Raw genomic sequence first — 55172 nt, 5'->3', positions numbered from 1 at the left:
GAATCGGACGGCACCTGCACAGGTGCGGTCGGCACGTGGGACGGGACAGCCGGCACGGCAGGCACAGCGGGGACGGCCGGTGCGGACGGCACTGCGGGAACAGCCGGTACGGCAGGCACTGCAGCGTTTCCGTCGGCGTCTGCCTTGGCGGAAGCGGATCCGTCAGCCTTCAAGCCGGCAGCCTTGCCTTCGGTCACTACAGTTGCGCAGTGTGCGTTGACGTTGGCCTCGCCGCCAGCGGCAACAACCAGTGAGGAGTAGCCGGGCACCTTGGCGTCGCCCTTCAGGCCGCCGTTGAGGAGAGCGGTGCAGAGGCCGAACGCCTCAGGCGAGGTGGCCTTGGCGGAAGCGGCTGCTGCGGCGGCCTTGGACTTTGCGTCGGCCACGGCGTCAGTGGCCTTGGACTTTGCGTCGGCGACGGCGTCAGTGGCCTTGGACGTTGCCATCTGGGACGCGTCAGCCGTCTTGGACAGTGCGGACTCGGCCGCTTTGGTCGCGACCGGAGCCGGGGCGCCGACCAGTTCGTGGGCGCTCTGCTGCAGGCCGCTCGGAAGTGCTCCGTTGAAGGCTGCTACGCCGGTTCCGCCAACCGCGACAGCTCCGGCGGCGAGGACGCCTGCGGCGATTTTGCTGGTGGCAAGGACAGTGAACAAGGACATGAAACCCTCCGACAAACGTTTTGGGACTGCTCCGGCAGCGGCTCTGTCGCTACCGGATGATCAGTGCGGACGTTGTCCACACTCCCCTTACATCGTTGGGGGTCCCGGCGAGGTTACGCCCGATCCAAAAAACTTTCAGGCGAACTGGCAGTAGATGACCTTTCCCAAGCGTTTTGGGGTCATTTGATGCCAGTTCGCGCCGGTCAGGCCAGCGCCCTGGCCTGCTCAATCAGCTTGAGTACCTCCACCGGCCCGGCCGGAGACACGGGGAGCGGCAAGGCGGAGGCGGCCCCGCCGTCGGCGATCTTCTCCCCAAGGATGCGGTAGAACTCCTGGTAGGCGCCGCGCTCAGTGGGTACCGGGGTCCGCACGCCATCGATTTCCAGGGTGCCGTAGTGCTGCGGATCATCGACGCCGTAGCCGGCATCTGTGGGTAGCCCGCCTGCCAGGATGAACGGCTCCTGGGGATCGATTCCGTACTTCACGAAGCCCCCTTTGCTGCCGAGGATGCGGAATCGTGGTGCGTGAAGCTGGCTGTTGACGTTCATGGCGACGTGGCTGATCACACCGGAAGCGTGCTTCAGGACCAGGAAGACGTCGTCATCGGCTTTTTCCTGCGGCCGTCGCGCGAGGATTTCAGCGTGGGTGACCTCGGCGGGACCGAACATCTGGAGCGCCAAGTCCAGCAGGTGGGTTCCCAGGTCGAAGAGCAGCCCACCGCCGTCGTCGGCCGTGGCGCTTGCCTTCCACGCCTTGCTGATTTCCGGCGCCCAACGCTCCATCGACGCCTCGCAGCGCATGACCTCGCCCAGCGTCCCGGCGTCGAGCAGCTTCTTCACCGTGAGGGCGTCGCCGTCCCAGCGGCGGTTTTGGTAGACGGTGAGCACGCGGCCCAGCCTCGCCGCCAGTTCGATCAGCTCCTGCCCCTGCGCGCTGCTCACGGCGAAGGGCTTGTCCACGACGACGTCGAGCCCAGCTTCGAGCGCGGCCTTCGCGAGTGGGTGATGGGTCGCGGGAGGCGTGCCGAGCACCACGAGGTCCAGCTCACCGGCCAGGGCCAAAACGTCTTCCGGACTGTCCACGATCCTCGTGCCGGGATACCGTTCCTGCGCTTTGGCCTTACGGCCGGCATCCGAAGTAGCGATGACGTCGAGGGAATACGCGGGATTAGCTGCGATGAACGGCGCGTGAAAGACGCTGCCGGAGAGGCCAAAGCCGACGACGGCGGTACGGATCGGTGAGAGGGTCATGCCGCTACGCTACCGGGCCAAGGCAGCCCGGCGAAGGTTTTGTCAGCACTCTCGCAACAGCCGCGTAACGAGCTCGCGCCACGACGCCGCGAGGCGCTCCGACGGGACTCCGTGAGCGCGAAGGGAATGGAGTATGCGCTCGGGATCCAGGGTGGCGCCGAGGGAAAGAGCCAAAAGCCAAGGATCGCGGTCCAGGCCCGCTTCCCGCAGCAGCATCTCGATGTGCCGGTGCCACAACACGACCGGAGGGGCGTCGTGCCGGTTCTGGGGGGAATGCTCCGCCGCGGCACGGGCCAGCTCGCCGTATTCTTCGACATATTTGATGCGCGCTTCGCCGAACGCAATGAGGCGTTCACATGCGGGCGCGCCGGGACCCAGCGGCGGCGGACCGAAGATGAACTCGCGCTGGAACTCGGCTTCGGCGTCGCTCAGGAGGGTCATCATGAGTCCTGCCCTGCTGCCGAAACGTCGGAAGACCGTTCCTTTCCCGACGTCGGCCCTGCACGCGAGCATGTCCATGGTGACGGCGTCCACGCCATGTTCGGCAACGAGATCCCGCGCAGCTTGAAGGAGCCGTTCGCGGTTGCGCGCGGCGTCGCTGCGCTCCGGCTGCGTCCCGAAAGACGATCCGGGCCGAATGGGGATGAGGCTCACAAAAACATTCTAGCCTCGGGAATATTAAGCGGACCGCAGTCCGTTTAGAATCTACGAAGGCAGCAAAAGCCTCCAAAACCGAGCGCCTGCGGCACCGTCCGCGGCCAGACCCAAGGAGTTCCCATGTCCAAGAACACCGTTCTCGCCCTTGTTGGCAGCCTCCGCGCCGATTCCCACAACCGCAAGCTCGCCGAAGCCATCCAGCTGAACGCCCCGGAAAACGTCGAAGTGCAGATCCACGGCTCCCTCGGCAACATCCCGTTCTACAACGAAGACATCGACGTCGAAGGCAAGGTTCCGGCCGAAGCCGCGGCTTTGCGTGCCGCAGCAGCCAAAGCTGACACGCTCCTGTTTGTCACGCCCGAACACAACGGCACCCTGACCGCTTCCCTCAAGAACGCCATCGACTGGCTGTCCCGCCCCTACGGCGCCGGCGCCCTCGCGGGCAAGCCGACCGCCGTCGTCGGCACCGCTTTTGGCCAGTTCGGTGGCGTGTGGGCACAGGACGAGGCCCGCAAGGCCGCCGGCATCGCCGGCGCCAAGGTCCTCGACAACGTCAAGCTCGCCGTTCCGGGCTCCATGATCCGCTTCGCCGAACTGCACCCCAAGGACGACACCGAAGTCGTTGAGCAGATCAAGGCCATCTTTGAGCCCCTGACCGCTGTCCAGGAAGAAGAAGCAGCAGCCTAGTTCCCGTCGGTTCGCTCCGCGTGCCGCGAGAATGCCCCTGTCCCGCCGTTGAAGCGTGGGCGGGGGCATTCTTTGTCGGCGTCGGCACCGCACCGCTACCATTCCGTGACTGAGCTGAGGCCGAACCGTCATGGACGGAACGGCCCACACCCGTGCGGCCAGCCGTAACGTTGAGATACAGGCACCAAGGGTGGTCAGGGCAGGAGCGGGGGCTGTCATGCGGATCGGACGCGGCGTGGAATGCACGACGGCGGCGATCGCCGCGCTATGTCTATCCCTCGCGCTCTGCGTGGCTGGCTGCGCCTCACCCGGCGGCGGCGATCCGGGCGGGTCACGCTCGGCACCACCAGCTTCACCCGACTCCGTGCAGCCGACGCAGGAGCCGGTAGCCGGGCCGATTCCCGTGCCCCTCCCGGCACCTCCCCCGTACATCAACCCCCCGCCCGCGGCATCGCCCCCAACCTCGGCGAGCCCGAAGGCACCCGTAGCCGCCCCGGCTCCCTTGCCCCTCCCGACCGCCGGCGAATCGACCGGAACCACCGTGTATTTCGTGGCAATCGGCGACGGCGGCAGCCGCGGTGTGCGGTTCGGCTGTGACGACAGCCTCGTGGCTGTCCACATCAGCACCCCTCCGGGCAGCGATCCGCTGGCGGCGGCAATGGCGCAGCTGCTGGCGCCCGATGGAACCGCGTCCCGGGAAGGTTTGTACAACGCGCTCTCTGGTTCTGCGCTGCGGTACGTTTCGGGCTACCTGGACGGCACCACCGCCGTCGTGAATCTGAGCGGGTCCCTTCGCCCTGGAGGCGTGTGCGACCACCCGCGGATCGAAACCCAGCTGGCGCAGACCGCTGTGGCGGCAACCGGAGCATCCCAGGCCGCGATCTACATCGACGGGAACATCCTGGCGGACGTCTTGAGCTTGCGCTGAGGCCGCCGGCTACTCGAATAGCGCGTCCATATCTGCGTAGCTCCGGGTTCCGGCGAGGCCGGACCAGTTTCCATCGCCAAGAACTTCCATTGCCAGCCTGGAGACCTTCGCGTAGGCCGCCCGGGCAGTGCTGCCGCCAATACTGATTCGCCGCACGCCGACGTCGTGCAATTCTCCGGGCGACGGCGAACCCAAGCCGGCCAGAGCATTGAGCGGTGCGCTTATCCGCCGGGAAAGTTCGTGCAGAATATGGAGATCCGTCACCCCCGGCACGAATATTCCGTCGGCCCCGGCCCGCTGATAGGCATCCGCACGGCGCAGGGTTTCCTCGAATGCGGCGTCCGGAAACTTTCCTGACCAATAAGTGTCAGTACGCGCATTGATGAACAGTCCGACGCCCGCGTCCTCGGCCGTCTGCCTGATCAGGGCGATTCGCCTGGACTGTTCGGCGATCTCGCTCAGCGGCTGGTCCGCTGAGTCCTCGATGTTGATCCCGACGGCGCCGGCGTCCAGCACCGCTCGAACCGTGGCCTGGAGTTCTTCGTCCGTACGCCCGTACCCGGTCTCGATATCCGCAGTCACCGGCAAGCGCGTGGCCCGCGCAATCCGCGACAGTGCTTCCATCGCGAGTTGCCGTGGAAGGTGGTCCCCGTCCCGGTACCCCAGGCTCCAGGAGACTGCCGAGCTGGAGGTCGCCACCGCCGTCGCTCCCGCTTCCTCGACCATCCGGGCAGATGCCGCATCCCACGCATTCACCAGCACCAACGGTGCATGCGGCGCGGCATGGAGCTCGTGGAAACGGAGGGCCTTGGATTCGAGTTCGGGATGCATCGTCATGGCTCTATTCCAGCCTCCCTGCGTCAGCACGTAAAGCGCTTCGCACCGCGAATCCCTAAATTGGGATGAAACATCCGTTGCTCAATTGGCAACTCCGGGGAGTATCCTTTCAATGTGACCCACGAAACATTGGATGCCGGGCCCGAGTTGCCCGCGGAAGCAATCGACGCAATAGAGCGAGCAGCAACTGCCGCCCACCGCCACGAGGAACTTTTCTCGGAGCGCGCCGCCAACATCAAGCAATCCGCCGTGCGTGACGTCTTCGACATTTCAATGCGGCCCGGACTCGTCTCCCTCGCCGGCGGAAATCCCTATCTGCAGTCCCTGCCCCTCGAGAAGCTCGGCCAAACCGCGGCCCGGATCATCGCGGAAGAAGGCATGACGGCCCTGCAGTATGGCGGCGGCCAAGGCACCGAGGAACTGCGCACCCAGATTTGCGAGATCATGGCCGCGGAGGGCATCCTGGACGCCCGGCCGGAGAACGTGGTAATCACCGCGGGTTCCCAGTCGGCCCAGGACGTCGCCACGAAGGTCTTCTGCAACCCTGGCGACGTCGTCCTCGTGGAAAACCCCACATATGTGGGCGCACTGAACACCTTCGAGGCGTACCAAGTCCAGGTTGAGACAGTGGACATGGACGACGACGGCTTGGTCCCGGAACTCCTCGAAGCCAAGATCGCGGCGCTTCAGGCCGAGGGCAAGACCATCAAGTTCCTCTACACGATCCCCAACTTCAACAACCCCTCCGGCATCACACTTGCTCCGAGGAGGCGTCAGCGGATCGTCGATATATGCCGCAATGCGAATATCCTGGTTCTCGAGGACAACCCCTACGGCCTTTTGCGCTTCGACGGCCACCCGTTGGAACCCATGCGGGCTGCAAACGAGCACGATGTCATCTACATGGGCTCGTTCTCCAAGATCTTCGCCCCAGGACTGCGGATCGGATGGGCACTGGTACCCGAGCACTTGCAGCGGCGCTTCTACCTGGCCTCTGAAGCCGTGACGCTCTGCCCTCCCACCCTGAACCAGATGATCATCTCGGCATATCTTCGGGACTACGACTGGCGTGGGCAGATTGACACTTACCGGGCCCTGTACGAGGAACGCTGCAACGCCCTGCTGGTGGCGTTGGAAGAGCACATGCCTTCCGGGCTCAGCTGGACCAGGCCCGAGGGAGGTTTCTTCGTCTGGGTCACCCTGCCCGACGGCATCGACACCTATCCGCTGCTCAAGAAGGCGATCGATGCAGGGGTCGTGTTCATCCCCGGCGCGGCGTTCACGCACTCTGACGAACCATCCAACAAACTGAGGTTGGCTTTCAGCGCAGTGCCACCGGAGTCCATCGCCGAAGGCGTCCGCCGATTGGCGCCGGTTTTGCAAGAAGCCATTGATGTCATCAGCAAAGGAGCAGGGATATGAGCGGAATAGTCCTCGTCGGAGTCGACGGCAGCGCAACAGCAAGGCGGGCCGCCGATTCGGCAAAGAATTTGGCGACGGCACTGGGCGCGGAATTGCGCGTCATCACCGCTTTTGAAGGCGCCCACGTGGAGGTCGTCGAAAGCGGGGGCGACAAGTGGATTCTCTCCGACGCCGACGCCGCGGAGAAGGTGGCCGGCAAGGTGGCCGCGGAACTCGCCTCCGATCAGTTGACCACAAGCTATGGAGCTGTCTTCGGCAAAGCCGGTGAGGCCTTGGTCAAGGAAGCCGAGCGTGTGGGTGCCCAAGTGATCGTGGTCGGCAACCGCCGTATGCAGGGACTGGCCAGGGTTCTCGGCAGCGTTGCCAACACGGTGGCACACAATGCGCCGTGCGACGTCTACATCGCCAAGACGGACGAACCTTAAAAGACTCCCCGGCACCGGGGGCTTTGACGGGGATCACGCGTTGTGGTGGGCGGTCTCACCCCGATTTTGGCCGTGCGGCTAGGATGCCGCCGGTAAAATTGAGGTGGCCCCCAAGGGCGCGAGCCGCCCATCACAACAACCCGTAGGGGATCCCTTTTGCTTACTCTGCAGCCGCGCCAACGCGTCGGACACGATATCCTGCTTGCCCGCCACGGCAACCACATCAGCTCCATGCGCTTCGACCGGGCAAATGACCGCATCGTGGCGCTACTTGACGACGGCTCGGTCGACAGCGCTCCGAACATGATCTCTCCGTTGCTCCAGATGCCGGAGACGTTCCGCAGCATCCTTCGTTCCGACTGGAAACTGTTGCTCGTGGTTGCTTCCGCGATGCTCGCCGTCGGAGCCCTGGCCATGGTGCTGTCATTTGGCATGATCGGCAGCATGAGCGACCAGCAACTGCGCGACCTTGCGCTCAGTTACACGTCCTACTAATTCAGCCAACCGTGCAGGACCCCCCAAAGTCCTGCAACCCCGCCCTGCTTAGTCAAGCAGCAGAGCGGGCTCTTCGAGGATGGACGCGACGTCGGCCATGAAGCGGGCAGAGAGGTCCCCGTCCACCACCCTGTGATCGAACGAACCGCCGAGCGTGGTGATCCAGCGGGGGATGACCTCGCCGTCCAGCACCCAGGGCTTTTGCTTGATAGTGCCGAACGCGACGATCGCCACCTCGCCCGGGTTGATGATGGGCGTTCCGGTATCGATTCCGAGGGCGCCAATGTTCGTGATGGTCAACGAGCCGCCCTGCATCTGCGCGGGCTGGGTCTTGCCCGCGCGTGCCGTGCTGGCCAGCTCGTTGAGCGCGAGGGCCAGTTCCTTGAGGGAAAGGTCCTGGGCATCCTTGATATTCGGCACCATGAGCCCGCGCGGGGTTGCTGCGGCAATACCGAGGTTCATGTAGTGCTTGACGTGGATCTCCGCGTTGCCGTTGCCGTCTGCGTTCTCTACCCAGGTCGCGTTAACGCTCGGATTGCGGGCGGCCGCCCAGATAACGGCCTTCGAGAGGATCAGCAGCGGCGATACCTTGATGCCCTCAAAGTCCCTGGAGGCCTTGAGCCGCTTGACGAACTCCATCGTGCGGCTGGCGTCGACATCCACGAAAATGCTCACATGCGGGGCCGTGAATGCTGATTCCACCATGGCCTTCGCGGTGGCCTTGCGGACGCCCTTGACGGGGATCCGTTCCACCCGCTGATCCTGCGGTTTCTTGGTCGCACCCCAGAACTTGTCCGCCTGGTCCACCTCGGCGTCACGCTGGGACTGGTAGCTGACCAAGTCCTCGCGGGTCACTTCGCCGCGGGCTCCCGTGGGAACGACGTCGGCCAGGTCAATCCCAAGTTCACGGGCGATCTTGCGCACCGGAGGCTTGGCCAACACCCGGTTGACGAGGCCGCTGACCGTTGCGCCAAGGCCGGTGAGAGCCGGCGCCTGGCCTGCAGGTCCTTGGTTTGCGGCTCCCTGGCTTATGGGCGCGGGCTGCTGTTCGGCGACGGGGGGCAGGGTCGGAGCAGCAGGCTCGACGACGGGCTCGACGACGGCGGGTGCCGTGCGCGGCGCGGCCACGGATGCAGCGGGGGTGCCTTCCGTGCGCTTGCGCGGGCGGCGCTTGACGGCGTCGGCCTTTGGACCTGAGCCGACCAGCGGACCGCCGGCCGGACCGCCGTCGGACGTTCCGGCGTCGTCGGGCAATTTGCCGTACATCAGGGTCTCTTCGAGCTGTTCAGCGGCAGGCTCAGCGGAGGGCGGCGGCACGGCCGTGGCCGTGGGCGAAGCCGGCGCTGGGGTGGCCGTTTGTTCTTCCGACGCGCTGTCCGAAATGCCGATAATCGCGGTTCCTACTTCAACCGTGATGCCTTCGGCGACGAGCAATTCCGCCACGGTACCGGCATAGGGAGACGGCAATTCCACGAGGGACTTCGCGGTCTCGATCTCGCAGATGACGTCGTTGATAGCCACGGTATCGCCGGGCTTGACCTTCCAGGAGACGATTTCCGCCTCGGTCAGGCCTTCGCCGACATCCGGCAGGTTGAATTTCTTAACAGTCACTTAGGTCCTCGATCTCGGCTGGCCCGTCCGCTGGGCGGCGGGTGCAATCAGGGGCGGCTAGTAGGCCAGGGAACGGTCCAGGGCTTCGAGGATCTTGTCGATGTCCGGCAAGTAGTCCTCTTCGACCTTCGCCACGGGATACGGCATGTGGAAACCGCCCACGCGGATCACCGGAGCCTCAAGGTGCAGGAAGGCACGCTCGCTGATCCGCGCAGCGATCTCGCCGCCTATCCCCCCGAATGTCGGGGCCTCGTGCGCGACAATCAAGCGCCCGGTCTTCTTGACGGAGGCGGTGACGGTGTCGAAGTCGATGGGGGAAATCGAGCGAAGGTCGATCACCTCTATGCTGCGCCCGTCCTCTTCCGCCGCCGCCGCGGCGGCCAGGGCGACCGGTACCAGCGGCCCGTAGGCCACGATGGTCGCGTCGGAGCCTTCGCGCAGGACGTGCGCCTGGAACGGGTCCGACGCCGGTCCTGGGTTTTCGGTGTCCACCTCGCCCTTGAGCCAATAGCGGCGCTTGGGCTCGAAGAAGATGACCGGGTCCGTGCAGTCAACAGCCTGCTGGATCATCCAGTAGGCATCGTGGGCATTGGACGGGGTGATGATGCGCAGGCCGGCCGTGTGGGCGAACAGCGCTTCCGGCGATTCGGAGTGATGTTCGATCGAGCCGATGCCGCCGCCATAGGGAATGCGGATGACCACGGGAACCGTCAGCTTGCCGCCACTGCGCGAGTGCATCTTGGCCAGTTGCGTGGTGATCTGGTTGAAGCCGGGGAACACAAAACCATCGAACTGGATTTCGCAGATCGGACGGTAGCCGCGCAAGGCCAGGCCTATGGCGGTGCCGACGATGCCGGACTCCGCCAGCGGGGTATCGACTACCCGGTCTGCACCGAACTCCCTGATCAGTCCATCGGTCACGCGATAGACGCCGCCCAGCGGCCCGATGTCTTCTCCCATGAGCAAGGACTTCGGACTGTTGGTGAGCGAGGCACGCAGGCCTTCGTTGATGGCCTTGGCAATGGTCATGGTGGTCATCAGTTGCCTGTCCCCTCTTCCTCGTCGCCTTCGAATCCAGCGGAGTATTCCTCAAACCAAGCAAGTTCCTCGGCCACCAGCGGGTGCGGTTCGGCATAGACCCCCGCGAATGACTCGCGGAAGTCCGGGCCCTGCAGGCTTTGCGTGGTGCTGCGGACATGGGCAGCGAGTTTGTCGCCTTCAACCTTGACTTGCTCAAAGAAAGCTTCATCGGCCAGGCCTTCGCTACGAAGGTACTTCTCGAGGCGATCCAAGGGATCCTTGCCGCGCCATGCCTTTTCTTCGGCGGACTCGCGGTACTTGGTGGGATCGTCCGCCGTGGTGTGGGCACCGACGCGATACGTATATGCCTCAATGAGCACCGGGCCGCGGCCTTCGCGTGCGTGTTCAAGCGCCCACTCGGTGACCGCATGGACTGCGATGACGTCGTTGCCGTCCACCCGGATGCCCGGGAAGCCGTATCCCTTGGCCCGGTTGAACAGGGGAACCTTGGTTTGGACCTCGGTGGGGACCGAGATGGCCCAGTGGTTGTTCTGGCAGAAGAACACCACGGGAGCGTTGTAGGACGCCGCGAAGACCATGGATTCGTGGACGTCGCCTTCGGAGCTGGCACCGTCGCCGAAGTAGGCCACAACAGCAGCCTTCGGGTCGTTGGAACCGTTGGCGTCCGCAAGCTTCTGGTCCCGCTGGATTCCCATGGCGTAACCAACTGAATGCAGTGTCTGGGCCGCAAGCACGAGGGTATAGAGGTGGAAGTTGTTCTCGGTGGGATCCCAGCCACCGTTGGAAATTCCGCGGAAGAGCTTCAGGAGTTCCGCCAGATCCACATCACGGGTCAAGGCAACGCCGTGCTCCCGGTATGTGGGGAAGATGTAATCCTGCCGTTGAGTGGCGCGTCCGGAACCGATCTGGGCGGCCTCCTGGCCGGTGAGGGGAACCCAAAGAGCCAACTCGCCTTGGCGCTGAAGGGCCGTGGCCTCCTGGTCGAAGCGGCGGACCTTGGCCATGTCGGAGTAAAAGCCCCGGAGCTGCTCAGGATCAAGGCGCTTGGCGTAGTCCGAGAAGACGGGATCTGTCCCTAGCTTGCCGTCCGGCCCCAGCAGCTGGATCATCTCGGCAGCGGGATCGCTTGAAGCGCCTCCCGCCGGAGACTGCTGACCCAGTCCTGTTCCGTTGATCCCGGGGGTGGGCAGTTGAGTTGCGCCCATTCCGTCTCCTTGCCTGCCGCAGTCCGATGCTGAGCAATATTCGCTGATATATGCCGATTCCGGAATGCATTCCGGAATCGGCATATCTTGGCTTTCGTCCCTTACTTTATCCGCAGTAGGGGACACAGGGGCATTTGTTAACCGCTAGGAAGGCTGCGGCGCTTTTGTATAGGACGCACAGAGTTCCAGGAATCGGGTGTTGGCCTCGACCTCTCCGATGCTGACCCGGACGCCTTCGTTGCCGAAGGCCCGCACGGACAGGGCCCGCTCGCCTGCTAGTCCGGCAAATTCGGCACTATTCTCCCCGAAATTCAGCCACACGAAGTTGCCTTGAGCCTCGGGCACGAACCATCCCAGTTCCCGGAGCCCTGCGGTAACCCGATCCCGCTCGTCAACTAGGCTTTGTACCCTTTCCACAACTTGGTCGAAATTCTCCAACGAAGTAATGGCGGCGCGTTCGGCAATCTGCGAAACGGCAAACGGCGTGGCAGCGACCCTCAGGTGCTGGGTGAGGTCCGGACCGGAAACGCTGTATCCGACGCGCAGCCCCGCAAGGCCGTGAGCTTTGGAAAAGGTGCGGAGGACCACCACATTCGGGTACTTGCGGTACAACTTGATACCGTCAACGGCGTTCTCGTTCCTGACGAACTCCTGGTAGGCCTCATCGATAACAACGACGACGCCCGCCGGGACTGACTGGATGAACCGTTCGGTTTCCTCGGCGGTGAGGATGGGACCCGTAGGGTTGTTCGGCGTGCAAAGCAGAATCACCTTGGTGCGGACGGTCACGGCAGCCGCCATGGCTTCGAGATCGTGGCGCCCGTCCGGAAGCAACGGGATCTGGACGCTGTCAGCTCCGGCCAGCCCTACGCAGATCGGGTAGGCCTCGAAGGAGCGCCAGGCATAGATAACCTCATCAGCCTTCCCGTCGTGGTTCTGTCCGGCGAAGGTGGCAAGGATCTGGTTCAGGGCCCCGAGGCTTCCGGCTCCGGTGACGACGTCGTCAGCGGGGATTCCCAGGAAGCCAGCGAGCGCCGTGCGCAGTTTGGTGGACAAAGGGTCCGGGTACCGGTTGATGTCCGACTGATCAGCGATTGCCTGGAGCACAGCGGGAATCGGGGGTAGCGGGTTTTCATTGGACGACAGTTTGTAACTGGTCAGGCCCTCTATCGCTGCGGGAGGCTTGCCCGCCGCATATTTGGGGAGCCTGTCCACAACCGGGCGGGGACGCACGCCCTCCGGTGTGTTGTCAGAAGAATTCATGGCACCAGCCTACTTGCAGGGCTTCGGGCCATGCTGGCAAGCCTTCTGGTCAGTGCCTGGAAAAGTGGTGCATGTGAAAGCATGGGCGTATGTGGAACCGGCGCATGTGAAAGCATGGGCGTATGGGTTCATTCATCGTGCGTGTCCTGATCAACGGGCTGGCCCTCTGGGTTGCCAGCTGGATTCTGCCGGGGATGGATATCTCCACTTCAGCGACGACCAACGCAGTGAGCAATGCGGGGGTCACCCAAGGCAGCGACACTTTGGGCGTGGTTCTTGCCTATCTCTTCATAGGGCTCATTTTCGGCATCGTCAATGCCTTCGTGCGGCCTCTGGTCAAGCTGCTCTCCCTTCCGATCACGATCCTCACCCTCGGCCTGTTCACGATCGTCATCAACGCGGCCATGTTGTCCTTGACAGCGTGGCTCAGTAGCTACACTCCGATACACCTCACCATCGACCGTTTCTTCTGGACCGCTGTTCTTGCGGCGATCATCGTCAGCCTGATCTCCATGGTCGCCAGCTGGATTCCAGGCGGCAGGCGGTAAATAGCCTTAGCCCAGCATGTTGCCCGGCTTTCCTCGTCGTCCTCCCCGCGGGGCCTGCGGTGTTTCCCGGCTGAGCTTGAACCGGGTCGCTTTGACCACTCCAGCACCGCCCAGTATTCCGCCCAGAGTCGCTGTGGAAGCGACCAGTGAAGGATCCGAGCTGAGCTGCACCAGCCTTGCCCCTTCCTCGTAGCGTGAGAGCTTGTGAGCCGGCCCAATGCCTTGGTCTTCGCCGGGTTCCAGGATCACCGGATTGGTCATGGTCACCGTAACTCTGTCCCTGGTGTCCGGATTCGCTTTGCCTTCCGCGCCGGGAACCCAATCCTGTTCGTGCTCCAAGTGAAGGCTGCCGATGCCGGCTTCCGGGGTGATCCCGCCGACGGGCGATCCAGCTGTCACTACGAACTTGAGGTCATACTCGGCGAGGAACGCTTTGTCCTTGCTCAAGTTCATGGCATGGATTCCCCCTTGGCTGTGGCCGACTGCCACCACCGTTTCGCCGGCCGCGGCGCCTGCCTCGAGCAACGCCTGACGGATGGCCTTGCGGGTTTCGGTCGAGTTGTAACCCAGCGCTTCGGCAATCCCGGCTTCGTCCAGTGGATTGCTGCCTCCGGGCGGATTGCCCGTCTGCGTGCCCGGGATCAAGACCACCCACGCCCGCGCTCCGCCCTTATCTACCTGCAGCACTTCGATTTCGCCATTTGAAGTGGTGCCGACGTGATCCAGTTCCCGGAGCATTCCGGCTGCCGACAGGTCCACACTCTTGGTGGCGGGCTCTCCCCTGCTGACCGAAACAGGACGCGGCCTGAGGAAGGCGAATGCGGGGACCGCCACGATCGCTCTCAGGACGGCGCCCACATCAGTAGGGCCGACGATCGCCCCGGAAAGGTTCGCGGCTGCCGGGGGCAGGCCCATCATCAGCGTCAATATCCGGGTCAGATCCCGGACGGCTCCTTCTGTGGCGCCCCTCGGGCCAAGGTCCAAGGGATTCGGACCAGTCATGAGGACTGGCATTCCCATGCCCATCCGCAGCCTGATCGCCGCATGTGATTCGGCAAACTCGTATTCACGGTGGCTTGCCCTGACATCGTTGCCAATCCGCTGAAGCTGATCGCGGACGCGCCCAATGTCCCTGCCGCTCTCGCCGACGGCAATGATGGCGTTGCTTCCACTGGTGTAGGCCGAGGCCTGGTGCGGGAAGAGAGCCACCCTCACCGCTTCAGCTTCGACTTCGATGGCCTCCAGTTGGCGCACGAGTCCGTCAAGCGCGGCAGCGCCAGCAAGCAGCTCTTCGAATTGGAAGCGGATTCCACCCACTCCGCCGCGTATCCGCAAAGTGCCATCCGGCCCGGGTGTTCGAGGGTGGGGAGTTCCGCCCGCACCGATGGGAGCGACCTCGGCCATCAGAAGCCGGACTGTGGTTTCGATCCCACATTCCGGGCATGGCGGAGCGTCGCCGCAGCGGCCTCGCGCAAGCCATCACGTCCCCTTCGAAGGGAGGCGGCCTGCAAAGCCAGCATTGTCCGGTACGCACGGCCGGCCGGCGACTCCCATTGCTCAAGTTGCAACTGCGCCAGCTTGGCAAGAACGGCGTCGGCTTGGTCCGCGCAGACGCTCATCCGCCATCCGAGCTTCTGGATCTCCCCGTCTCGCGAGATACACTGCTGCGAATCCAGATCGGTTCCTCCGGCCGCCATAAGAATGCCGCTCAAAACGTTGTCCTCCTCCATGTCCATTGATGTTGTGGCAGCGACGCTACGTTGTGGTCCGGTGGTGCGGAACCGCCGCGACCGGCTATGTGGATAACCTGCCGGAAACACGCTGAGGAAGAGGAGGCCGCGATGTTATGCACATAGTGAAGTCCGGCTTGATGGCGCGAGCCGAGTTCATGAAAGAATTGCCCCATGCCTGAAACCGTCGCCGCCGCTGTTACCCGTACGCCCTCTGGACGCCTGGCTCTCGCCGCGTCGCCTGAGCCGATCGCTCTGGGCCCGCTGGACGGCCGGTACCACTCCGCCGTCGCTCCCTTGGTCGACTATTTGTCCGAGGCCGCTCTCAACCGCGACCGCGTGGCCGTCGAGGTCGAGTGGCTCATCCACCTGACCAGCAACAACGTACTTCCCGGCGCCGGGCCCCTGAGCACCGAACAGCAGGAGAAGCTGCGGGCCATCGTCACCGAGTTCGACTCCGCTTCGATCGCGGAACTCGCTGAAATCGAAGCCGTCACGGTCCACGACGTCAAGGCCGTTGAGTACTACATCGGCCGCCGCCTCCCCGCGATCGGTATCGAGAACCTGACCGCGATGGTGCACTTCGGCTGCACATCGGAAGACATCAATAATCTTTCCTACGCCTTGGGCGTCAAGGGTGCCGTGGAAAATGTCTGGCTCCCCGCTGCCAGCGCCTTGGTAAAGCAGATCGAAGCGATGGCCGAGGAGAACCGCGCCGTCCCGATGCTTTCCCGCACACACGGCCAACCGGCCACTCCCACCACTCTTGGCAAGGAACTGGCAGTCATCGCGCACCGCCTGAGCCGCCAGCTGGACCGCGTTTCCAAGACCCAGTACCTGGGCAAGATCAATGGCGCTACCGGCACTTATGCCGCACATGTCGCTTCCGTTCCCGGCGCCGATTGGGAGGCCGTGGCCCAGTCCTTTGTTGAAGGCCTGGGACTGACATGGAACCCGTTGACCACGCAGATCGAGAGCCACGACTGGCAGGCCGAGCTCTATGCCGACGTCGCCCGCTTCAACCGCATTCTGCACAACGTCTGCACGGACATCTGGAGCTACATCTCGATTGGCTACTTCCGGCAGATCCCGGTTGCCGGCGCCACCGGCTCCTCAACCATGCCGCACAAGGTCAACCCGATCCGCTTCGAAAACGCCGAAGCCAACCTGGAGATTTCCAACGGATTGCTGGACACTCTGGGCGCGACGCTGGTTACCTCCCGTTGGCAGCGAGACCTCACTGATTCTTCCTCGCAGCGCAACATCGGCGTCGCATTCGGGCACTCGCTCCTTGCGATCTCGAATGTTGCCAAGGGACTGAAGGCCCTTGACGTTGCCGAGGAAGTACTGGCAGCCGACCTCGACACCAACTGGGAAGTCCTGGGCGAGGCGATCCAGATGGTCATGCGCGCCGAGGCCATCGCCGGCGTCGAGGGAATGGAAAACCCGTACGAGCGACTCAAGGATCTCACCCGCGGTCAGCGTGTGGATGCCGTCCGCATGCAGGAGTTCGTCTCGAGCCTGGGGTTGTCTTCCGAAGCCGAAGCACGCCTCCTTGCACTTACTCCAGGCAAGTACACCGGTATCGCGGACCAGTTGGTGGACCACCTGAAGTAGAGCGAGCGCTGCGGACCCGGCGTTTCCGAATCGATGTAAGGAACTGTGCCAGCATGAGGCTCTTGCTTATCCGCCACGGGCAGACCCCCGGAAACGTCTTGGGGCAATTGGACACGGCGTTTCCCGGTCCGGGACTGACTGAACTCGGCGAACGTCAGGCCGCTGCGCTCCCGGAGTCCCTTGCCAACGAGGACATCACGGCCATCTACGCGTCCACGCTGGTTCGCACCCAGCTGACGGCCGCCCCGCTTGCAAAAGCCCTGGAGCTCGAGGCCACCGTGTTGCACGGCCTGCAGGAGATTGAAGCCGGGGCCCTGGAGAAGCTCACCGACCACGAATCGCACCACCGGTACATGAGCACCGTTTTCGCATGGACGGACGGTGAACTCGACCTGCGCATGCCGGGCGCGGGTGATGGCCACGAGTTCTTCGCCCGCTACGACGCTGCCATTGCCAAGGTGGCAGCGGCAGGCGACCAAACCGCCGTCGTGGTCAGCCACGGTGCCGCGATCCGCTGCTGGGCAGGTCGCCGTGCCGCGGACGTCGGCCGCGAGTTCGCCGCCGCCCACCAGCTGCAGAACACCGGAATCGTGGTGCTCGACGGCGACCCGGAGGGCGGCTGGCACCTGCTGCACTGGGACCAAAGCCCGGTAGGCGGACTCGCCTTGGCCGACCGGACGGCCGAAGATCCCACCGGCGACGCCATCGAATGACGGCTGCTTGGGCCAACCCCAACGCACCCGTATTTCTCCGGACGCTTACGCGCAGGAAACACCGCGGTAACCCCCGTTTCCTAGGCTTGATAGGCATAACCCCCTCCGGCGAAAGAGGTTCCGATGCAGACCAATCCGCGGCTCAACATCAGACAGGTCACCTGGGCGAACCCTGTGGGTGCAGACCTCCGCGCGGCGCAACAAGCGGAACTGGACGCACGTTTCGGCAACTCAGACCACGAGCCCGGACCCGCGCCGTCGGAAGCGGACACGGCCGTTTTCGTCGTCGCCTATGAAAAGTGCTCCGGCCAGCCCCTGGGTTGCGGAGGCCTACGGATTCTGGATGCCGAAACCGCCGAAATCAAGCGTCTATACGTCGTCCCGTATGCGAGGGGCTCAGGAGTGGCCAGCTCCATCCTTGCCGCGTTGGAAGCGCAGGCGCATGCCCACGGTTTCAGCATGATCACAGCGGAAGCGGGTTCGGCCCAATCGGACGGCCGCAGCTTCTACGAAAGCGCCGGTTTCGCCGCAGTGCCCAACTTCGGCCCTTACATTGGTGTCAGCCACTCGCAGTGCTACGCCAAGCCGATCGATTCGCACAGCGCCTCGCACACTGCGATGGCCTAAGGACAGGTCGGCCTCCGCTCCAGCCGCGCTGCCCGCCCGCCGATCAGTCCAGGCTGCGTCCGCCCTGCCCCAGATGGGCCCGGTTCAGTGCCTCGATTTCTTCATCGCTCAGGTCGTCGAAGCTCTTGGCCTCGTGCTTGTCGCTCCGGGAGAACCGGACGAACATCAGGATGATGAGGGGAAGATCCACGATCTCCGCGAGGAACCACATCAGGTCTCCCGCGAGTTGCTGGTCCCGTAGCGGCGAGGGGAACCAGGCCGGCTGATTGCCCAAGACTGAGGCGGCGCCGTCGAGAATTCCCGGACTGAGCCGCATCAGGACTCCGGGCACCGCATCGGCGAGCAGCTCAATGAATACAAAGATGAACTCGACGACGATGAGCGATGAGGTGCGTCCTGCGCCGTCTTCCATGATCGGTACGCTCATGAGGAGTCCCATGGCGGGAACCAGCAGCGTCAGGATGACGTCGGCGGCGGGGTTGGTTCGGAGCACGTAGAAAAACGGAGTCAGGAACACTGTGAACATGGCGAGTCCCAGAAGCGCCGCCACGAGCGTGTTGCTGAGCATGCGGACAAGCCCGTGCCCGAGTACCGCTTCCAGCCTCGCAGCGCCCACGGGGCCAAGGGTCTGCCTTGCAAGGGTTAACGGCTTGCCCAGGCCAATCAACAGCGGGACCACAAACAGATAGGACGTCACTTTGAGGGTGAACGCCCACCGCAGCTCGTGGCTGTACGTTCCCGGGAATCCAAAGCTGAGTGCCGCGAAACTACCCAGGCCAAGGACGAAGAATGCAAACGAGTTCCACAGAGGCCAGCGGATATCCCGACGCTTGGCAGCAATCAGGCCCTTTGAATACAGGACGATTGCGGCAATAAGAATGACCAGGGCAGGCCAGTTCATTGACCAGGCGCCCAACACGGCGTTCAACGGTGGCATGGTCAGTGGTCCACGTCGGAAGGCCGGGTGTTTAGCCCGGCACTGCGATGGGTTTTGTCGATCTTCATGGTGTTCCTCCAGCGCTTTCCCGGTGTGCCGCATGGTGCGCGAATCGGCATGTCGTGTTGTGCCCTGAACCGGGTGCACCCTAACCATGTTACGGAGTCGCGCCAAGCATGGCACGCCGCAGGAGACGCGGGCGCCCGGCCTCGGCTAATCTCGCATTATGGAAAAGGCTGACATCACGTTCCGGACCCGTAAGTGGATACGTCCGGAGGACCTCAACGCCAACGGCACGCTGTTCGGTGGAAGCCTGCTGAAATGGATCGACGAGGAAGCGGCAATCTACGCAATCCTCCAACTTGGAAACGGCCGCGCCGTCACCAAGTACATCTCCGAAATCAACTTTGTCAGCTCGGCCGTTCAGGGCGATCTAGTGGAGATGGGCCTGACCGCAGTCCGCTTCGGCCGGACGTCACTGACCATGCGCGCGGAAGTGCGCAACATGATCACCCGCGACAGCATCCTGACCATCGAGGAAATCGTGTTCGTCAACCTCGGGCACGACGGCCGGCCGGAACCGCACGGCTACACCGAAATCACCTATGACCGTGACCGCATCCCTACGCACCACCTGACGCAAGCGCTCCACGAGGACTGAGCTGGCGGCCGCGAAATTCGCGGCCGCCAGCTTGCGGTCAGCGCCTGTCGAAGGTCAGACCGCCGGGGACCTGGAACGTCGGCATGAGTTCCAGCATGCCCACGTTGACGTGGCGCGGGGTTTCGATGGCGTAGTCGAGGGCGTTGACGATGTCGTCAGTGGTCAGCGACTCGTAGCCTTCGTAGTAGGTCTTCCACGCTTCTTCCATGGCTTCAGGCGTACCGCCCATGTTCCGGCCGAAGATCTCGGTCTCCACCCGGCCCGGGCAGATTTCGGTCACGCGGATGCGCTTGCCGACCGTGTCATTCCTGAGCTGGCGGGAGATCTGGTGCACGGCTGCCTTCGTGGCGTGGTACACCGTGTGGCCGTAGAAGTTATAGACGCCGGCGATCGAGCTGATGTTGATGATGTGGCCAAGGTCGCGCTCAACCATGTCCGGCAGGACCATGCGCGTGAGCTGAAGCAGGCCGCGAAGGTTCACGTCGATGAGCTCATCGATGTCCTGCTCGGACGAGTCCAGGAGGTTGCCGGGCCGGGAAACTCCGGCGCAATTGACCAGCACGTCGACCTTCAGTTCGCTCACGACGGCGGTGAGCGCCGCTGTGTCGGTCAGGTCAACTACGTGCGGGATAGCACCCGTACGATCGGCCAGTTCACTGAGGCGTTCCTCGTTGCGGGCCACGGCGTGAACGGTCAGGCCCCTCTTGGCCAAGCGCTCCGTGATCGCGGCGCCCATACCGGTTGACGCTCCGGTGACGAGGGCGGTGTTGTAGTCGGAAAAAGACATCGGTTCTCCAAAGGGTGGAAATGGGAAGGCACGAACTGTGCCGGAGGTCAGCGGCGCCTAAGCGTCGCGCAGGGGTTCGTGGGCCCGGTCCTTGACCGTGCTCACGGCTGCAAGCGTGCCGAGGGCCGTGACGACTGCGTAGAAGGCCGGCATGTAGATGTTGCCCGTGCTGCTGATAAGCCAGGTCATCAGCAAAGGAGCCGTTCCGCCGAAGAGCGCGGAGGAGATGTTGTAGCCAAGGCCGTAAGCGGAGTACCGAACCCGGGTGGGGAACAGCTCAACGATCAGGATGTGAATGACGGCCGTGTGGCCGGCGAAGACGATGGCCATGATCGAGGCGCCGAGGATAGCCAGGCCCATGTTTCCGGTTGCGATGAGGGCGTAGGACGGGATGCCCAGGATGGTCATGGCGATGGCGGAGCCGGCGATGACCTTCTTGCGGCCGATACGGTCGGACAGGGCACCCATGAAAGGAATGGCGATGCAGATGACAACCAGGCTGCAGGCGGTGATGAACAGCGCCTCGCCGATGGTGAAGTTGAGCTGCTTGCCCTTGAGGAACGTAGGCATGTAGGAGAACAGGACGTAGTAGCCGGAGCCGTTCATGAGCGGGATGAAGAGGGCCAGAACCATGGCACGGCGGTGCTCAGCGGACTGGAAGGCTTCCTTGAGCGGGTTCCTGGAAAGGCCGCCCTCTTCCTTGAGCTTGGTGAAGTTGGGGGTGTCCGCGATGGCCTTTCGGATGTACCAGCCGATGACGCCCATGGGAATGGCGACCAGGAAAGGAATGCGCCACGCGAAGGAGCCGAAGCCACCGCCGTCGATCGCGGCCTGGGTGAGCCAAGGGGACATGGAGAACGCAACGAGGGTACCGGTGAGCAGTGCTGCGAACGAAGCGATCTGTGCGTAGGAGGTGATGATGCCGCGCTTGCCTTCGGGGGCGTGTTCAGCGAGGAAGGTCATAGCGCCGGCGGCCTCGCCGCCAACCGAGAAGCCCTGCAGGAGCCGCAGGAGGACGAGCAATATGGGCGCCGCTATGCCGATGGCCGCGTACGTCGGCAGGATCCCGATACCCGCGGTGGCGACGCTGATCAGCAGAATGACGAAGACCAGTAGCTTTTGCCTGCCGATCCGGTCACCCAAGTAGCCGCAAACAACTGCGCCAAGGGGCCGGACGAAGAACGAGACTGCGTAGCCGGCGAATACGAACAACAGGGCGTTGTCCGGGTTTCCCGGGGCAAGGAACACCATGGCAAGTGTCCCGGCCATAAACGCGAAGATGCCGTTGTCATAAAGTTCCACGAAGATGCCAACGCAGCCTGCGGTGACAACCTTGCGCGTTTGACGGCCTGTGAGCCGTTCATGCTGCACTTGTGCAGCGTTGGTGTTAGCGGTCATGACGCTTCCTTCTTGATGTTGAGCGTAGCAACGCCTATTGGTTCTGACGACAGGTTTTTAGCTGCATGCCGCAACCGGGAGGTCCTGCCACTGGGGTCGGCATCCAATGCCAAGTAGTCCGAAGACTGTGTTGACGGATTCGCGGAGGGTTTCAAGCTGCGCCCGCGAGCGCCGGTGGGCGGAAGTTGCCTCCGCCACCGTTGTTTTCCTGAAGTGCACCTTGTCGCCCGGGCGGGCTTGGGCAAGGACGTCCAGGCCATTACTGGTGACCACAGCGAGGACTGGATATCCGGCAGTGACGCCGCGTCCCCGATGCAGTACCAGCAGTTCTTCCCGGGAAGGAACCTCGACGGCGCCCACCGGCACCCCGCGTGAAAGCACTTCACCGCTTGAGGTTCTTTCCGGAAGTTCACCGCCAAGCCTCAAGCCGATGTGGTTGCTCCGGCCACTCACGGCGTATTCCGACGCGAAGAGCAATTCGGCGGAACCGCCAAACTCGGCGACATCCGGACCATCGGTCACATCGACCATCAGTTCCTGCCCCATGTCCGGCCGTTCAAGACCAAGCCGGAAAAGCGGGAGGTCGAAGTACGGTTGGCGAACAGGACCCACGCTGCGGCGGGTCACGAGCGTGGTTCCTTCCTTGAGCTGCAGGCCGAAGCCCACCACGGTGTCCGGAGCACAACTGCCCAGCAGCGTAGGGGCCTCTACCGAACCATGGATGGCCAGGTAGGCGCGGAGGCCCCGGTTGATTCCCCGGATGGCCACCGTCTCGCCGGCACGGGCCGAAACCGGTTCCCACTGGCTGCACGGACGCCCACCGACGGTGAGTGTCAGGGGAGCCCCTGTGACCGCAATCAGGATGTCGGACTGCGCTTTCATCCTGAAGTCGAGGGCCGTGATCTCCACGAGCGGATCGTTGTCCGCATTGCCGGCCAGGATATTGGCGGCCCGCGCTGAGTACTGGTCCAAGGCGCCGTTGACCGGAAGTCCAAAGCGCGGTCCGCGGAAACGGCCAAGGTCCGTGACCACGGAGTTACCCGGTTGCTGGATGAGGATGTGCCCGCTCATGGCCTTGCTTCCAGTTCCTTGCCGAGGTATGAGTCGAAATCTCCGGCCTCGATGCGCCGGAACCGAAGAATGTCTCCGGGCTTGTAGGGGACCAGCGGTTCGCGACGAATGTTCAGGACGGTCAAAGGGGTCTGGCCGATGACGCACCAGCCGCCGGGTGCCACTGCGGGTGCGATGACGGCTTGGCGTCCCGCCACTGCCACCGCCCCTGCCGGGACGCTGAGCCGGGGATCCTTGAGGCGCGGCACGGGCTTGGGGAACGCGGGGCCGTCCATCATGGGCGAGCCGGCCGGTGCACCGAGGCAGCGAACGGTGTAGGTCTTTTCGGTATGAAGGCGAATGACTTCCTCGGTGGAGATGCCCTGGTATTGGGCTACGTTCTCCAGGTCGGGACCATATTCGCCGCCGTACACCACAGGGACGTCAAATTCACGGGGTGCTGCTGCATTGCCGGCGGACCGGCCCATTTCGAGAAGTCCCAGCGTCACGAACGCGCGCACCTGGCGGGCCGACACCAGGACGGGGTCGAATTCCACCAGCACGGAATCATAGGTAGGTACCGCCCCATGAAGGCCTTCGGCGCCACAGCTCTCCAGCCAGTCAGCAAGACGGTGGACCGTGAGCCAGTTGTCCTCGCTTGCTTCAGCAAGGGCGACGACGCGCAGTGCGGAGTCTCCGGATTCGTAGATCTCGGTGGGAGCCGTTGTGAGAACGGACATGTCAGGCCACCTTCCTCTTGGCATCCATGACTTCGGTCAGGGGGACGATACGGACGCCGGCCGAAATGAGCTCCGAGCGGATGAACCGGGCGAGTTCGACGGCTCCTGGATTGTCCCCATGAAGCAGGACAGTGTCGGCGGCGATGTCGATGTCAGTGCCGTTGGCGGAGCGGATCTTGCCCTCGCACACCATGCGGACGGTTCGCTCGACGATGGCCGAGGGGTCGTGCAGTACGGCACCGGGCTGGCTGCGCGGGACAAGTGTCCCGTCTTCCTGGTAGGCACGATCGACGATGCCGACGATGGCTACGTCCAGGCCGGCGGAACGTGCCGCCTCGGCCAACTCGCCCTCCTGCGCGACCACGATGAGTTCGTTGTCCACGCGGGCGGCGGCCTCGGCTACGGCCTCAGCGTAGTCCGCTCGGACGGCGACGAGATTTCCCAGCCGGCCGTGCGGCGCGATGTGGGTCACCTTGGTTCCGTGGAAGGCTGCGAAGCCGTTCAGGGCCCCCAGCTGGTACAGCACATCCGAGCGCACCTCGTTGGCAGACAGGCCCATGTCCCGGCGGCCGAAACCACGCAGGTCCGGGAAGCTCGGGTGGGCTCCAATACCTACCCCGCGGCGAACGCATTCAGCAACGGTGGCGTCCATGATGTCGGGATCGCCGGCGTGGAACCCGCAAGCGATATTGGCGCTTGAAACGATCTCCAGAAGATCGGTGTCGCTGCCTATCGTGTAGGCACCGAATCCCTCTCCAAGATCCGCTACAAGATCAATTATCGGGTTCACGTGGTTCTCTTTCCGTGGTTCTGCATTGGGGTTTGGATATTCCATGCACACGCTGAAATATCGGAAGAATTCAGTTGCCTGTTCGATTGAAATTGTTTGGCTAAAATTCTTCAATCAGAGGAACTGTCCGTAATTCTTTGGTGATAGAAGTCTCGCACCGACTAACTTCGGGCACAAAGACCTATTCGCTATCACGGGATAGCTCCCGGTTATGACCTACGGCACACACGCTGCTGGCATTGACCGGATGCCGCCGCGGCCGGAGGGCGATGTGCCCGAAAGTCTCATAGGGTGCTCTTTACGTGAGGAACGATTTGTGGGGCAGCGCGCCAAGTGCGTCTATATTTGGGTATCGGGACAATTGGTTGATGGGGAGTCAACGAACTTCCGGTAAGGATTGGGAAACGCCACCACGGGGATGTGGATCTCAAATTAGCCGTTGAGAGACAGGTCACACAAAGACGGATTGTGTGTGCCTACATAGAATTTCCTTATGGCATCCAGGCCCCGATTGAGGGCCCAGAGGAAGGCAGACCCATGGACACGCGGAAGCTCTCATACTTTGTAAAGATCGTCGATTCGGGGAGCATCACCAAGGCCGCCGCCGCGCTCCACGTCGCCCAGCCTGCCCTCAGCCAGCAGGTTTCGGCGCTGGAAAGCGACTTGAAGCAACGCCTGCTGATCCGCAGCAAGCAAGGAGTCGAGCCGACCGCCGCGGGACACACCCTCTATCGCCACGCCCAGACCATCCTGCGGCTCGTCGAACAAGCGCGGCAGGATGTAGCGACGTCCGGGGCCGCGCCGTCCGGCAGGGTGTCCATCGCGATCGCACCGTACAGCATGGCCTCCAGCCTGACGCCGCAGATTATCCGCGAGGTCGGCCGGCGTTACCCGGACATTGTGGTGCACCTGACGGAGATTTTCGGCGGCGTATTGAGCGAGGCGATCAAGAACGGCCGCCTCGACATGGCGTTGATCTATGAACCAGGGAAGATCCGCGGAGTGCAGTTCACCACGATGATTGTGGAAGACCTGCACTTGGTGACCAATGAAGACGTCGACGTGGCCCATGGGCGAACAACGGTCACGCTTGAAGAGGCCAGCAGCCTCGGACTCTTCCTCCCCGAAAAGAACCACACCCTGCGCCAGATCATCGAGAAGGGACTGGCCGACCAAGGATTGCCCCTGCGGCTCGTAGGCGAAGTGGAATCGGTTCCGTCGCTGGTTCGGCTCATCCGCGCAAACCTCGGGGCCACCGTCCTTCCAAAGTCCGCCGCTGATGCGCTTTTCCCTGATGAGAACTTCAAGGTGTTGCGGATCGTCGAACCGGCCCTGCAGAGCAAGATTGCCCTGTGCACCCCGGACCATGAGCCGCTGTCCGAGGCCGCCTCTGCCGTGCTCATCCTGGTCAAGGAGATGCTGCAGCAACAGTTGATCAGCAAATACGCGGCCGATCCATCCGAGGCTTGATCCATAACATCGCCTTATCCGGACAGACGTCTTTGGTCTTATTCACCGGCGCTTTTGTTTCCTATTATCGAATTAGCAAGTAATTCGAAGCGGCTCACGGATTCCGTGAACCCAATCAAAGGAACATCGGTGAAAAAGATCAGCCAGACCCGGTGGGTTTCGAATCCAACCCTCGGAGCGATCAGTGCACGGACGGGATTCCACTGCCCAAGGAACGGTTTCTGGCGTCCCGTGGGTGGGGTGGGCGAACCTCTCTTTGTCTTCGAAGGAAGCCTCATGCCGGCCCACGCCGGACACAGCATCGAATGGTATCTGGTCGATGCCCGGCCAGGATACTCCGGGCTGGACTGACTCGGCTAAGAAGGCGCCTTGCCCCCGGCAAGGCGCCTTCTTCGTGCCCGGAAAGGCGCGCAAAAGGCCGGCCACCGTATTCGGTGGCCGGCCCGAGCTGGAAGATCAGTCTTCGACCAGAAGCCCCTTGGCCTTCAGCTTCTCCGTCAGCCCGCACAACTCGATGGTGGTGCTCCCGGCGTGGTAGGCCTTGATGAGCTCGCGTTCGGCATCGTCGCGGGCCTGCGAGAGCGCAATGACTTCTTCCGCTTCCTCACGGCGCACTACCACGACGCCGTCAGCGTCACCGCGGAGGATATCGCCGGGGTAGACGATCTCATCGCCGAAGACGAGCGGGTGGTTGATCGGCCCGAGGGTTTCCTTGACCGTTCCCTTGATGCACACGCTGCCCGAGAACACCGGGAGGCCGAGTTCGATGAGGTCCTGGGTGTCCCGCACGCCGGAATCCGTCACCATCGCCGCAATGCCCTTGGCTTTCATGGCATTGCCCAAGACGTCGCCGAAGGTTCCGGCGTCGGAAAATTCCTGCGCGCCGACCAGGACCACGTCACCTGCCTGGGCGTAGTGGATGGCGACCTGCAGCATGAGGTTGTCCTGCGGGGCACAGGCCACTGTCACGGCCGGGCCGCAGAACGACATGGAGCGGTCGATAGGCTTGATCTTGGAACTCAGGGCGCCCCTGCGGCCCTGGGCTTCGTGGATGGTCGCGGAGGAGAACGCCGCAAGGCGGCTGACGACGTCGGCGTCCGGCCTCTGGAATTTGGTCTTTACGTGGATCATTTCCTGAATCTTTCTCTTGGCTGGCTTCCGGGGTGCCCGGAGGGCTTAGTTGAGGGCGCTGACTGCCTTGCGGATCGAGTCCACGCCGGCGTTGATGGTCTCCAGCGATGTGGCGAAGGAGATACGGAAGTACGGGCCAAGGCCATACGCGGAGCCCTGGATGACGGCAACCGAGGCCGCGTTGAGGAGGTACAGCGTGAAGTCCTGGTCGTTTTCGATGACGGTGCCGTCCGGAGCGGTTTTGCCGATGACGCCGCTGCAGTTCACGTACGCATAGAAGGCACCGTCGGCCGGCGCGACAGACAGTCCGTCAATGGCGTTGAGGCCTTCGACCGCGACGTCCCGGCGCTTGCGGTACACCTCCACGCTGTCCCGGACGAACGACTGGTCACCGTTCAGCGCGGCTGCCGCGGCTGCCTGGCTGACCGACGACGGGCAGGAGGACGTCTGCGACTGCAGCTTGTTCATGGCGGCGATCAAAGGCACCGGACCCACGCCGTAACCAAGGCGCCAACCGGTCATGGCGTACGCCTTGGAGACACCGTTGACCAGCAGGATGCGGTCCCGCAGGGAAGGAACCGCCGTAACGAGGCTCGTTACCCGGCCGTCGCCGAAGTGGATTTCGTCGTAGATTTCGTCGGTGAGGATGTAGACGTGCGGGAATTCCTCAAGCACGGCGCCAAGCGCCCGCAGTTCTTCACGTGAGTAGACGGCTCCCGTCGGGTTGGACGGAGCGTTGAGGATAAGCCACTTGGTCTTGGGCGTGATGGCTTCCTTCAGGGCGCCCGGCGTGAGCTTGAAGCCGGTGTCTTCTCCGCAGGCGACGATTACGGGCGTGCCGTCGTTGGCGAGGACCATGTCCGGGTAGGACACCCAGTACGGTGCCGGGACGATGACCTCATCGCCCTCGTTGAGCGATGCCATGAGGGCAACGTAGAGGACTTGCTTGGCACCGCCGCCGATGGTCAGGTGGTTCGCTGCGTAGTGCACGCCGGTGTGGCTTTCAATCCGGCGGAGGATGGCGGTCTGCAGCTCGGGCGTTCCAGTCACCGAGGTGTATTTGGTCTCGCCGGCGTTGATCGCTTCGATAGCGGCCGCCTTGATGTGGTCGGGGGTGTCGAAGTCCGGCTCGCCGACGGTCAGGTCGATGATCGGGATGCCTTCGGCTCGTAGTTCGCGGACGCGGGCGGCGGCCGCAACGCTTGCTGAGGACTTGATGCGTGTGACCCTCGACGCCGGCAGGTAGTCGGACATTGTCTTCTCCAGAATCGTGAAACTCAGGATTCGGGTGTCGAATCCCCAATTTCGAGACTAGGCATTGCCGGGCGCCGTGGATAAGACCTAATGTGCGTGGATCAATAAGAGACCCTTATGACCGCGTGACCATACGGGTTAGTTTCCATGCACTTTCCTTATGGGTTCACGCGGTATTGGTATTTCCGCGGCTCTGCGAATGCCGCCTAGATTTCATAGACCAGAAGAGTCAGCGAAGCATTCGAAAGGGATCCAATGCCAGCCCTATACGGCTCCTTTCGGGGCCCGTCAGCCACCGGCAGGTACACCTACCGGGGCAAGGCGCCAGTGGCGCGTGAGGACCGTGCACCGGCCACTAGTGAACACGACAAGCTCATCCAGTCGCTCGCGGCCCATAAACAACTCTTATCTCAAGCAACAAGCGCCATCAGGGCCCTGACCGCTGCCCGCAACGAGATGATCGCCCAGGCCCTTGAAGATGGGCTCAGCGTGGCGACCATCTCCGCCGTGACCCGGGAGAACATGCGTGCCGTCCGGACCATCGGGCTAGCCTATGGTGACCTTCATCCGAGCGGCCTTTCGCGCAGCGCCCATCTCGAAGCTTTGAAGGCCAAGAGTGCTGATCTCCACACGGCCGAAGAACACAGGGGACGCATCGAGGAGCGCAGGGAGGCACTGATCGCCATGGCCCTCCGCAGCCGGGCCTGCGACGACATCGAACTTGCATCGCTGACCGGTCTCACGCCGGACCACATCCGCAAGGCCACCCGCCGGATCCGACGGCCCGGCTAGGCCTAGCGTCCTCATTCTTTCTTTGCCGGAGGCGTCCTGCAGCTAAACAGTTCCTGTGTTCCTGTTTTCCTGGCGATGAGCACTGTCAGCGCGCGAGCCGACGTTGAAATCGGTTCAAAATGTTGGATCGATCGCGCACCAACGTTCCAGATGCGCTTCACGCCAAGCACCCGGTCGTGCTCATCCGTGGCAACCAAGGGCGGACTTCCCTGCCCCGCCACGGGCCTGCGTTTCCAGCACAGGCTGACTACCGTCGCGTGTTCCCAGAATTCCACCGCCGTGACGAAGAATTCGCGCCCCTCATCATCCAGGAACAGCCCGGACTGCGGGACGTAAACCGCCCGAAGATCGTACTCCACGGGGGCTGAACGCCTCGCAACCGGCGGGTGGGCAACGGCTGCGGTTTGTTGAGGATTGAAATCTGGTTGCGGGACCACGGCATGCTCCATTGAAGTTGCGGACGACCCCCTCCTCGACCGCCCCCAAGCGGCCTCGGGATATCCAATGTAGCTCCGTCCAAGCAGCTCCGGAAGAGTACCGACTACCTACCTAGTTCAGTAGCTCGACGGGGTGTCACCTGTCCCCCCGAAGGGCGCTCCGCCGTCGGGGGCTGTCGGAATGAACTTGTCCGCGAGGGCTTCCGTGCCGCGCGCCAGCAGCGCGACATCCGCGCCGACCAGCACGAACGACGCCCCGGCGTCCATATACGCACGCGCCATAGCTTCGTTGAAGGCGTTGACGCCGACGGGCTTGCCTGCGGTCTTCGCCGCAATAAGGCAGTGCTCGACGGCGGCGCGCACCTTCGCGTGTTCCTGCTCGCCGAGCAGGCCCATGGACGCGGCGAGGTCGGAAGGCCCGACGAAGATGGCGTCGACGCCGTCGACCGTGAGGATCTCCTCCACGGCAGCGACGGCGGCCTCGGTTTCGATCTGGACCGTGACGCTGATGGTCTCGGCGGCGCGGGCGAGGTAGCCCGGGATCCGGTTCCAGCGCGAGGCCCGCGCCAGGGCCGAGCCCACGCCGCGGACTCCGTGCGGCGGGTAGCGGACAGCGGCGACTGCGGCCTTCGCCTCCGCGGCCGAGTTGACCATGGGGATGAGCAGGTCCTGCACGCCCAAGTCCAGGTATTGCTTGAGTAGCACGGTGTCGTTGACCGGCGGACGGACCACGGCCTGGACGGGGTAGCCGCGGACGGCCTGGAGCTGGGCGAGGATGGATTCAAGGCCGTTGGGGCTGTGCTCGGCGTCGATCAGGATCCAGTCCAGACCGGCCCCGGCGCACAGTTCGGCGATGAGCGGGCTGCCGGAACACACCCACATCCCGGCGAGGGGCCGGTTCGCGGCGGCCAGGGCTTCGCGGAACGTGCGGTCTGGTTCTACTCGAACCGGCATGTGACAACTCCCAAGGGTCCGTAGTCGGCGTGGACGGTATCGCCTTTGTACACCCACAGCGGGCGGGTGAAGGAGCCGGCGAGGATGATCTCCCCGGCTTTCAGCCCGTCCCCGTGCGGGGCGATCTTGTTAACGAGCCAATGCACGCCGTTGGCAGGGTGGTCCAGGACGCCCGCGGCGACGCCGGTTTCCTCCACGGTCTGGTTCTTGTACAGGATCGCCGAGACCCAGCGGAGGTCGACGGCGTCCGGGCGGACCGGGCGTCCGCCCACCACCATTGCACCCATGGCCGCGTTGTCCGAGATGGTGTCCACGATGGTCCGGCCCTCCATCTCGATCCGCGAATCCAGGATCTCCAGGGCCGGAACCACATAGTCCGTGGCGTTCAGGACGTCGAAGATGGTGCAGCCCGGCCCGGAGAGGTCTTTCTTGAGCACGAACGCCAGCTCGACCTCCACCCGAGGGTGGGTGAACTGGTCCCACGCCACGGAGCACCCGGTCTCCAGGACCATGTCGTCGAAGATCGCGCCATAGTCCGGTTCCGTGATGCCTGTGGCGGCCTGCATGGCCTTGGACGTCAGCCCGATCTTGCGACCCACCAGCGTGCGCCCTGCGTCCTCGTTCCGGCGACGCCACAACTGCTGCACGGCGTAGGAATCCTCCACCGTCATGTCCGCGTAGCGGGCAGTCAGGCGCGGAACCGGGGTCCGGGACCGGCCTGCTTCCAGCAGTTCGTCCGCAATGGTTTCTATCGTCTTCGGGTCAAGCATTTCCACACTCCGTTCGGCCATCCTGCCGTCAGCATACGTTGAGGGCTGTGGGCCTAGAGCTGCGAGCCGACCTTGAAGCCCTTCTTTTCACCGGCGGGTCCGTCCTCGGGCTGGCGGGTGTAGGAGAAGCCGTCGGCACCGACAGTGACCGCCATTTCGCTCTTTTCCTCGCGGATGATGACCGGCTGCGGGTTGCCGTCCAGGTCCAGGACGAGGGAGGCCTCGGTGTACCAGGACGGGACCACAGGGTTGCCCCACCAGTCGCGGCGCTGGTTGTCGTGCACGTCCCAAGTGACCGTGGGGTTGTCCGGGTCCCCGGTGTAGTAGTCCTGGGTGTAGATCTCGATGCGGTGCCCGTCCGGGTCCAGGATGTACAGGTAGAAGGCGTTGGAGACGCCATGCCGGCCGGGGCCGCGTTCGATCCGGTCGCTGATGCGCAGGGCGCCCATCTTGTCGCAGATCTGGATGATGTTGTGCTTCTCATGCGTGGAGAACGCGATGTGGTGCAGGCGCGGTCCGTTGCCGCCGGTGAGGGCGGTGTCGTGCACGGTCTGCTTGCGGTGCATCCACGCGGCGTACGTGACGCCGTCGGAATCCTTGATGTCTTCGGAGACGCGGAAGCCGAGGTCCTCAAGGTACTTCCGGCCCCGGGGGACATCGGGGGTGACCTGGTTGAAGTGGTCCAGGCGGACCAGTTCCCCGGCCGAGTAGAGGTCGTAGCGCTGGGTGAGGCGTTCGACGTGCTCCACGTCGTAGAAGAACTCGTAGGGGAAGCCCAGCGGGTCCTCGACGCGGACGGAGTCGCCGACGCCCTTGGTGAAGCCATCCTTCCGGCGCTCCACCCGGCAGCCGAGTTCACGGTAGTAGGCCTCGGCGGCGTCCACCTCAGACGGGGACTTCACCCGGTATGCGAATGCGGCCGCTGCGGCCACCGGTCCCTTGCGCAGGACAAGGTTGTGGTGGATGAACTCCTCGAATGAGCGCAGGTAAATGGTGTCTTCGTCTTCCTCGGTGACGTGCAGGCCCAGGAGGTCAACGTAGAACTCACGGGACTTGGCAAGGTCCGTGACCACGAGTTCGAGGTAGGCGCAGCGGACGATATCCGGCGCCGGGACGGTAGGAGTGGGGACGAAATCGGTCATGGGGTTCTCTCTTCTTTGAAAGGGGTCTTTGGTGTTGGGTACCCAACTGACTCGCAGTAGGTGTCGTTTTGGAGCCTCATAACGACACCAAGTGCGAGTTAGTTGGGTTAGGCGCCGAATTTGGGGGTGTGGACAGCGCCGAGGGTGATGTGCACGGCCTGCTGGTCGGTGTAGAAATCGATGGAGCGGTAGCCGCCCTCGTGGCCCAGGCCGGAAGCCTTGACGCCGCCGAACGGGGTGCGGAGATCGCGGACGTTGTGGCTGTTGAGCCACACCATGCCGGCCTCGACGTTCTGCGCGAAGTTATGGGCGCGGGTCAGGTTCTGGGTCCAGATGTAGGCCGCGAGGCCGTATTTGGTGTTGTTCGCGAGGGCGAGGGCTTCGTCGTCGTTCTCGAACGGGGTGATCGCGACGACGGGGCCGAAGATCTCCTCCTGGAAGATCCGCGCGTCGGGCGCGACGTCGGCGAACACGGTCGGCGCAATGTAGTTGCCTGCGGGCAAGTGTGCCGGGCGGCCGCCGCCGGCGAGCAGCCGGCCTTCGGACTTGCCGATCTCCACATACGAGGCGACCTTTTCGTAGTGCTCGGGGTGGACGAGGGCGCCGACCTGGGTCTTGGGGTCGTGCGGGTCCCCGACGACGATGTTCTTCGCGCGGGCCGCGTACTTTTCGCAGAACTCGTCGTAGATGGCGCGTTCGACGAGGATGCGCGAGCCTGCGGTGCAGCGTTCCCCGTTGAGGGAGAAGACCCCGAACAATGCCGAGTCGATCGCGGCGTCCAGGTCGGCGTCGGCGAATACGACGCACGGTGACTTGCCGCCCAGCTCCATGGACAGGCCCTTGAGGTTGGCAGCGGCGTTGCGGAAGATCGTCTGACCCGTGGTGGTCTCCCCGGTGAAGGAGATCAGCGGCACGTCCGGGTGCTTCACGAGGGCGTCGCCGGCTTCCTCGCCGAGGCCGTTGACCAGGTTGAACACGCCGTCGGGCAGGCCGGCGTCCTTGAAGATCTGGGCCCAGAGCGAGGCCGATAGCGGCGTGAACTCGGCCGGCTTGAGGACCACGGTGTTGCCGGTGGCCAGGGCCGGGGCGAGCTTCCAGGACTCGAGCATGAACGGGGTGTTCCACGGTGTGATGAGGCCCGCGACGCCGATCGGCTTGCGGTTCACGTAGTTGATCTGCGAACCCGGTACCTTCATGGCGTCGTCGAACTGGGCCACGATCAGGTCCGCGAAGAAGCGGAAGTTCTCGGCCGCACGCAGGGCCTGGCCCTTGGCCTGGGTGATCGGCAGGCCGGTGTCGAAGGTTTCGAGCTCGGCGAGGCGCTCTTCCTGGGCTTCGACGGCGTCGGCGATCCTGTTCAGGACGCGGGCGCGTTCGCGCGGCTTCATCTTCGGCCAGGGACCGTTGACGAACGCTTCGCGGGCTGCGGCGACGGCAAGGTCGATGTCTTCCTTTTGCCCGGCCGCGGCGGTGGCGTAGTTGCCGTTGGAGACCGGGTCCAGGACGTCGAAGGTCTTCCCGGACACCGAGTCAACGAACTTGCCGTTGATGAAGTGCTGGATGTGGGTGGGAAGGTCCTTCGGGACGTAATGGGTGGTGGTTTCTGGTGCAGTGAACGTCATTGTTTCTCTTCCTTTACTTTTCGCCAACGCGGGGTCACTTACGGCCCATGTTGTGCCGTTTAATGGGCGCTAAGTGACCCCGCGTTGCTTTGTGCGAGGTACGCGTCCAGGGTGGCGGAGCGGTGGCGGCGGGCGGCTTGTTCGATGGTGTCGGGGTCGGCGTTGCCTTCAATGAGCTGAAGCAGCGCCTCGTGCTCCTTGACGGATTCCTGCGCACGGCCGGGGACGAAGCGGAACGTCGAGGCCCTGATCGATGCGAGCCGGTTCCAGCCCCGGTGCACGAGGTCCAGGATGTGCGGATTGGGACAGTGCTCAAAGAGCACGCTATGGAAATCCTGGTTCAGCGCCGTGAAGCGGACGGGATCGAAATGCTCCAGGCAATCGCGCATCTCCGCGTTCACCGCACGGGCCCGGGCAATGTCCACCGCGCCGATCAGCGGTGCGGACAACGCCGTCGCGGCCCCCTCGATGATGCTCAGGGTCTGCATCGTGTACAAGTACTCGGTGGGGTCGATTCCGGAGACCGTGGCGCCGACGTTGCGCTCGAACTTCACGAGCCCCTCGGCCTCCAGGCGTCGGATCGCCTCCCGGACCGGGACCACGCTCACGCCCAGGTCCTCGGCGATCTTCGCCAGCACCAGCCGGTAACCCGGCGTGTAGGTGCCCTCCACGATGCGGCCCTTCACGGCCGCATACGCCTGCTCGGACTTGCTCCCGACGGCGGTTTCAGTCACCTTGGGCTCCTTCCCACTGCTCGTAGCGGGCACGCCACTGAGCGTTCATCGGATACAAACCGTCCACGCTGTTGCCCTGCTTGACCATTTCGAAGATGAAGGATTCTTCCTTCTCCTGCTCGATGCACTCATCCACGAGTTCCCCGGCGATGGCCGGCGGGATCACCAGGATGCCGTCCGAGTCGGCCACGATGATGTCCCCGGGCTGGACCGTGGCCCCGCCGCAGGCAATGGTGATGTCCGTGTCCCACGGGATGTGGCGCCGGCCCAGCACGGCCGGGTGCGGGTTAGCGAAGTAGGTGGGCATGTCCAGTCCTGCCACAGCGGAATAGTCGCGCACGCCGCCGTCGGTGATGATGGCCGCGGCACCGCGCATCTGGGCACGCAGCGCCAGGATGTCGCCCACGGTCCCGGTGCCCTTTTCGCCCCGGGCCTCCATGACCAGGATTTCGCCTTCGTTGACGGAATCAATGGCCCGTTTCTGCGCGTTGAAACCGCCGCCATGGGTTGCGAACAGGTCCTCGCGGTTGGGCACGTAACGCAGGGTCCGCGCGAGCCCGACGACGCGGCGGTCCGGACGGGTGGTCTGCAGCCCGTCGATGCTCACGTTGTTAAGCCCGCGCTTGCGCAACTGGCTGGACAAGGTGGCGGTCGCGACGCTTTCGAGTTTTTTCTTCAGCTCCGGGCTCAGTGCCGGCGCCGGTTTTTCCAGCGGCGGCAAGCCGGCCGCTTCGCGCGAACCGTAGGCCTCCTCCCGCTGGGTGTCATCGGCCTTGGGCCGGGCGCCGAAGTCCGCGAACGCCGTCGTACCCTCCGTGACTGTGGTGGTGAGGCGGCCGCTACTGAAACCACCCGCGGTCACTTCAACCTCGACGACGTCGCCGGGCTGGGCGACCGAGGCGCCGGCCGGGGTGCCGGTCAGGATGATGTCGCCGGTTTCGAGACTGAGCAGCTGGGAGAGATCGGCCACGAGCCGGGCAAAGGGGAACAGGAGCTCTTCGGTGGTGTCGTCCTGGACGAGTTCGCCGTTGTGCCAGGCGCGGACGCGCAATTGGGAGGGGTCGACGTCGGCGGCCGGGATGAGCGCGGGACCTACCGGGGTGAAACCATCGCCGCCCTTGGACCGGAGGTTGGAACCCTTGTCAGCGTAGCGGAGGTCATACACGCCGAGGTCGTTGCTGGCGGTCACCCACTCGACGTGGCTCCAGGCCTCCTCCATGCTTACGCGGCGGGCAGGCTTGCCGATGACCAGCGCGATCTCGCCCTCGTAGCCGAGGAGTTCGCAGCCGGCCGGGCGCTCCACCGCTGAGCCGCTGAGCGCAAGGGACGACGACGGTTTCAAAAAGTATGACGGCTGCTCCGGCGTACGGCCGCGCTGGGCCGCACGGCTGGGGTAGTTGATATGCACCGCGATGACCTTGCGGGCCGCGGCCAGGATGTGGTCGGTGACCTGTTCCAAGATTTACTCCTCATCGAGTACGAAATCGTATACGATAACTATGACCCGGGAGTTTCGAGACGTCAACCCCAGGCAGAGCCCGCGGCTTGGCCCTTGTAGCCCGCGTCACCCCTGCCGTACAGTTGGAATCCAATTCAGGGTTCAAATAGAGAATTTACAGTTCTATAGTTGAACAACCCCACAATGAAGTGAGGAAAGCCCATGCAGTTCCACCACCACGGTTATGTCTCCGGCGACCCGCGAGTTCAGCCGGCGGCCGGCGTCGGCATCGATAGACCGGACGAGCTTCCCGACGAAGTCGACGTGCTCATCGTGGGCAGCGGGCCAGCCGGCATGCTTGCAGCCGCGCAGTTGTCCCAGTTCCCCGGAGTCACAACCCGGATCGTGGAGCGCCGCCCCGGGAGGCTCGCGATCGGCCAGGCCGATGGCATCCAGGCCCGAAGCGTGGAGACCTTCCAGGCCTTCGGATTCGCCGAGCGCATCATCGCCGAGGCGTACCGGATCACCGAGATGGCCTTCTGGAAGCCGGACCCCGCGGATCCCTCGCGCATCATCCGGACCGCCCGCGCCCTCGACGATCCGACCGGTGACATCAGCGAATTCCCGCACCTCATCGTCAACCAGGCGCGCGTGCTGGACTACTTCGCCGAGTTCATGGCGAACTCCCCCACCCGCATGTCTCCCGATTACGGATACGAGTTCCGCGGCCTCAAGGTCAGGGGTGAGGAGGACTACCCTGTCACGGTTACCCTTCTCCACACCGCCGGACCCAACGAAGGCCAGGAGCGCATTGTCCGGGCCAAGTACGTCGTGGGGGCAGATGGCGCGCGGAGCAAGGTGCGGGAGTCGATCGGCTGCACCCTCGCCGGCGACCAGGCGAACCATGCCTGGGGCGTCATGGACGTCCTTGCCGTCACGGACTTCCCGGATATCCGGACGAAGTGCGCCATCCAGTCCGGCACGGGCGGCAGCATCCTGCTGATTCCTCGCGAAGGCGGCCACCTCTTCCGGATGTACGTTGACCTGGGCGAGGTGGACCCCAACACCAAGGGCGCAGTGCGCAGCACCACGATCGAGCAGATCATCGCCAAGGCCAACGACATCCTCCACCCCTACACGCTCGATGTGCGCAACGTCGCCTGGCACAGCGTCTACGAAGTGGGCCACCGCCTCACCGACCGGTTCGACGACGTCCTGCCGGACGAGCGCGGCACCCGCACGCCACGCGTGTTCATCACCGGCGATGCCTGCCACACCCACAGCGCCAAAGCCGGGCAGGGTATGAACGTTTCCATGCAGGACGGCTTCAACCTGGCCTGGAAGCTCGGACACGTGCTCGAAGGCCGCAGCCCGGAAAGCCTCCTGTCCACATACTCGGCCGAGCGGCAAGTCGTTGCCAGGAACCTCATCGACTTCGACAAAGAGTGGTCCAGGCTCATGGCGAAGAAGCCCGAGGAATTTGAGGACCCCACCGAGCTGGAGAACTTCTACGTCAGAACGGCAGAGTTCCCTGCCGGCTTCATGACCCATTACGCCCCCTCGCCGCTCGTCGCCGAGCCAACACACCAAGACCTGGCCACGGGATTCACCATCGGCAAGCGTTTCAAGTCCGCGCCGGTGGTTCGCGTCTGCGACACCAACCCGCTACAACTCGGCCACCAGGCCAAGGCGGACGGACGGTGGCGCATCTACGTCTTCGCGGACAGCGCACCGGCCGGTTCCTCCGGAGCTGTGGCGGACTTTGCCGAGTGGATCGCGAATTCGCCGGACTCGCCGCTGGCCGCAACGCCGTCGGGCGCCGACCGTGACGCGTGGTTCGACGTGAAGGTGATCTATCAGCAGGAGCACATGGGCGTCGACATCGGGGCCGTGCCGGAGGCATTCAAGCCTCAGGTCGGGCCGTTCAAGCTCACGTACCTCGAGAACGTCTACGGCACCGACCCTTCGGCTGACATTTTCGAACTGCGCGGCCTTGACCGGAACGGCGTCGTGGTTGTGGTGCGGCCGGACCAGTACGTGGCGAACGTCTTGCCCTTGACCGCGACGGCGGAACTCGCCGCGTTCTTCGCTCCCCTCCTTCGATCGGGACGGACCGCGGCAGTGTGAGCTGTTGGGGACGCGGGCGCACCGGCTGCGGAAGGGTTCATTCTGTCGGTGGCCCGTCGTAGGGTACCGGCATGGACATCATCTTGGTTCCCGGATTCTGGTTGGACGCTTCTTCGTGGTCGGAGGTCACGCCGCCGCTGGTTGCTGCGGGGCACACAGTCCACCCGCTCACACTGCCTGGGCTGGAGGCCGTTGACGCCCCCCGGTCCGGAATCGGCCTCAGGGATCACATCGACGCCGTAGTGGCGGCTGTCGACGCTGTTGGCAATCCCGTTGTACTGGTGGGCCACTCCGGCGGCGGAGCCATCATCCACGGCGCCGTCGATGCCCGCCCGGATCGCGTGGTCCGGGCGGTGTATGTGGACAGCGGCCCGCTCGGAGAGGGCGGAGTCATCAACGACGAATTGCCGGTTGAGGGAGATTCCGTGCCCTTGCCCCAATGGGAGCTTTTCGAAAATGAGGACCTCGTGGACCTCAATGACGAACTGCGGGCCGCCTTCCGCGCACGTGCCATCCCGGAACCAAAGAACGTGGCCACCGATAAACAACGCTTGCACGATGTGCGCCGATACGATGTCCCGGCCACCATCATCGCGTGCGAGTTCCCCTCCAGCCTGCTGGGCGAATGGATCGAATCCGGCCACCCCTTCGTGGCCGAGCTCGCACGCATCAACGACGTCGAATTCATGGATCTGCCCACTGGGCACTGGCCCCAGTTCACCAGGCCGATTGAGCTCGGGGAAGCCATTCTTGCGGCGGTTGAGCGGAGGGGTTAGTCGCCGGAAGCCATCACCCTTGACAAGATCCGAGGATGGAATGAATGATACGAGCCTCACCTGCTTCGTCCTTTCCGGTGGACGATAGCTGAAGTTGTGTCCGACATTGTCGAAAGAGTCTGTTGACAGTATTCGTGTGGGCGTGTTTTTCAGTCGGGTTGGTTGGGTTGCTCCTGAACTGGATGAGTGTGATCGGAACGCTGATAGTTCCCCGGCCGCTGCACAGCAACCTTTCACGGCTGACCCACAGGGTCACTGCGAAAATCTTCATTGCCATCACAAAACCCGTCACCTCTTACGAAGCACGCGATCGGATCCTTGCCTGGCAGTCTCCGATGTCGCTGTTCGTCCGCCTGCTTTTTTGGGTGATCCTGTTCGATCTGTCGTTCAGCCTCCTGCTCCTTCCATTCGTCGATGGTGACTATTGGCAAGCTGCAAGCGAGGCCGGCTCCGCAATGTTCACGCTTGGCTACGCTGCCCCAACGAATGTCGGCAACACGGTGCTGGTTTACGTCGCCGCTTATACCGGGTTGATTGTCATCGCTTTGCAGATCGGTTACTTGCCAACGCTCTATGCAGCCTTCAATAGACGTGAAGCAGAGGTAACGCTCCTGGTATCGAGGGCAGGCTCACCCTCGTGGGGGCCGGAACTCCTGGTGCGCACGCGGTTTGGCATGGCCGCCCAAACCAGCACCAGCGAGCTCAGCGAGCTTTACCAACGGTGGGAGCGATGGGCCGCGGACGTAGCCGAATCACACAGCACATACCTCACGTTGGTATGGTTCCGTTCACCTTCACCGCAATCGAACTGGCTCAACTCCCTCCTCAGCGTCATGGACGCGGCCGCGTTGCAGCTTTCCTTGAGTCCGGGGTCTGCCCCGAGCACCCGGGCGCGGCTGGTCCTTCGGATGGGGTTCACCTGCCTGAATCAAGTGGCCCGGGCCATTCGTATCCCTGTGGAGGAAGACCCCGACCCCGATTCCGAACTCGATGTGACTTTCGAGGACTTTCAAGCGGCCGTGGAGCTCATGCGGACCGTCGACTATCCGGTTGAGGTGACGGCGGAACAAGCGTGGCCCCACTTCAGGGGCTGGCGCGTCAACTACGAAAAAGTCGCATACGCCCTCGCCTACGCGATCGACGCCCCGCCATCGATGTGGAGCGGCCCACGACGCTTCGCATCCGAGCCGATCATGCCGCACCGGCCCAAAAACCGCACGTCCAAGGACGTCAAACCAGACGATCCGCAAATGATTGCCCCGAGGAAGACACGGTGACAGCAGGGTGCAAGGATGGCACAACAAATGACGGTTGACCTGTACCGAAGAGGAGAAGCATCATGCCCATGATCGACGTGTACGCCACGACCGGGACCTTCGCCGACAAACACCGGCTCGCCGTCGATCTGGCGTCGACGGTGATGCGGGTGGAGCAGGTGCCGGATATCCCGATGTTCCGCAAGAACACGGCGGCATTCATCCATGAACTCCCAGAGGGGGATCTGTCGAATGTCGACGGCGACAGCAACTACGTGCGCGTCCAGGTGCTCACGAACGCGGGTGCATTGAACCGTGAAAAGCAGCTCGCATTGGTCGAACAACTCACCGCGCTCGTCGCCACGGCGGCCGCGGATCCGACCCTGCCCGATCGGACCTGGGTCCTGCTCACGGAAGCCCCCGACGGCGGCTGGGGCCTCAACGGCCACGCCAACACTAATGAGGAGCTCATCGCAGCCGCGCGTGCACAGATTGCCTCCCTCCAAGGGCAGACCCCGCAGGCCTGAGCTCCGGCAGCGACCGGGGAGCGGGCGCCAAGCACCATCCGACGTGAACTCGGCTACTCGGCGAACACCTGCTTGGCGACCGCCGTGGCGGCTGTAAGTGGTTCGTTCCGGGGTGCGGAGGGTCCGCGTTCTAGGCCGGGATTAGAGCGGCGGAAATCTTCTAAGGCCCACCACTCCGCCCGCGGCAATCAGGCTTCCGCCGAAGGCCACCAGGATTCCGGCCACTGAGATGGTCGGGGCGAGGGGACGGTCGCCCTGGGCCGGCGAGCCGGGGTCGATCCGGGCGGCGGCCGCCGAGGCTGAATTTTGCGCCGAGGGGCTCGGGCTGGAAACGATCGGCGAAGGCACTGCTGCCGTGGTTGTAGCGGGTAGCGCCACCTGGGTGGGTGCCGGTTCGGCAGTCAGCGCCGGCGCCGTCGTTGAAGCGCCGCCGGGAGGAATCGCGACGCCGGGGTCCGGCTGGGGTTGCGGTTGTACCGGTGGGATGGCCGTGGCGGACGGGGTGGGTTTGCCCGACGGCCGGGGAGATGGGGAGCCGCCGGGAGAGCACATGCCAACCACCCCCAAAAGGCCTTGCGAATCGCAGGATGCGGCCCCTGCAGTCTGCGCTGGCACAAGTGCGATCAGGCACAACGCGAAAGGGAGCGCGACGAGGGCAACTGGAACCTTCCGGCGAGTCATGGCTTCGACTCTACCTACTCCACGGCAACTTAGGAGAGAGGCGGCGTTGGCTTCAATCCCTAAGCTGACCAAGAATCCGGGCCAGCTCAGCGCGATCCTCTGCACTGAGCCGGGCAAAATACTCGGAGGACTTGCCGCGCCGTTCGGCGCTGACCTTCGCGTAGAGCTGCTGTCCGGCCGGGGTGGCGGCGACAAGCGTGGCCCGCCGGTCCGTGGGGTCCGGATCGCGACGGACGAGGCCCTTGACTTCAAGCTGGTCCACAACTTCCGTGGCCGAACGCGGCGCAATGCGCAGTCGCTCCGCCAAGTCTTTCAGCCGCATCGGCTCCCCCGGCGCCGGACGCATCAGCGTCATGAGCGCCCGCCATTGGTGCGGCGTCAGCTCCCAGGGCGACAGCTGCTCGGCCCAGGTCCGGCGCAGCCCCCGGAAAGCGGCATGGAAGAGATCGCCAAGGTCGGAAGAATCAGAGGGCTGTGAGTGCATGCTGCCAGTCTAGCAATTTGACCTGCAACCACATAGTGAGGTAGCCTCTGTATTAGTGGGCGCGATTCCCGCGCCCCGCTCGCCACTGGAGGTGGTGCTTATGACGGAGAACATCCTCACCCAAAATCCCCATCGACCGGGCGCTGGAGCCCGAAATCCCGGCCGCGGCCCCGCCCGCCTCAATCCCGCCGACCGCACGCAGTTAAAGCAGCATCCCGTGAGCCTCAAACGGATCGCCGGGCTGTTCACGCCGCACAAGATGACCATTGCCGCCGTCGTGCTTCTCATCAGCGCGTCCAGCATCATCGGCCTGGCCCAGCCGTTCCTGGTCCGCCACATCATCGACGTCGCGCTGCCCGGCAAGGATCTTCCGCTTCTCGCATGGCTGGCCGCCGGGTTGGTTGCCGTAGCAGCCGCAACCGCACTCATCGGCGTGCTGCAGACCTGGATGACCACGGGCATGGGCCAGAGGATCATGCACACGTTGCGCACGCGCTTGTTCACCCACTTGCAGCGGCAATCACTGGGATTCTTTACCCGGACCCGAAGCGGCGAGGTGCAGTCTCGGTTGAACAACGACATCTCCGGCCTGCAGCAGGTCATCACCTCCACCGCGACCGGTGTTGCATCCAACCTGACCACGGCCATTGCCACCGCCATCGCCATGGTGGCCATTTCACCCGGGCTCTCGCTCCTGTCCCTGATAGTGATCCCGCCGGCTGTATGGTTCACCCGCCGCGTGGCCCTGCTCCGGCGCAACATCACGTCCACGCTCCAGAGCGAACTGGCCACCATGAACACGCAGGTCGAGGAAGGACTGTCGGTCTCCGGCGTCCGGCTCTCCAAAACGCTCGGAACCACCAAGCGCGATGCCCACCGCTACACGGAAAGCTCCAGGCGGCTGATCGGCCTGGAGATGCGTTCCCAATTGGCCGGCCGCTGGCGGATGTCTACGATGGGCATCATCTTCTCGGCCATTCCGGCGCTCATCTACCTCGCCGCTGGACTGCCCGTCACGAGCGGAGGCATGACCATCGGCACGCTCGTGGCGTTTACCGCGCTGCAGTCCGCCATCTTCCGTCCCGTCATGAGCCTGCTGGACCTCGGCGTCCAATGGGTCACCGCGATGGCCCTGTTCAGCCGCATCTTTGAGTACCTGGACCTGACCCCCGAGATCACGGCCCCGGCGCGGCCCGTCGCCCTGGACCCGGCCGCAGTGCGCGGCGAGGTCCGCTTCGAGGGCGTCCGTTTCGCGTACGACGGTGGCACTGATGTCCTGCTCGGCATCGACCTCACGCTTCCGGCCGGCACCAGCACCGCAATCGTGGGCCCCACGGGCTCCGGGAAATCGACGCTGGGCTCGCTGGTCCCCCGCTTACATGACGCCACAGCGGGACGGATCATCATTGACGGGGTTGACGTCCGCGACATCGCCCCTGAGGACCTGACGAAAATCGTGGGTGTCGTGTCCCAAGAGACGTACTTGATTCACGACACCATCCGGGAAAACCTGTTGCTGGCCTCGCCCGGCGCGGACGACGCAGTCCTGTGGAGCGCACTGGCCGCCGCGCAGATCGCGGACCTGATCGCGGGCCTGCCCGACGGCTTGGACACCATGGTCGGCGCCCGTGGCCACCGGTTCTCCGGAGGAGAACAGCAGCGCCTGGCCATTGCCCGGACCATCCTGCGCAACCCCAAAGTTCTGGTCCTCGACGAGGCCACCTCCGCCCTGGACAACGCTACCGAGGCCCAGGTCCAGGCGGCGCTCGACCGGCTATCCGTTGGCCGGACTACGCTCACCATCGCCCACCGGCTTTCCACAGTGGAGAAAGCTGACCAGCTTGCAGTGCTGGCCCGGGGTGCCCTCGTTGAGTTCGGAACGCCCGGCGAACTCCGTGATGCCGGCGGCGCGTATGCGCGGCTCGTCGGGGCCGGAGGGGCCATGGAGCTTGAAGATCAAGGCGTTCCAGCCCTGGCAGCCAGGCTCACGGCATGAACCGGTACCCGATCCCGACCTCGGTGATCAGGTGGCGCGGGTTCCCGGGCTCCGGTTCGAGTTTCCGCCGGAGCTGCGCCATGTACACGCGCAAGTAGTTGGCTTCCTTGGCGTAGGCCGGGCCCCAGACTTGGCTGAGGAGCTGCTGCTGGGTGATCAGCTTCTCAGGATTGCGCACGAAGAGATCCAGGATCCGCCACTCCGTAGGCGTCAGCCGGACGTCTTCGCCGTCGCGCGTCACCCGCCTCATGGCAAGGTCCGCAGTGAATGATTCAGTTACCAGCACGGGTGCTTCTTCGCCCGGATCTGCGGTGCGCCGCAGGATCGCCCGGAGGCGCGCCAGCAGCTCGTCGAGCCCGAAGGGCTTGGTGATGTAGTCGTCCGCGCCCGCGTCCAGGGCTTCAACCTTGTCGTCGGAGCCGTGCCGCGCGGACAGGACCAGGATGGGCACGCTGCTCCACTCGCGCAAGCGGGTGATTACCGTGGTTCCGTCGATGTCCGGCAAGCCCAGATCGAGAATCAAGACCCCCACCGGGTGCTGGGCCGCAGAGCGCAAGGCCGATTCGCCGTCGGCCGCGGTGGCTACGGTGTAACCGTGGGCCTGGAGCGTGATCCGCAGCGCCTTGACGATATGGGGATCGTCGTCCACCACCAGGACGTTGCTCATCTTGCCTCCCCGGAGACGCTATCTGAGCTGCCCGACGGCGGCACGTGGCGACGCTCTAAAAGAACCGATTGCGCTTCCATGGGCGCCTGGGCTTCCTCATTCGGGAACGCGACCCCTGTGGAGAGCGGAAGCCGAATGACCATGGTCAGGCCGCCGCCCGGAGTCTCCTCCGCGGTGAGCGTGCCTCCCATCGCTTCCGTGAATCCCTTGGCCACGGCGAGCCCCAGGCCAACCCCGGTGGTGGTAGGGACGTCGTTGAGCCGCTGGAATGGCTGGAACATCCTAACCACGCTTTCGGCGGGGACTCCTTGGCCGTGGTCGATGATGCGCAGCTCTCCGGACGGCCTCCCATCCAGGGTCGAAGAACTGAAGCCACCCGCGGCTCCCACCAGCACCACGTCGGAATCCGGCGCGTACTTAATGGCGTTCTCCACGATGTTTGCAATGACGCGTTCCAGCATTCCGGCGTCGGCGTCGATCTCCGGCATGTTTCCGGGCAGGTCGACGCGCACCCGTCCCGGCTGTACGCCATGCAGGGCGGCCGGGATCACTTCGTACCAGCGCACCGGGCGAATGAGGGCGTTCACCGAGTCGGAGGTAATGCGGGACATGTCCAGGAGGTTCCCCACGAGGACGTCGAGCCTGTCCGAGCATTCTTCGATGGTTGCCAGCAGTTCTTGCTCTTCCTCGGGCGTGTAATGGACGTTGCTTTGCCGCAGGCCGCCCACGGCCAGTTTGATGCCGGCCAGCGGCGTCCGCAAGTCATGGGACACGGCGCGCAGGATGGAGGTGCGCATGGAGTTGCTCTCCGCCAAGCGCCTGACCTCACGTCGGCTCGCGGCCAGTTGTCGTCGCTCAAGCTGGGCGGCAAGGTGCGCGCCGAAGGCGCTGAGCAAACGGCGGTCGCTGGCTGGCAGAACGCGGCCGGACAGGACCAACCGGGTTCCGGCGTCGACCTGTTCGGTGTTTTCGCCGCTGTCGGGAGGGAGGGGTGCGGCCTCTCCGGCCTTCGCGACGAGCCGCCAGCCGGTGGCCGCCACGCCGGTGGCCGACGAGCCGGTGGCCGACGCGCCGGTGGAACCCGCGGCTCTGTATAGTGCCGCACCGCGCATCTGGAACACGTCGAGGGCCTGGTTCAAGAGTCCTTCCACGGTGTCGTCGGCGCTCGATGCCCCACGCGTGAGATCGCCCAGGGTGGTGGCCTCGGCACGGGCACGGGCGGCCTCCTTGGAGCGCCTGGCCGAAACGTCCACCACGGCCGCCACAGCGGCCGAAACGCCCACGAAGACCAGCAAGGCAAGGATGTTGTCGGGGTCGCTAATGGTCAGGGTTCCCACGGGCGGTATGGAGAAGAAGTTCACCAACAGGCTGCTCCAGAATGCACCGAGCAAGGCGGGCCACAACCCGCCGACCAATGCCACGCCAACCGAGCCCGTGAGCTGGAGGAGCACCGCCGTCGCAATGCTGTGAGAAGGGCTCGCGGCCAGCAGGAGCTGCAAAAGAACCGGAAGGACCACCGCCATTGCAAATCCAACGATCACCCTGGTGCGGCCAAGGTCCCGCTGGCGCGGACGGTCGACGCCCCGGCCACCCAACGGATGCGAAACCATGTGCACGTCAATATCGCCGGAGTCACGTACCACCCGGTTGCCGATCCCCCGGCCGGTCAGCCTGGCGACGAGACTCCGGCGTCGGGAAATCCCGACGACGATCTGCGTCGCGTTCACGCTGCGGGCGAAGTCAAGCAAGGCCTTCGCCGGGTCCTCCCCTGCCACGGTGTGGTAGCTGCCGCCCAAATCCCGGACCAACAGGCGCTGGGCTTCCAGCGCCTGGGGAGATTCCGAGGCCACACCATCGGCGGCGCGGACGTGCACCGCGAGCAAGTCGCCGCCGTTGACGCGCTTGAGGATCCGGGCGGCCCGGCGGACGAGGACTTCGCCTTCGGGGCCTCCGGTGAGGCCAACGACTATGCGTTCGCGGGCGGGCCAGCTCGCCTCGATCCCCTGTTCCGAACGGTATTTCGCGAGCCCTTCGTCCACCCGGTCAGCCAGCCACAACAGTGCCAGTTCCCGCAGTGCCGTCAGGTTGCCCATCCGGAAATAGTTGGACAGCGCGGCGTCGATCTTGTCGGCCGAATAGATCTTGCCGTCGCCCAGCCGTTGCCGCAACAGCTCCGGTGAAATGTCCACGAGGTGGATTTGATCGGCCCGCCGCACCACGTCGTCGGGCACTGTCTCCGCCTGCCGGACATCCGTGATGGCGCTGACGACGTCGCCAAGGGAAGCCAAGTGCTGCACGTTGACGGTGGAGAGGACGTTGATGCCGGCGTCGAGCAGTTCCTCGACGTCTTGCCAGCGCTTGGGATTACGGCTTCCGGGGACATTCGAGTGGGCGTATTCATCGACGACGGCGGTGCGCGGCTTGCGTGCCAGGACCGCGTCGAGGTCCATCTCCTCGAATGCGGTGTCCCGGTACGCGATGCTGCGCGGCGGGATGACTTCCAAGCCGTCCATCAAGGCACGGGTGTCGCTGCGCCCGTGGTCCATGGCGAAAGCCACCACCACGTCTTCACCACGCCCGCGCAGCCGGTGGGCTTCTTCGAGCATGGCGTAGGTCTTCCCTACCCCCGGGGCTGCCCCGAGGAAAATGCGCAGCGTTGCCCGTGCCATGTGGTCATTCTTTCACTTGTTGAACGCGGCGGTTGCTCCCGCGGATCCTGGCCCGGGCTTCCCTCACTTGGCCGGCGCCGCTGAGGCGGGCGCCGCTGCGGCTACGTCCAGGTTCAGCTCCGTGACGTTGACGGACGGCTGCCCCAGGAAGGCTTCAAGACCGGTGACGGTGCGCCGGTCCACCATGGCCTGCACCGTCTCAGGACTCAGCCCGTGTGCCTTGGCCACCCTGGGCACCTGGAGGCGGGCATACGCTACCGAGATCTGCGGGTCCAGCCCGGAACCGCTCGCCGTCACGGCGTCGGCCGGTACGTCCGATTCCTTGACCCCCTCTGCGGCGGCGATGGCAGCACGGTTGGCTTTGACGGCGTCGAGCAGCTTGGGATCGTTGGGGCCCAGGTTGCTGGCGGTGGATGCCCCCGGGTCCCACTTGGCTGCCGAGGGGCGGGCGTGGAACCACAACGGGTTCTGGATGCCGGCGTCGTTGGCAGAAACTTGGGCAATCAGGGCCGAAGCGGCGGGCTTGCCCGCCGCGTCTTTCACGATGGAGCCATTGGCTTGGAAGGGCGCAACGGCCTGGCCGATACCGAAAACCACCAGCGGGTAGATCAATCCAAGGACCACGGTGGCCAGGATCAGGAACCGCAGGGCCGTTCCTGCTTGCCGAAGATATCCGGGAAGGGTATTCATGATGGACTCCTAGCCGATGCCGGGGATGAGGGAAATGAGCAGGTCGATGAGCTTGATCCCGATGAAAGGCGCTATGAGACCGCCCAGGCCGTAGATCGCCAGGTTCCGGGCCAGGGCCTGGTTCGCCGAGACGGCACGGTATTTGACGCCTCGCAGGGCAAGCGGAACCAGGGCGATGATGATCAAGGCGTTGAAGATCACCGCGGACAGGATGGCCGAGGAAGGCGAGGCCAGGCCCATGATGTTCAGGCGGCCAAGCCCCGGAAACACCGAGGTGAACAGGGCCGGGACGATCGCGAAGTACTTTGCGACGTCGTTCGCCACCGAGAACGTGGTCAGGGCGCCGCGGGTGATGAGCAGCTGTTTGCCGATGCCCACGATGTTGATGAGCTTGGTGGGATCCGAGTCCAGGTCCACCATATTGGCAGCTTCCTTGGCGGCCGGCGTGCCCGAGTTCATGGCGACGCCGACATCCGCCGCTGCCAGCGCGGGGGCATCGTTGGTGCCGTCGCCGGTCATGGCCACCAGCCGCCCTTCGGCCTGCTCTTCCTTAATGACGGCCATCTTGTCTTCCGGAGTGGCCTCGGCAACGAAGTGATCCACCCCGGCTTCGGCGGCGATCGCCTTGGCCGTGATGGGATTGTCCCCCGTGATCATCACCGTCCGGATGCCCATCTTCCGCAGTTCGGCGAATCGGGCGTGCATGCCCGGCTTGACCACATCGGCGAGGTGGATAGTCCCCAGGACGCGGGCTCCGCCGTCGTTCCCGACGCCGGCCACCAACAGCGGGGTGCCGCCCTGGGCCGAGATCTCCTGCACCTTGTGGTCGACCTCCGCGGGCGTCTGGCCGCCGGCGTCGGCGACGAACTTCGCGACGGCGGCTGCGGCGCCCTTGCGGATCTGCCGCCCATCGAGATCCAGTCCGCTCATGCGGGTGCTGGCGCTGAACTCCACAACGGCAAAGTCCTCCGAGCCCTTCAGGAGGGCAGCCAGGTCCGGGCCGCTGACGCCTTTTTCTGCCGCGAGTTCCACGATCGAGCGTCCCTCGGGCGTTTCGTCGGCCAGGCTGGAAAGCCGGGCTGCTTCGATGAGTTCGGTCCGGTCGACGTCGTGGGCGGGGAAGAAGTTGACCGCGCGGCGGTTGCCGTAGGTGATGGTGCCGGTCTTGTCGAGCAGGAGCGTCGTGATGTCTCCGGCGGTTTCCACGGCGCGGCCGGACGTAGCCAGGACATTGTGCTGCACCAAGCGGTCCATGCCTGCGATGCCGATGGCCGGCACGAGCGCCCCGATGGTCGTGGGGATGAGGCAGACCAGCAGCGCCACCAGCACGATCGGCGAAGGCGTTGCACCCGGCAGGGAAGCGAACGGCGCCAAACTCATGGTGACCGCCAGGAACACGATGGTGAGCGAGACAAGGAGGACGTGGAGGGCGATTTCGTTGGGGGTCTTTTGCCGAACGGCGCCTTCCACGAGCTTGATCATCCTATCGATGAACGTTTCGCCCGCCTCAGCCGTGATGCGGACGGCGATGCGGTCCGAAAGGACCTTGGTGCCGCCGGTCACCGAGGAGCGGTCGCCGCCGGATTCACGGATGACGGGCGCCGATTCACCCGTGATGGTGGATTCGTCCACGCTTGCCAGGCCTTCGATGATCTCTCCATCGGAGGGGATGATGTCCCCGGCTTCGCAAATGACGACGTCGTTCTTCCGGAGTTCCGTTCCCGGTACTTCCTTCAGGGTGCCATCGGCAAGCCGAAGCCGGGCTACAACACCTTTCCTGCTGGCTCGGAGGCTGTCTGCCTGGGCCTTGCCCCGGCCCTCTGCGATGGCTTCGGACAAGGTACCGAAGAGCACGGTCAGCCAAAGCCAGATTGTCACCGAGATGCCGAACACGGCTGGTTTGAGGATGCAGATGGCTGTGCAGAGGGCCGCTCCCACCAGCACGGTGAACATCACGGGAGAGTGGATCATCTGGCGCGGCCCCAGCTTCCGTACTGCGACCGGCAGGGCAGAGCGGATGCTGGCAAGGTCCAGTTTGGCCGGTGCCTTGGTGTGGTGTTTGTGCTCCCCTGGAGTACCCAGGGGATTGCCGTCCGCGTAGGTCTGGGCGGCGGTGTCCGAGGCTAATGCCGTGTTGGACTTGGTAGTTGCCGTGCCGGACTTGGTCATTTGAGGAGTCCTTCTGCGAGGGGGCCCAAGGAGAGGGCCGGGAAATAGCTCAAGGCGGTCATGATCACGGTGACGCCGAGCAAGAGGGAACCGAAGAGCCAGCCATGCGTCGGGACCGTTCCGGATGATGCCGGGATCTTGGGTTGTTTCGCCAGGGAACCCGCCAAGGCGAGCACCAGCACGATAGGCACATAGCGGCCCAGCAACATGGCAAGGCTCATCATCACGGACAGATATGGTCCGGAGGTGGTGATCCCGCCGAAGGCCGAGCCGTTGTTGTTGGCTCCGGAGGTGAAGGCGTAGAGCACTTCGCTGAATTGGTGCGGTCCGGAGGCCGGCGCGTTGGCCACTGCGTCCGGAAGCAGGACGGTGATCCCGGCCAGGGCAAGCACCAAGGTGGGTGTCACGAGGATGTACATGGCCGCGAGCTTCATTTCCCGCGGTCCGATCTTCTTGCCCAGGAATTCGGGAGTGCGGCCCACCATGAGCCCGGCGATGAACACGGAGACGATCGCGAGGATGAGCAGGCCATAAAGCCCCGACCCCGTGCCGCCGGGGGCCACTTCGCCGAGCATCATGTTCACCATGGCGACACCGCCGGCCAGGGGCGGGAGGGAATCGTGCGCGACGTTGACCGCACCGGTGGATGTCAGGGTGGTGGCCGTGGCAAAGATGGAACTCGTGGCCGGTCCCAGCCGCTGTTCAAATCCTTCCCCCAGACCTCCTGCCGCAGCGGTTGCCGTTCCCTGCGCAGAGGCGACGGCCCAACCCATCAGTGCCGTGGATGTCAGCCAGAGCGTGCCCATGACCCCGGCTACCGTGTACCCCTGCCGCTGGTCTCCGACCATGCGGCCGTAGGCATATGGCAAAGCAAAGGGGATGAGCAGGAGCAGGAAGACTTCGAACATGCTGATGAAGACATTCGGATTCTCGAACGGGTGGGCAGAGTTGGCGTTGAAAAAGCCGCCGCCGTTGGTTCCCAGTTCCTTGATGGCTTCCTGGGAAGCGACCGGACCTCCGGGGATCGTCTGGGTGACACCCGTTGCCTGGTTCACGACGTCGGTGGACCAGAAGTTCTGGACCACGCCGCCGATCACCATCACAACGGCCACAAGGGTCGCCATCGGGAGCAGCACCCGGAACGAGGTGCGGGCCAGATCCACCCAGAAGTTTCCCAACCTGTCCGTCCGGGTCCGCGCGATGCCGCGGATCAGGGCGACCACCACTACGATTCCGACGGCAGCGGAGAGGAAGTTCTGCACCGCCAGGAGGCACATCTGCACGAAGATACCCACGGTGGCTTCGGGGACGTACGTCTGCCAGTTGGTGTTCGTGGCAAAGGAGATGGCCGTGTTCATGGCCGTCCAAGGATCTACGCCGGGCAGGGAATTGTTCCCGGGCAGGACACCTTGGAGCCGCTGGAGCAGGAACACCACCAGGATGGACACGGCGGAGAAGACCAGCACGCTGCGCAGGTAGATGGACCAGCTCTGTTCGGTATTTGGGTCCACCCCGGACAACCGGTAGAACAGCCGTTCCACGCGGGTTGACTTCTTGCCCTCGAATACGCTGGCGAGGTAAACGCCCAGCGGCTTGTGCGACAAAACCAACAGCAGTAGCAAAATAGCGACTTGGGTGACGAAGGAGGCAATGCTGAAAACCATCCGGAATCACCACCTTTCCGGGTGGATCAAGACGGCCAGCAAGTAGCCGAACAAACTCAGGCCTGCAATGAACAGGACCAACCACATCACGGCGTCCGCGCTCACTGCCCGTTCACCGGCCCATCGCCGTCGACGATTTTGCCCAGAAGGTGGGCAATCCACATTACGATCCCCATGGACACCACGAAGATCCCCACAACAGCCACGTCGGCCACTGGAACGTCCTTTCATCCGCGCCCCGTTTGCGGGGCTGATGTCAGTCAACTCCTTGGCAGGCCGCGAAAATCGGTTCCTGATGGTTCCTTAACACGGCAAGGCCGAATCTTGACGGCTTCTTAACAGGTGCGACGCTGCTTCCGGGACATCGACGTTAAGGATTCATCAAGATCGCCCTCAACCAGCGAAAACACCTGTAGTCGGTGCTATCTTCAGCAATGATCGCGGTGCCTGCGCGTCGCGCGGAAAGGACACCATGACTACCTTGAGCAGGCCCCCGGCTGATCCTTCGGCCCCACGGCCCAGTGGTATGTCTTCCTTGCGGACATGGTTGCTGTTCGGACTGCAGGACTCCAAAGGATCGCACCAAGGCCCAGGTGCGGTGGGCGATTCCCATCTGAAGAAGCATTCGTGGTGGCAGGTCATGTGCCTCACCGGCGTCGACTACTTCTCCACGCTCGGCTACCAGCCGGCCATCGCAGCCTTGGCCGCGGGAGTGATCTCCCCCTTGGCCACCATCGTGCTAGTGGCCGTAACCCTGTTGGGCGCCCTGCCTGTGTACCACCGCGTCGCCGGAGAAAGCCACCGCGGCGAGGGATCCATCGCCATGCTGGAGCGCCTCTTGCCACGGTGGGGAGGGAAGCTCCTCGTCCTCGTCCTCCTCGGGTTCGCGGCAACGGACTTCATGATCACCATGACCCTCTCGGCCGCGGATGCCACGGCCCACGCGATCCAGAATCCGCTCGCCCCGGGCTGGTTGCAGGGACAGAACATCCTGGTGACGTTGTTCCTGCTGGCCCTGCTGGCAGCGGTATTCCTGCGTGGATTCAAGGAAGCCATCGGCGTGGCGGTCGTTCTCGTCTTCGTCTATCTGGGCCTCAACGTCGTCGTCGTGTTCTCAACGTTCGTGGAGGTGTTCGCCCATCCGGTCGCAGTGGGCGACTGGTGGCATGCACTGTCGACTTCACACGGAAACCCGTTCATGGTGATCGGTATCGCGCTACTCGTTTTCCCCAAACTCGCCTTGGGCCTGTCCGGTTTTGAGACCGGAGTCGCCGTGATGCCCCAGATCCGTGGACGTGCCTCGGACACCGAGGAAAACCCTGCCGGACGGATCAAGGGAACCCGCCGCCTCCTGACCACGGCAGCAGTCATCATGAGCTCATTCCTTATCGCTACGAGCTTCACCACCGTTGTGCTGATTCCGGATCAGGAATTCCAGCCCGGCGGCCAAGCTAATGGACGCGCCCTGGCGTTTTTGGCGCACGAATATCTCGGCGTGGGGTTCGGCACCGTCTACGACCTAAGTACCATCGCAATCCTGTGGTTCGCAGGCGCCTCCGCCATGGCTGGGCTGCTGAACCTGGTACCGCGGTACCTGCCGCGATACGGAATGGCACCGGGATGGGCCCGGGCAGTGCGCCCGCTGGTGTTGGTGTTCACCCTCATCGGGTTCCTGATCACCTTCCTTTTCAACGCCGACGTCGATGCCCAGGGCGGTGCGTATGCCACCGGCGTCTTGGTGCTGATGACATCGGCAGCCGTGGCGGTGACCCTCTCCGCGCGCCGCTTGAGGCAGCGCAAGCGCACTGTCGGATTCGGCATCATCGCCCTCGTCTTCATCTACACAACAATTGCCAACATCTTCGAACGTCCCGAAGGCATCCGGATCGCCGCGATCTTTATCGTGGGAATCATCGTGATCTCCCTGCTTTCCAGGATCCGGCGCTCCTTTGAACTCCACGCCACCCACGTCCACCTGGACCGCCAGGCGCTCGAGTTCATGTCCACCAACCTGAGCGGCCCGATTGCGCTCATCGCCCACGAACCCCTCCGACTCACGGCGGAGGCCTACCGGGACAAACTCACCTCGGCAATCGAGGTCAGCCACATTCCCGTGGATTACCAGGCGCTCTTCCTCGAAGTGATCGTGGATGATTCATCGGACTTCGAGACCGCACTCGAAGTCCACGGCGTGGTCCGGCACGGACACCAGATCCTCGAAGTCCACGGACCCGTGGTCCCGAACACCATTGCGTCGGTGCTGCTGCACATCCGCGACGTGACCGGCCTAATGCCGCACATCTACTTCCGCTGGACCGAAGGCAACCCGGTCATCAATCTCCTTCGCTTCCTATTCCTCGGCGAAGGAGAGATCGCCCCGGTCACCCGGGAAGTCCTGCGTGAAGCCGAACCCGATGTCAGCCGGCGCCCGTGGGTCCACGTGGGCTGAGGGCGGCTTGACCTGAAGGGCAAGGTGCCCTGGCAGCCGTGCTGTCAGGGCCGCTCCAGCACCTCGCCGTTCGCCACCGCTTCGATCCAGTCGACCGCCTCGTCCGAGAAATAGAATCCCGAAGGCCCACTCCGACCAACCCACCACGCATCGGAAGTAATGACGCCTCCAACTTGGGTGATCTCTTCAACCACTTCCGGAGACACCGCGTCGCCGTTGTTCTCGATCAGCCATTTCCGGGTAGACGGCTTCAGCTTTGGCCACCAGTGCTCGATACTCATGGCCGAAGTCTGCCATGCCTGCCGCCATTGCTCGACGCCTGCCCGTTAAGAGAGTGCTAAATCTGCGCCTGCCGGCATATGTATCCCATTAAGATCCGGGAGAGCGCTGTGTTCGGTGATCTGATCAAAGGGAGGAATCCACAGCCATCCGGGCTATGAACGGTCCTCCACAGGAGATGAATTCACGATGAAGCGCATTGCCCTGACCAAGGGAACGGTGCCCGATGCCAAGGTCCCGGGCACGCGCCCGAAAGATTACGTCGTGGTCGATGACGTCGGCGAGTTCACGTATTACCCGTCCGAGGGCGCGATGCTGGAAGACCTCGAGTACGTGGACGAAGCAGCTTGCATCCTTGACCGGGAAGGCGACAACTGCCGCCTCACCCTGGATAAAAACAGGAACCTGTGCCTTGGCCGATCGTTCGGGCCTGTGGAATTCAACTGGCTCCGCCAGGCATGGAAGAACAACCGGCACCGGAACCTGCAGGCACATCGCCTGCAGCGTTTCTTCCCGGCAACCCGCGAGGCCCTCGTGGCCGAATTGTTTGAAACCCTTACCCTCGAATGCGCCGGAAGTTCCAACGGGACGGCGTGGGTGCTGGAGGTCGTCGGGGAAGAAACACACCCGGCGACGCTGAGGGACGTCGATGGGCTGCTCGCGGGGCTGGAGCACCTTGAGCAGGCCACGGTGCGGGACCCTTTCGGCCATGAATACCGGCCAGTCCGTCACCGGACCCACCGGCGCCTCGCCCCGGGCGCGGGCTCGATCTACTACGTCGAGATCCACCCCCGCAGACGCGAACTCCTGCGCCCAGGGGTCGGGACTGCCCCCGGTTTTGTTGACTCCTTGACCTAGCGAGCTTGTGCTCGTGGAAGGATGTTGACCATGCCCACAGCTTATGGGGCGGAGTTCC

At 64.0% G+C, this 55172-nt stretch carries 54 protein-coding genes (1 of these 54 running past the window's edge); 20 read left to right on the top strand and 34 right to left on the bottom strand.

Annotated elements, in window-relative coordinates:
• From AB0323_RS21370 to AB0323_RS21360, 3 genes are all read right to left on the bottom strand, one after another.
• On the bottom strand, positions 1-659 hold the 5' portion of the coding sequence (locus tag AB0323_RS21370; protein WP_366179124.1) for a hypothetical protein. Its footprint begins 13 nt before the window's first position; 659 of the gene's 672 nt are visible here — the first part of the coding sequence; it begins with the start codon at positions 657-659; the stop codon falls past the left edge of the window.
• A 203-nt stretch (positions 660-862) separates the two neighbouring features.
• Positions 863-1909: a Gfo/Idh/MocA family oxidoreductase gene (locus AB0323_RS21365; protein ID WP_366179123.1), complete on the bottom strand. Its 1047-nt coding sequence runs from the start codon at positions 1907-1909 to the stop codon at positions 863-865.
• A 42-nt stretch (positions 1910-1951) separates the two neighbouring features.
• On the bottom strand, positions 1952-2563 hold the full coding sequence (locus AB0323_RS21360; RefSeq protein WP_366179122.1) for a helix-turn-helix domain-containing protein: 612 nt from the start codon (positions 2561-2563) through the stop codon (positions 1952-1954).
• A 123-nt stretch (positions 2564-2686) separates the two neighbouring features.
• On the opposite strand from AB0323_RS21360, the gene AB0323_RS21355 reads away from it, so the two are divergent.
• Positions 2687-3253 (top strand): NAD(P)H-dependent oxidoreductase, encoded by a 567-nt coding sequence (locus tag AB0323_RS21355; protein WP_366179121.1) that lies wholly within the window; start codon positions 2687-2689, stop codon positions 3251-3253.
• Positions 3254-3470: 217 nt separating this feature from the next.
• A complete protein-coding gene (locus AB0323_RS21350) occupies positions 3471-4181 on the top strand; it encodes a GerMN domain-containing protein (RefSeq protein ID WP_366179120.1) in 711 nt (236 codons plus the stop codon).
• Positions 4182-4190: 9 nt separating this feature from the next.
• On the opposite strand, the gene AB0323_RS21345 is transcribed toward AB0323_RS21350, so the two are convergent.
• Positions 4191-5018, bottom strand: a complete 828-nt coding sequence (locus AB0323_RS21345) for an isocitrate lyase/phosphoenolpyruvate mutase family protein (RefSeq protein WP_366179119.1) — start codon at positions 5016-5018, stop codon at positions 4191-4193.
• Between the two features lie 114 nt (positions 5019-5132).
• Between AB0323_RS21345 and AB0323_RS21340 the strand changes: the two genes are divergently transcribed.
• The 3 genes from AB0323_RS21340 (at position 5133) to AB0323_RS21330 (ending at position 7360) form a co-directional block, all read left to right on the top strand.
• Positions 5133-6440 (top strand): PLP-dependent aminotransferase family protein, encoded by a 1308-nt coding sequence (locus AB0323_RS21340; RefSeq protein WP_364536628.1) that lies wholly within the window; start codon positions 5133-5135, stop codon positions 6438-6440.
• Positions 6437-6865, top strand: coding sequence for a universal stress protein (locus AB0323_RS21335; RefSeq protein WP_364536631.1), 429 nt, complete (start codon positions 6437-6439; stop codon positions 6863-6865). Before AB0323_RS21340 ends, AB0323_RS21335 begins: the two co-directional genes overlap by 4 nt.
• A gap of 156 nt (positions 6866-7021) precedes the next feature.
• Positions 7022-7360 (top strand): hypothetical protein, encoded by a 339-nt coding sequence (locus AB0323_RS21330; RefSeq protein WP_113990649.1) that lies wholly within the window; start codon positions 7022-7024, stop codon positions 7358-7360.
• Between the two features lie 48 nt (positions 7361-7408).
• Here AB0323_RS21330 and AB0323_RS21325 read toward each other — a convergent pair whose 3' ends face one another.
• The 4 genes from AB0323_RS21325 to AB0323_RS21310 form a co-directional block, all read right to left on the bottom strand.
• Complete coding sequence (locus AB0323_RS21325; RefSeq protein WP_366179118.1) at positions 7409-8971, bottom strand: 2-oxo acid dehydrogenase subunit E2; 1563 nt, start codon at positions 8969-8971, stop codon at positions 7409-7411.
• Positions 8972-9028: 57 nt separating this feature from the next.
• The gene (locus AB0323_RS21320) at positions 9029-10009 is read right to left on the bottom strand and encodes an alpha-ketoacid dehydrogenase subunit beta (protein ID WP_366179117.1); all 981 of its coding nucleotides are present in this window, start codon (positions 10007-10009) and stop codon (positions 9029-9031) included.
• Positions 10009-11217, bottom strand: coding sequence for a pyruvate dehydrogenase (acetyl-transferring) E1 component subunit alpha (gene pdhA / locus AB0323_RS21315; RefSeq protein WP_366179116.1), 1209 nt, complete (start codon positions 11215-11217; stop codon positions 10009-10011). Before pdhA ends, AB0323_RS21320 begins: the two co-directional genes overlap by 1 nt.
• 144 nt (positions 11218-11361) lie before the next feature.
• Complete coding sequence (locus tag AB0323_RS21310; protein WP_366179115.1) at positions 11362-12480, bottom strand: histidinol-phosphate transaminase; 1119 nt, start codon at positions 12478-12480, stop codon at positions 11362-11364.
• Positions 12481-12602: 122 nt separating this feature from the next.
• Here AB0323_RS21310 and AB0323_RS21305 point away from each other — a divergent pair, with 122 nt between their 5' ends.
• The gene (locus tag AB0323_RS21305) at positions 12603-13028 is read left to right on the top strand and encodes a phage holin family protein (RefSeq protein WP_366179114.1); all 426 of its coding nucleotides are present in this window, start codon (positions 12603-12605) and stop codon (positions 13026-13028) included.
• Positions 13029-13034: 6 nt separating this feature from the next.
• On the opposite strand, the gene AB0323_RS21300 is transcribed toward AB0323_RS21305, so the two are convergent.
• Complete coding sequence (locus AB0323_RS21300; RefSeq protein WP_366179113.1) at positions 13035-14432, bottom strand: hypothetical protein; 1398 nt, start codon at positions 14430-14432, stop codon at positions 13035-13037.
• Positions 14432-14740, bottom strand: coding sequence for a hypothetical protein (locus AB0323_RS21295; protein ID WP_366179112.1), 309 nt, complete (start codon positions 14738-14740; stop codon positions 14432-14434). The genes AB0323_RS21300 and AB0323_RS21295 overlap by 1 nt, the downstream gene beginning before the upstream one ends.
• Before the next feature lie 192 nt (positions 14741-14932).
• On the opposite strand from AB0323_RS21295, the gene purB reads away from it, so the two are divergent.
• The 3 genes from purB (at position 14933) to AB0323_RS21280 (ending at position 17715) form a co-directional block, all read left to right on the top strand.
• The gene (purB, locus tag AB0323_RS21290; protein WP_366179111.1) at positions 14933-16375 is read left to right on the top strand and encodes an adenylosuccinate lyase; all 1443 of its coding nucleotides are present in this window, start codon (positions 14933-14935) and stop codon (positions 16373-16375) included.
• A gap of 53 nt (positions 16376-16428) precedes the next feature.
• Positions 16429-17088: a histidine phosphatase family protein gene (locus AB0323_RS21285; RefSeq protein WP_366179110.1), complete on the top strand. Its 660-nt coding sequence runs from the start codon at positions 16429-16431 to the stop codon at positions 17086-17088.
• Positions 17089-17211: 123 nt separating this feature from the next.
• Positions 17212-17715, top strand: coding sequence for a GNAT family N-acetyltransferase (locus tag AB0323_RS21280; RefSeq protein ID WP_234751783.1), 504 nt, complete (start codon positions 17212-17214; stop codon positions 17713-17715).
• 43 nt (positions 17716-17758) lie between these two features.
• Here the strand turns inward: AB0323_RS21280 and AB0323_RS21275 are convergent, their stop codons facing one another.
• Positions 17759-18652 (bottom strand): cytochrome c oxidase assembly protein, encoded by an 894-nt coding sequence (locus tag AB0323_RS21275; protein ID WP_366179109.1) that lies wholly within the window; start codon positions 18650-18652, stop codon positions 17759-17761.
• 226 nt (positions 18653-18878) lie between these two features.
• On the opposite strand from AB0323_RS21275, the gene AB0323_RS21270 reads away from it, so the two are divergent.
• A complete protein-coding gene (locus tag AB0323_RS21270) occupies positions 18879-19313 on the top strand; it encodes a hotdog domain-containing protein (RefSeq protein WP_084784486.1) in 435 nt (144 codons plus the stop codon).
• Between the two features lie 37 nt (positions 19314-19350).
• On the opposite strand, the gene AB0323_RS21265 is transcribed toward AB0323_RS21270, so the two are convergent.
• The 5 genes from AB0323_RS21265 to AB0323_RS21245 are packed head-to-tail and all read right to left on the bottom strand — an operon-like array spanning position 19351 to position 24078.
• Positions 19351-20100, bottom strand: coding sequence for an SDR family oxidoreductase (locus tag AB0323_RS21265; protein ID WP_366179108.1), 750 nt, complete (start codon positions 20098-20100; stop codon positions 19351-19353).
• Positions 20101-20157: 57 nt separating this feature from the next.
• Positions 20158-21498: an MFS transporter gene (locus AB0323_RS21260; RefSeq protein WP_366179107.1), complete on the bottom strand. Its 1341-nt coding sequence runs from the start codon at positions 21496-21498 to the stop codon at positions 20158-20160.
• Between the two features lie 57 nt (positions 21499-21555).
• The gene (locus AB0323_RS21255) at positions 21556-22569 is read right to left on the bottom strand and encodes an allophanate hydrolase (protein WP_366179106.1); all 1014 of its coding nucleotides are present in this window, start codon (positions 22567-22569) and stop codon (positions 21556-21558) included.
• Complete coding sequence (locus AB0323_RS21250; RefSeq protein ID WP_366179105.1) at positions 22566-23288, bottom strand: carboxyltransferase domain-containing protein; 723 nt, start codon at positions 23286-23288, stop codon at positions 22566-22568. The genes AB0323_RS21255 and AB0323_RS21250 overlap by 4 nt, the downstream gene beginning before the upstream one ends.
• A 1-nt stretch (position 23289) precedes the next feature.
• Positions 23290-24078 (bottom strand): 5-oxoprolinase subunit PxpA, encoded by a 789-nt coding sequence (locus tag AB0323_RS21245; protein ID WP_366179104.1) that lies wholly within the window; start codon positions 24076-24078, stop codon positions 23290-23292.
• 537 nt (positions 24079-24615) lie between these two features.
• Between AB0323_RS21245 and AB0323_RS21240 the strand changes: the two genes are divergently transcribed.
• Together AB0323_RS21240 and AB0323_RS21235 are read left to right on the top strand one after the other, a co-directional pair.
• Entirely contained in the window at positions 24616-25548 is a 933-nt protein-coding gene (locus AB0323_RS21240; protein WP_366179103.1) for a LysR substrate-binding domain-containing protein, read from the top strand.
• A 129-nt stretch (positions 25549-25677) separates the two neighbouring features.
• Positions 25678-25899, top strand: coding sequence for a hypothetical protein (locus AB0323_RS21235; RefSeq protein ID WP_366179102.1), 222 nt, complete (start codon positions 25678-25680; stop codon positions 25897-25899).
• 105 nt (positions 25900-26004) lie between these two features.
• On the opposite strand, the gene AB0323_RS21230 is transcribed toward AB0323_RS21235, so the two are convergent.
• Positions 26005-26679: a 4-carboxy-4-hydroxy-2-oxoadipate aldolase/oxaloacetate decarboxylase gene (locus tag AB0323_RS21230; protein ID WP_366179101.1), complete on the bottom strand. Its 675-nt coding sequence runs from the start codon at positions 26677-26679 to the stop codon at positions 26005-26007.
• 45 nt (positions 26680-26724) lie between these two features.
• A complete protein-coding gene (locus AB0323_RS21225; RefSeq protein WP_366179100.1) occupies positions 26725-27933 on the bottom strand; it encodes an aspartate transaminase in 1209 nt (402 codons plus the stop codon).
• Positions 27934-28188: 255 nt separating this feature from the next.
• On the opposite strand from AB0323_RS21225, the gene AB0323_RS21220 reads away from it, so the two are divergent.
• Positions 28189-28725, top strand: coding sequence for a hypothetical protein (locus AB0323_RS21220; protein ID WP_366179099.1), 537 nt, complete (start codon positions 28189-28191; stop codon positions 28723-28725).
• An 11-nt stretch (positions 28726-28736) separates the two neighbouring features.
• On the opposite strand, the gene AB0323_RS21215 is transcribed toward AB0323_RS21220, so the two are convergent.
• The 7 genes from AB0323_RS21215 to AB0323_RS21185 all read right to left on the bottom strand — a co-directional run bounded on the left by AB0323_RS21215 (position 28737) and on the right by AB0323_RS21185 (position 35843).
• The gene (locus tag AB0323_RS21215; RefSeq protein ID WP_366179098.1) at positions 28737-29162 is read right to left on the bottom strand and encodes a hypothetical protein; all 426 of its coding nucleotides are present in this window, start codon (positions 29160-29162) and stop codon (positions 28737-28739) included.
• Positions 29163-29279: 117 nt separating this feature from the next.
• Positions 29280-30116, bottom strand: a complete 837-nt coding sequence (locus AB0323_RS21210) for an HpcH/HpaI aldolase/citrate lyase family protein (RefSeq protein ID WP_366179097.1) — start codon at positions 30114-30116, stop codon at positions 29280-29282.
• Positions 30101-30886, bottom strand: a complete 786-nt coding sequence (hpaH, locus tag AB0323_RS21205) for a 2-oxo-hept-4-ene-1,7-dioate hydratase (protein ID WP_366179096.1) — start codon at positions 30884-30886, stop codon at positions 30101-30103. The genes AB0323_RS21210 and hpaH overlap by 16 nt, the downstream gene beginning before the upstream one ends.
• Positions 30887-30939: 53 nt before the next feature.
• Entirely contained in the window at positions 30940-32028 is a 1089-nt protein-coding gene (gene hpaD / locus AB0323_RS21200) for a 3,4-dihydroxyphenylacetate 2,3-dioxygenase (protein WP_366179095.1), read from the bottom strand.
• A gap of 107 nt (positions 32029-32135) precedes the next feature.
• Entirely contained in the window at positions 32136-33650 is a 1515-nt protein-coding gene (gene hpaE / locus AB0323_RS21195; protein ID WP_366179094.1) for a 5-carboxymethyl-2-hydroxymuconate semialdehyde dehydrogenase, read from the bottom strand.
• A 59-nt stretch (positions 33651-33709) separates the two neighbouring features.
• Positions 33710-34384 carry a GntR family transcriptional regulator gene (locus AB0323_RS21190; protein WP_366179093.1) on the bottom strand — a complete coding sequence of 225 codons (675 nt, stop codon included), beginning with the start codon at positions 34382-34384 and terminating at the stop codon, positions 33710-33712.
• Positions 34377-35843 (bottom strand): fumarylacetoacetate hydrolase family protein, encoded by a 1467-nt coding sequence (locus tag AB0323_RS21185; RefSeq protein WP_366179092.1) that lies wholly within the window; start codon positions 35841-35843, stop codon positions 34377-34379. Before AB0323_RS21185 ends, AB0323_RS21190 begins: the two co-directional genes overlap by 8 nt.
• Positions 35844-36044: 201 nt before the next feature.
• Between AB0323_RS21185 and AB0323_RS21180 the strand changes: the two genes are divergently transcribed.
• The 4 genes from AB0323_RS21180 to AB0323_RS21165 all read left to right on the top strand — a co-directional run bounded on the left by AB0323_RS21180 (position 36045) and on the right by AB0323_RS21165 (position 40508).
• The gene (locus AB0323_RS21180) at positions 36045-37949 is read left to right on the top strand and encodes an FAD-binding monooxygenase (RefSeq protein ID WP_366179091.1); all 1905 of its coding nucleotides are present in this window, start codon (positions 36045-36047) and stop codon (positions 37947-37949) included.
• A gap of 71 nt (positions 37950-38020) precedes the next feature.
• Complete coding sequence (locus AB0323_RS21175) at positions 38021-38725, top strand: alpha/beta hydrolase (RefSeq protein ID WP_366179090.1); 705 nt, start codon at positions 38021-38023, stop codon at positions 38723-38725.
• A gap of 182 nt (positions 38726-38907) precedes the next feature.
• Complete coding sequence (locus tag AB0323_RS21170) at positions 38908-40002, top strand: hypothetical protein (RefSeq protein ID WP_366179089.1); 1095 nt, start codon at positions 38908-38910, stop codon at positions 40000-40002.
• Between the two features lie 62 nt (positions 40003-40064).
• On the top strand, positions 40065-40508 hold the full coding sequence (locus AB0323_RS21165; RefSeq protein ID WP_366179088.1) for a hypothetical protein: 444 nt from the start codon (positions 40065-40067) through the stop codon (positions 40506-40508).
• A gap of 141 nt (positions 40509-40649) precedes the next feature.
• Here AB0323_RS21165 and AB0323_RS21160 read toward each other — a convergent pair whose 3' ends face one another.
• Together AB0323_RS21160 and AB0323_RS21155 are read right to left on the bottom strand one after the other, a co-directional pair.
• Positions 40650-41189 carry a hypothetical protein gene (locus AB0323_RS21160; RefSeq protein WP_366179087.1) on the bottom strand — a complete coding sequence of 180 codons (540 nt, stop codon included), beginning with the start codon at positions 41187-41189 and terminating at the stop codon, positions 40650-40652.
• Between the two features lie 52 nt (positions 41190-41241).
• Positions 41242-41673, bottom strand: coding sequence for a MarR family transcriptional regulator (locus tag AB0323_RS21155; RefSeq protein WP_366179086.1), 432 nt, complete (start codon positions 41671-41673; stop codon positions 41242-41244).
• Positions 41674-41773: 100 nt separating this feature from the next.
• Here AB0323_RS21155 and AB0323_RS21150 point away from each other — a divergent pair, with 100 nt between their 5' ends.
• Positions 41774-43669 carry an ABC transporter ATP-binding protein gene (locus AB0323_RS21150; protein WP_366179085.1) on the top strand — a complete coding sequence of 632 codons (1896 nt, stop codon included), beginning with the start codon at positions 41774-41776 and terminating at the stop codon, positions 43667-43669.
• Here AB0323_RS21150 and AB0323_RS21145 read toward each other — a convergent pair.
• The 6 genes from AB0323_RS21145 to AB0323_RS21120 all read right to left on the bottom strand — a co-directional run bounded on the left by AB0323_RS21145 (position 43659) and on the right by AB0323_RS21120 (position 51615).
• Positions 43659-44336, bottom strand: coding sequence for a response regulator (locus AB0323_RS21145; protein ID WP_366179084.1), 678 nt, complete (start codon positions 44334-44336; stop codon positions 43659-43661). The two genes, AB0323_RS21150 and AB0323_RS21145, sit on opposite strands and share 11 nt — an antisense overlap.
• A complete protein-coding gene (locus AB0323_RS21140; protein WP_366179083.1) occupies positions 44333-47005 on the bottom strand; it encodes an ATP-binding protein in 2673 nt (890 codons plus the stop codon). Before AB0323_RS21140 ends, AB0323_RS21145 begins: the two co-directional genes overlap by 4 nt.
• 63 nt (positions 47006-47068) lie before the next feature.
• Complete coding sequence (gene kdpC, locus AB0323_RS21135) at positions 47069-47695, bottom strand: potassium-transporting ATPase subunit KdpC (protein ID WP_366179082.1); 627 nt, start codon at positions 47693-47695, stop codon at positions 47069-47071.
• A 9-nt stretch (positions 47696-47704) separates the two neighbouring features.
• Positions 47705-49864 (bottom strand): potassium-transporting ATPase subunit KdpB, encoded by a 2160-nt coding sequence (gene kdpB, locus AB0323_RS21130; protein WP_366179081.1) that lies wholly within the window; start codon positions 49862-49864, stop codon positions 47705-47707.
• Positions 49861-51528: a potassium-transporting ATPase subunit KdpA gene (gene kdpA / locus AB0323_RS21125; protein ID WP_366179080.1), complete on the bottom strand. Its 1668-nt coding sequence runs from the start codon at positions 51526-51528 to the stop codon at positions 49861-49863. Before kdpA ends, kdpB begins: the two co-directional genes overlap by 4 nt.
• Before the next feature lie 6 nt (positions 51529-51534).
• The gene (locus tag AB0323_RS21120; protein ID WP_366179127.1) at positions 51535-51615 is read right to left on the bottom strand and encodes a potassium-transporting ATPase subunit F; all 81 of its coding nucleotides are present in this window, start codon (positions 51613-51615) and stop codon (positions 51535-51537) included.
• Positions 51616-52000: 385 nt separating this feature from the next.
• Between AB0323_RS21120 and AB0323_RS21115 the strand changes: the two genes are divergently transcribed.
• Positions 52001-53977 (top strand): amino acid transporter, encoded by a 1977-nt coding sequence (locus AB0323_RS21115; protein WP_366179079.1) that lies wholly within the window; start codon positions 52001-52003, stop codon positions 53975-53977.
• Positions 53978-54021: 44 nt separating this feature from the next.
• On the opposite strand, the gene AB0323_RS21110 is transcribed toward AB0323_RS21115, so the two are convergent.
• Positions 54022-54258, bottom strand: a complete 237-nt coding sequence (locus AB0323_RS21110) for a hypothetical protein (protein WP_366179078.1) — start codon at positions 54256-54258, stop codon at positions 54022-54024.
• Positions 54259-54445: 187 nt separating this feature from the next.
• Between AB0323_RS21110 and AB0323_RS21105 the strand changes: the two genes are divergently transcribed.
• Positions 54446-55114, top strand: coding sequence for a hypothetical protein (locus AB0323_RS21105; protein ID WP_366179077.1), 669 nt, complete (start codon positions 54446-54448; stop codon positions 55112-55114).
• Positions 55115-55172: the final 58 nt, after the last annotated feature.

It is taken from the genome of Arthrobacter sp. NPDC080031 (assembly GCF_040702485.1).
GTDB lineage: Bacteria > Actinomycetota > Actinomycetes > Actinomycetales > Micrococcaceae > Arthrobacter.
This window is presented reverse-complemented; position numbering and strand designations above follow the sequence as displayed.

What these genes read in the sequence shown, in the direction of transcription:
- AB0323_RS21365 (WP_366179123.1), bottom strand. Translation starts at nt 1,909, where the DNA reads ATGACCCTCTCACCGATCCGTACCGCCGTCGTCGGCTTTGGCCTCTCC.
- AB0323_RS21355 (WP_366179121.1), top strand. Translation starts at nt 2,687, where the DNA reads ATGTCCAAGAACACCGTTCTCGCCCTTGTTGGCAGCCTCCGCGCCGAT.
- AB0323_RS21350 (WP_366179120.1), top strand. Translation starts at nt 3,471, where the DNA reads ATGCGGATCGGACGCGGCGTGGAATGCACGACGGCGGCGATCGCCGCG.
- AB0323_RS21345 (WP_366179119.1), bottom strand. Translation starts at nt 5,018, where the DNA reads ATGACGATGCATCCCGAACTCGAATCCAAGGCCCTCCGTTTCCACGAG.
- AB0323_RS21335 (WP_364536631.1), top strand. Translation starts at nt 6,437, where the DNA reads ATGAGCGGAATAGTCCTCGTCGGAGTCGACGGCAGCGCAACAGCAAGG.
- AB0323_RS21320 (WP_366179117.1), bottom strand. Translation starts at nt 10,009, where the DNA reads ATGACCACCATGACCATTGCCAAGGCCATCAACGAAGGCCTGCGTGCC.
- pdhA (WP_366179116.1), bottom strand. Translation starts at nt 11,217, where the DNA reads ATGGGCGCAACTCAACTGCCCACCCCCGGGATCAACGGAACAGGACTG.
- AB0323_RS21310 (WP_366179115.1), bottom strand. Translation starts at nt 12,480, where the DNA reads ATGAATTCTTCTGACAACACACCGGAGGGCGTGCGTCCCCGCCCGGTT.
- AB0323_RS21305 (WP_366179114.1), top strand. Translation starts at nt 12,603, where the DNA reads ATGGGTTCATTCATCGTGCGTGTCCTGATCAACGGGCTGGCCCTCTGG.
- AB0323_RS21300 (WP_366179113.1), bottom strand. Translation starts at nt 14,432, where the DNA reads ATGGCCGAGGTCGCTCCCATCGGTGCGGGCGGAACTCCCCACCCTCGA.
- purB (WP_366179111.1), top strand. Translation starts at nt 14,933, where the DNA reads ATGCCTGAAACCGTCGCCGCCGCTGTTACCCGTACGCCCTCTGGACGC.
- AB0323_RS21285 (WP_366179110.1), top strand. Translation starts at nt 16,429, where the DNA reads ATGAGGCTCTTGCTTATCCGCCACGGGCAGACCCCCGGAAACGTCTTG.
- AB0323_RS21280 (WP_234751783.1), top strand. Translation starts at nt 17,212, where the DNA reads ATGCAGACCAATCCGCGGCTCAACATCAGACAGGTCACCTGGGCGAAC.
- AB0323_RS21275 (WP_366179109.1), bottom strand. Translation starts at nt 18,652, where the DNA reads ATGCCACCGTTGAACGCCGTGTTGGGCGCCTGGTCAATGAACTGGCCT.
- AB0323_RS21270 (WP_084784486.1), top strand. Translation starts at nt 18,879, where the DNA reads ATGGAAAAGGCTGACATCACGTTCCGGACCCGTAAGTGGATACGTCCG.
- AB0323_RS21265 (WP_366179108.1), bottom strand. Translation starts at nt 20,100, where the DNA reads ATGTCTTTTTCCGACTACAACACCGCCCTCGTCACCGGAGCGTCAACC.
- AB0323_RS21260 (WP_366179107.1), bottom strand. Translation starts at nt 21,498, where the DNA reads ATGACCGCTAACACCAACGCTGCACAAGTGCAGCATGAACGGCTCACA.
- AB0323_RS21255 (WP_366179106.1), bottom strand. Translation starts at nt 22,569, where the DNA reads ATGAGCGGGCACATCCTCATCCAGCAACCGGGTAACTCCGTGGTCACG.
- AB0323_RS21250 (WP_366179105.1), bottom strand. Translation starts at nt 23,288, where the DNA reads ATGTCCGTTCTCACAACGGCTCCCACCGAGATCTACGAATCCGGAGAC.
- AB0323_RS21240 (WP_366179103.1), top strand. Translation starts at nt 24,616, where the DNA reads ATGGACACGCGGAAGCTCTCATACTTTGTAAAGATCGTCGATTCGGGG.
- AB0323_RS21230 (WP_366179101.1), bottom strand. Translation starts at nt 26,679, where the DNA reads ATGATCCACGTAAAGACCAAATTCCAGAGGCCGGACGCCGACGTCGTC.
- AB0323_RS21225 (WP_366179100.1), bottom strand. Translation starts at nt 27,933, where the DNA reads ATGTCCGACTACCTGCCGGCGTCGAGGGTCACACGCATCAAGTCCTCA.
- AB0323_RS21220 (WP_366179099.1), top strand. Translation starts at nt 28,189, where the DNA reads ATGCCAGCCCTATACGGCTCCTTTCGGGGCCCGTCAGCCACCGGCAGG.
- AB0323_RS21210 (WP_366179097.1), bottom strand. Translation starts at nt 30,116, where the DNA reads ATGCCGGTTCGAGTAGAACCAGACCGCACGTTCCGCGAAGCCCTGGCC.
- hpaH (WP_366179096.1), bottom strand. Translation starts at nt 30,886, where the DNA reads ATGCTTGACCCGAAGACGATAGAAACCATTGCGGACGAACTGCTGGAA.
- hpaD (WP_366179095.1), bottom strand. Translation starts at nt 32,028, where the DNA reads ATGACCGATTTCGTCCCCACTCCTACCGTCCCGGCGCCGGATATCGTC.
- hpaE (WP_366179094.1), bottom strand. Translation starts at nt 33,650, where the DNA reads ATGACGTTCACTGCACCAGAAACCACCACCCATTACGTCCCGAAGGAC.
- AB0323_RS21180 (WP_366179091.1), top strand. Translation starts at nt 36,045, where the DNA reads ATGCAGTTCCACCACCACGGTTATGTCTCCGGCGACCCGCGAGTTCAG.
- AB0323_RS21175 (WP_366179090.1), top strand. Translation starts at nt 38,021, where the DNA reads ATGGACATCATCTTGGTTCCCGGATTCTGGTTGGACGCTTCTTCGTGG.
- AB0323_RS21170 (WP_366179089.1), top strand. Translation starts at nt 38,908, where the DNA reads ATGAGTGTGATCGGAACGCTGATAGTTCCCCGGCCGCTGCACAGCAAC.
- AB0323_RS21165 (WP_366179088.1), top strand. Translation starts at nt 40,065, where the DNA reads ATGCCCATGATCGACGTGTACGCCACGACCGGGACCTTCGCCGACAAA.
- AB0323_RS21160 (WP_366179087.1), bottom strand. Translation starts at nt 41,189, where the DNA reads ATGACTCGCCGGAAGGTTCCAGTTGCCCTCGTCGCGCTCCCTTTCGCG.
- AB0323_RS21155 (WP_366179086.1), bottom strand. Translation starts at nt 41,673, where the DNA reads ATGCACTCACAGCCCTCTGATTCTTCCGACCTTGGCGATCTCTTCCAT.
- AB0323_RS21150 (WP_366179085.1), top strand. Translation starts at nt 41,774, where the DNA reads ATGACGGAGAACATCCTCACCCAAAATCCCCATCGACCGGGCGCTGGA.
- AB0323_RS21145 (WP_366179084.1), bottom strand. Translation starts at nt 44,336, where the DNA reads ATGAGCAACGTCCTGGTGGTGGACGACGATCCCCATATCGTCAAGGCG.
- AB0323_RS21140 (WP_366179083.1), bottom strand. Translation starts at nt 47,005, where the DNA reads ATGGCACGGGCAACGCTGCGCATTTTCCTCGGGGCAGCCCCGGGGGTA.
- kdpC (WP_366179082.1), bottom strand. Translation starts at nt 47,695, where the DNA reads ATGAATACCCTTCCCGGATATCTTCGGCAAGCAGGAACGGCCCTGCGG.
- kdpB (WP_366179081.1), bottom strand. Translation starts at nt 49,864, where the DNA reads ATGACCAAGTCCGGCACGGCAACTACCAAGTCCAACACGGCATTAGCC.
- kdpA (WP_366179080.1), bottom strand. Translation starts at nt 51,528, where the DNA reads ATGGTTTTCAGCATTGCCTCCTTCGTCACCCAAGTCGCTATTTTGCTA.
- AB0323_RS21120 (WP_366179127.1), bottom strand. Translation starts at nt 51,615, where the DNA reads ATGTGGTTGGTCCTGTTCATTGCAGGCCTGAGTTTGTTCGGCTACTTG.
- AB0323_RS21115 (WP_366179079.1), top strand. Translation starts at nt 52,001, where the DNA reads ATGACTACCTTGAGCAGGCCCCCGGCTGATCCTTCGGCCCCACGGCCC.
- AB0323_RS21110 (WP_366179078.1), bottom strand. Translation starts at nt 54,258, where the DNA reads ATGAGTATCGAGCACTGGTGGCCAAAGCTGAAGCCGTCTACCCGGAAA.
- AB0323_RS21105 (WP_366179077.1), top strand. Translation starts at nt 54,446, where the DNA reads ATGAAGCGCATTGCCCTGACCAAGGGAACGGTGCCCGATGCCAAGGTC.